The organism is Streptomyces sp. BYX5S (assembly GCF_054724165.1).
This window is the reverse complement of sequence record NZ_CM138829.1, coordinates 7,376,662-7,433,037: the sequence shown is the minus strand read 5'-3', so window position 1 is coordinate 7,433,037 and position 56,376 is coordinate 7,376,662. Positions and strand designations below refer to the sequence as shown.

The 56,376-nt window shown below is 71.8% G+C and carries 49 protein-coding genes, 2 pseudogenes and 1 riboswitch (2 of these 52 cut by a window edge); of the genes and pseudogenes, 30 read left to right on the top strand and 21 right to left on the bottom strand.

The features are described 5' to 3' along the window. The 4 genes from ACYBSK_RS33440 to sucD all read left to right on the top strand — a co-directional run. Positions 1-952: the 3' portion of a hypothetical protein gene (locus ACYBSK_RS33440; protein ID WP_460244344.1), read on the top strand. It extends 164 nt beyond the left edge of the window; 952 of the gene's 1,116 nt are visible here — the last part of the coding sequence; its start codon lies beyond the left edge, outside the window; its stop codon occupies positions 950-952. Between the two features lie 106 nt (positions 953-1,058). Further along, a complete protein-coding gene (locus tag ACYBSK_RS33435; RefSeq protein ID WP_460244343.1) occupies positions 1,059-1,904 on the top strand; it encodes a hypothetical protein in 846 nt (281 codons plus the stop codon). A 420-nt stretch (positions 1,905-2,324) separates the two neighbouring features. Then, positions 2,325-3,503, top strand: coding sequence for an ADP-forming succinate--CoA ligase subunit beta (gene sucC / locus ACYBSK_RS33430; RefSeq protein ID WP_457481007.1), 1,179 nt, complete (start codon positions 2,325-2,327; stop codon positions 3,501-3,503). A gap of 22 nt (positions 3,504-3,525) precedes the next feature. Continuing rightward, entirely contained in the window at positions 3,526-4,407 is an 882-nt protein-coding gene (sucD, locus tag ACYBSK_RS33425) for a succinate--CoA ligase subunit alpha (RefSeq protein ID WP_457481006.1), read from the top strand. 64 nt (positions 4,408-4,471) lie between these two features. Here sucD and ACYBSK_RS33420 read toward each other — a convergent pair whose 3' ends face one another. Further along, the gene (locus ACYBSK_RS33420) at positions 4,472-5,602 is read right to left on the bottom strand and encodes a sigma factor-like helix-turn-helix DNA-binding protein (RefSeq protein ID WP_460244342.1); all 1,131 of its coding nucleotides are present in this window, start codon (positions 5,600-5,602) and stop codon (positions 4,472-4,474) included. Between the two features lie 122 nt (positions 5,603-5,724). Here ACYBSK_RS33420 and ACYBSK_RS33415 point away from each other — a divergent pair, with 122 nt between their 5' ends. Continuing rightward, entirely contained in the window at positions 5,725-7,029 is a 1,305-nt protein-coding gene (locus ACYBSK_RS33415) for a cell division protein PerM (RefSeq protein WP_460244341.1), read from the top strand. A gap of 259 nt (positions 7,030-7,288) precedes the next feature. Here the strand turns inward: ACYBSK_RS33415 and ACYBSK_RS33410 are convergent, their stop codons facing one another. Further along, complete coding sequence (locus ACYBSK_RS33410; protein ID WP_457481003.1) at positions 7,289-8,086, bottom strand: hypothetical protein; 798 nt, start codon at positions 8,084-8,086, stop codon at positions 7,289-7,291. Positions 8,087-8,394: 308 nt separating this feature from the next. On the opposite strand from ACYBSK_RS33410, the gene purN reads away from it, so the two are divergent. Together purN and purH are read left to right on the top strand one after the other, a co-directional pair. Next, entirely contained in the window at positions 8,395-9,015 is a 621-nt protein-coding gene (gene purN / locus ACYBSK_RS33405; protein ID WP_457481002.1) for a phosphoribosylglycinamide formyltransferase, read from the top strand. Next, complete coding sequence (purH, locus tag ACYBSK_RS33400; RefSeq protein WP_460244340.1) at positions 9,012-10,595, top strand: bifunctional phosphoribosylaminoimidazolecarboxamide formyltransferase/IMP cyclohydrolase; 1,584 nt, start codon at positions 9,012-9,014, stop codon at positions 10,593-10,595. The genes purN and purH overlap by 4 nt, the downstream gene beginning before the upstream one ends. Before the next feature lie 30 nt (positions 10,596-10,625). Here purH and ACYBSK_RS33395 read toward each other — a convergent pair whose 3' ends face one another. Together ACYBSK_RS33395 and ACYBSK_RS33390 are read right to left on the bottom strand one after the other, a co-directional pair. Beyond that, a complete protein-coding gene (locus tag ACYBSK_RS33395) occupies positions 10,626-12,308 on the bottom strand; it encodes a protein kinase domain-containing protein (RefSeq protein ID WP_460244339.1) in 1,683 nt (560 codons plus the stop codon). A gap of 176 nt (positions 12,309-12,484) precedes the next feature. Then, positions 12,485-13,228 (bottom strand): RDD family protein, encoded by a 744-nt coding sequence (locus tag ACYBSK_RS33390; RefSeq protein ID WP_457480999.1) that lies wholly within the window; start codon positions 13,226-13,228, stop codon positions 12,485-12,487. A gap of 213 nt (positions 13,229-13,441) precedes the next feature. Here ACYBSK_RS33390 and ACYBSK_RS33385 point away from each other — a divergent pair, with 213 nt between their 5' ends. From ACYBSK_RS33385 to ACYBSK_RS33330, 12 genes and pseudogenes are all read left to right on the top strand, one after another. Beyond that, a complete protein-coding gene (locus ACYBSK_RS33385; RefSeq protein ID WP_460244338.1) occupies positions 13,442-14,305 on the top strand; it encodes a bifunctional methylenetetrahydrofolate dehydrogenase/methenyltetrahydrofolate cyclohydrolase in 864 nt (287 codons plus the stop codon). 19 nt (positions 14,306-14,324) lie between these two features. Next, positions 14,325-14,747: a DUF3017 domain-containing protein gene (locus ACYBSK_RS33380; protein WP_460244337.1), complete on the top strand. Its 423-nt coding sequence runs from the start codon at positions 14,325-14,327 to the stop codon at positions 14,745-14,747. 387 nt (positions 14,748-15,134) lie between these two features. Next, the gene (locus ACYBSK_RS33375; RefSeq protein ID WP_460244336.1) at positions 15,135-16,214 is read left to right on the top strand and encodes a helix-turn-helix domain-containing protein; all 1,080 of its coding nucleotides are present in this window, start codon (positions 15,135-15,137) and stop codon (positions 16,212-16,214) included. A gap of 276 nt (positions 16,215-16,490) precedes the next feature. Then, entirely contained in the window at positions 16,491-17,483 is a 993-nt protein-coding gene (locus tag ACYBSK_RS33370; protein WP_457480995.1) for a malate dehydrogenase, read from the top strand. A 172-nt stretch (positions 17,484-17,655) separates the two neighbouring features. Beyond that, on the top strand, positions 17,656-19,428 hold the full coding sequence (locus ACYBSK_RS33365; protein ID WP_460244335.1) for a hypothetical protein: 1,773 nt from the start codon (positions 17,656-17,658) through the stop codon (positions 19,426-19,428). Further along, on the top strand, positions 19,425-19,835 hold the full coding sequence (locus ACYBSK_RS33360) for a hypothetical protein (protein WP_457480993.1): 411 nt from the start codon (positions 19,425-19,427) through the stop codon (positions 19,833-19,835). The genes ACYBSK_RS33365 and ACYBSK_RS33360 overlap by 4 nt, the downstream gene beginning before the upstream one ends. Continuing rightward, positions 19,832-20,734, top strand: a complete 903-nt coding sequence (locus tag ACYBSK_RS33355; protein WP_460244334.1) for a hypothetical protein — start codon at positions 19,832-19,834, stop codon at positions 20,732-20,734. The genes ACYBSK_RS33360 and ACYBSK_RS33355 overlap by 4 nt, the downstream gene beginning before the upstream one ends. Before the next feature lie 146 nt (positions 20,735-20,880). Then, the gene (locus tag ACYBSK_RS33350) at positions 20,881-22,383 is read left to right on the top strand and encodes an aldehyde dehydrogenase family protein (RefSeq protein WP_457480991.1); all 1,503 of its coding nucleotides are present in this window, start codon (positions 20,881-20,883) and stop codon (positions 22,381-22,383) included. A 109-nt stretch (positions 22,384-22,492) separates the two neighbouring features. Continuing rightward, complete coding sequence (locus ACYBSK_RS33345) at positions 22,493-24,037, top strand: GMC family oxidoreductase (RefSeq protein ID WP_460244333.1); 1,545 nt, start codon at positions 22,493-22,495, stop codon at positions 24,035-24,037. Then, positions 24,034-25,113 (top strand): annotated as a pseudogene (locus ACYBSK_RS33340) (quaternary amine ABC transporter ATP-binding protein); the annotation flags it as partial. The gene ACYBSK_RS33345 and the pseudogene ACYBSK_RS33340, both read left to right, overlap by 4 nt. Before the next feature lie 344 nt (positions 25,114-25,457). Beyond that, positions 25,458-27,425 (top strand): ABC transporter permease, encoded by a 1,968-nt coding sequence (locus ACYBSK_RS33335; RefSeq protein ID WP_460244332.1) that lies wholly within the window; start codon positions 25,458-25,460, stop codon positions 27,423-27,425. Position 27,426: 1 nt separating this feature from the next. Continuing rightward, positions 27,427-28,395 (top strand): ABC transporter substrate-binding protein, encoded by a 969-nt coding sequence (locus ACYBSK_RS33330; RefSeq protein WP_460244331.1) that lies wholly within the window; start codon positions 27,427-27,429, stop codon positions 28,393-28,395. Positions 28,396-28,409: 14 nt separating this feature from the next. Here the strand turns inward: ACYBSK_RS33330 and ACYBSK_RS33325 are convergent, their stop codons facing one another. From ACYBSK_RS33325 to ACYBSK_RS33315, 3 genes are all read right to left on the bottom strand, one after another. Next, the gene (locus ACYBSK_RS33325; protein ID WP_460244330.1) at positions 28,410-29,255 is read right to left on the bottom strand and encodes a hypothetical protein; all 846 of its coding nucleotides are present in this window, start codon (positions 29,253-29,255) and stop codon (positions 28,410-28,412) included. Between the two features lie 511 nt (positions 29,256-29,766). After that, positions 29,767-30,159 carry a helix-turn-helix domain-containing protein gene (locus ACYBSK_RS33320; protein WP_460244329.1) on the bottom strand — a complete coding sequence of 131 codons (393 nt, stop codon included), beginning with the start codon at positions 30,157-30,159 and terminating at the stop codon, positions 29,767-29,769. A gap of 141 nt (positions 30,160-30,300) precedes the next feature. Continuing rightward, entirely contained in the window at positions 30,301-30,516 is a 216-nt protein-coding gene (locus ACYBSK_RS33315) for a bacteriocin immunity protein (RefSeq protein ID WP_460244328.1), read from the bottom strand. Between the two features lie 371 nt (positions 30,517-30,887). Here ACYBSK_RS33315 and ACYBSK_RS33310 point away from each other — a divergent pair, with 371 nt between their 5' ends. Together ACYBSK_RS33310 and ACYBSK_RS33305 are read left to right on the top strand one after the other, a co-directional pair. After that, positions 30,888-31,451, top strand: coding sequence for a TetR family transcriptional regulator (locus tag ACYBSK_RS33310; RefSeq protein ID WP_460244327.1), 564 nt, complete (start codon positions 30,888-30,890; stop codon positions 31,449-31,451). Next, positions 31,448-31,837: a tautomerase family protein gene (locus ACYBSK_RS33305; protein WP_460244326.1), complete on the top strand. Its 390-nt coding sequence runs from the start codon at positions 31,448-31,450 to the stop codon at positions 31,835-31,837. The genes ACYBSK_RS33310 and ACYBSK_RS33305 overlap by 4 nt, the downstream gene beginning before the upstream one ends. Positions 31,838-32,075: 238 nt before the next feature. Here the strand turns inward: ACYBSK_RS33305 and ACYBSK_RS33300 are convergent, their stop codons facing one another. The 7 genes and pseudogenes from ACYBSK_RS33300 to ACYBSK_RS33270 all read right to left on the bottom strand — a co-directional run bounded on the left by ACYBSK_RS33300 (position 32,076) and on the right by ACYBSK_RS33270 (position 40,038). After that, positions 32,076-32,375, bottom strand: a complete 300-nt coding sequence (locus tag ACYBSK_RS33300) for a hypothetical protein (RefSeq protein ID WP_460244325.1) — start codon at positions 32,373-32,375, stop codon at positions 32,076-32,078. 2 nt (positions 32,376-32,377) lie between these two features. After that, a pseudogene (locus ACYBSK_RS33295) lies at positions 32,378-37,179 on the bottom strand (putative T7SS-secreted protein). A 3-nt stretch (positions 37,180-37,182) separates the two neighbouring features. Continuing rightward, positions 37,183-37,788: a hypothetical protein gene (locus ACYBSK_RS33290; RefSeq protein ID WP_460244324.1), complete on the bottom strand. Its 606-nt coding sequence runs from the start codon at positions 37,786-37,788 to the stop codon at positions 37,183-37,185. Further along, positions 37,785-38,090, bottom strand: a complete 306-nt coding sequence (locus ACYBSK_RS33285) for an SseB family protein (protein WP_460244323.1) — start codon at positions 38,088-38,090, stop codon at positions 37,785-37,787. Before ACYBSK_RS33285 ends, ACYBSK_RS33290 begins: the two co-directional genes overlap by 4 nt. Positions 38,091-38,277: 187 nt before the next feature. Then, a complete protein-coding gene (locus ACYBSK_RS33280; protein WP_460244322.1) occupies positions 38,278-39,006 on the bottom strand; it encodes an isocitrate lyase/PEP mutase family protein in 729 nt (242 codons plus the stop codon). Positions 39,007-39,040: 34 nt separating this feature from the next. Further along, positions 39,041-39,496, bottom strand: coding sequence for a carboxymuconolactone decarboxylase family protein (locus ACYBSK_RS33275; RefSeq protein ID WP_460244321.1), 456 nt, complete (start codon positions 39,494-39,496; stop codon positions 39,041-39,043). After that, on the bottom strand, positions 39,493-40,038 hold the full coding sequence (locus ACYBSK_RS33270) for a carboxymuconolactone decarboxylase family protein (RefSeq protein ID WP_460244320.1): 546 nt from the start codon (positions 40,036-40,038) through the stop codon (positions 39,493-39,495). Before ACYBSK_RS33270 ends, ACYBSK_RS33275 begins: the two co-directional genes overlap by 4 nt. 47 nt (positions 40,039-40,085) lie before the next feature. Between ACYBSK_RS33270 and pdxR the strand changes: the two genes are divergently transcribed. From pdxR to ACYBSK_RS33255, 3 genes are read left to right on the top strand one after another with little or no spacing between them, the layout of a single operon-like run. Beyond that, entirely contained in the window at positions 40,086-41,507 is a 1,422-nt protein-coding gene (gene pdxR, locus ACYBSK_RS33265; protein ID WP_460244319.1) for a MocR-like pyridoxine biosynthesis transcription factor PdxR, read from the top strand. 42 nt (positions 41,508-41,549) lie between these two features. Beyond that, a complete protein-coding gene (locus ACYBSK_RS33260; protein WP_457480976.1) occupies positions 41,550-41,936 on the top strand; it encodes a hypothetical protein in 387 nt (128 codons plus the stop codon). Between the two features lie 20 nt (positions 41,937-41,956). Beyond that, positions 41,957-43,147, top strand: a complete 1,191-nt coding sequence (locus ACYBSK_RS33255) for a glutathionylspermidine synthase family protein (protein ID WP_460244318.1) — start codon at positions 41,957-41,959, stop codon at positions 43,145-43,147. 7 nt (positions 43,148-43,154) lie between these two features. On the opposite strand, the gene rocD is transcribed toward ACYBSK_RS33255, so the two are convergent. Continuing rightward, a complete protein-coding gene (gene rocD, locus ACYBSK_RS33250) occupies positions 43,155-44,360 on the bottom strand; it encodes an ornithine--oxo-acid transaminase (protein WP_460244317.1) in 1,206 nt (401 codons plus the stop codon). 110 nt (positions 44,361-44,470) lie between these two features. After that, positions 44,471-44,557: riboswitch (ZMP/ZTP riboswitch) on the top strand. Positions 44,558-44,586: 29 nt separating this feature from the next. Between rocD and ACYBSK_RS33245 the strand changes: the two genes are divergently transcribed. The 3 genes from ACYBSK_RS33245 (at position 44,587) to ACYBSK_RS33235 (ending at position 47,927) form a co-directional block, all read left to right on the top strand. Next, positions 44,587-46,035 carry a glycine hydroxymethyltransferase gene (locus tag ACYBSK_RS33245; RefSeq protein WP_457480973.1) on the top strand — a complete coding sequence of 483 codons (1,449 nt, stop codon included), beginning with the start codon at positions 44,587-44,589 and terminating at the stop codon, positions 46,033-46,035. Between the two features lie 234 nt (positions 46,036-46,269). Continuing rightward, on the top strand, positions 46,270-47,286 hold the full coding sequence (trpS, locus tag ACYBSK_RS33240; RefSeq protein WP_457480972.1) for a tryptophan--tRNA ligase: 1,017 nt from the start codon (positions 46,270-46,272) through the stop codon (positions 47,284-47,286). Positions 47,287-47,342: 56 nt separating this feature from the next. Next, positions 47,343-47,927, top strand: a complete 585-nt coding sequence (locus ACYBSK_RS33235) for a 2'-5' RNA ligase family protein (protein WP_460244316.1) — start codon at positions 47,343-47,345, stop codon at positions 47,925-47,927. 7 nt (positions 47,928-47,934) lie between these two features. On the opposite strand, the gene ACYBSK_RS33230 is transcribed toward ACYBSK_RS33235, so the two are convergent. Then, positions 47,935-48,690, bottom strand: a complete 756-nt coding sequence (locus tag ACYBSK_RS33230; protein ID WP_457480970.1) for a decaprenylphospho-beta-D-erythro-pentofuranosid-2-ulose 2-reductase — start codon at positions 48,688-48,690, stop codon at positions 47,935-47,937. A gap of 31 nt (positions 48,691-48,721) precedes the next feature. Next, on the bottom strand, positions 48,722-50,122 hold the full coding sequence (locus ACYBSK_RS33225) for an FAD-binding protein (RefSeq protein WP_460244315.1): 1,401 nt from the start codon (positions 50,120-50,122) through the stop codon (positions 48,722-48,724). A 208-nt stretch (positions 50,123-50,330) separates the two neighbouring features. Between ACYBSK_RS33225 and ACYBSK_RS33220 the strand changes: the two genes are divergently transcribed. Continuing rightward, positions 50,331-51,281 carry a YihY/virulence factor BrkB family protein gene (locus ACYBSK_RS33220; RefSeq protein WP_457480968.1) on the top strand — a complete coding sequence of 317 codons (951 nt, stop codon included), beginning with the start codon at positions 50,331-50,333 and terminating at the stop codon, positions 51,279-51,281. 23 nt (positions 51,282-51,304) lie between these two features. Here ACYBSK_RS33220 and ACYBSK_RS33215 read toward each other — a convergent pair whose 3' ends face one another. Then, positions 51,305-52,546, bottom strand: a complete 1,242-nt coding sequence (locus ACYBSK_RS33215; protein WP_460244314.1) for a D-alanyl-D-alanine carboxypeptidase family protein — start codon at positions 52,544-52,546, stop codon at positions 51,305-51,307. Positions 52,547-52,655: 109 nt separating this feature from the next. On the opposite strand from ACYBSK_RS33215, the gene ACYBSK_RS33210 reads away from it, so the two are divergent. Together ACYBSK_RS33210 and ACYBSK_RS33205 are read left to right on the top strand one after the other, a co-directional pair. Then, positions 52,656-52,898 carry an SCO4848 family membrane protein gene (locus tag ACYBSK_RS33210; RefSeq protein ID WP_457480966.1) on the top strand — a complete coding sequence of 81 codons (243 nt, stop codon included), beginning with the start codon at positions 52,656-52,658 and terminating at the stop codon, positions 52,896-52,898. A gap of 12 nt (positions 52,899-52,910) precedes the next feature. Beyond that, positions 52,911-54,161 carry a metallophosphoesterase gene (locus tag ACYBSK_RS33205; protein WP_460244313.1) on the top strand — a complete coding sequence of 417 codons (1,251 nt, stop codon included), beginning with the start codon at positions 52,911-52,913 and terminating at the stop codon, positions 54,159-54,161. Between the two features lies 1 nt (position 54,162). Here the strand turns inward: ACYBSK_RS33205 and ACYBSK_RS33200 are convergent, their stop codons facing one another. From ACYBSK_RS33200 to ACYBSK_RS33190, 3 genes are all read right to left on the bottom strand, one after another. After that, positions 54,163-55,302, bottom strand: a complete 1,140-nt coding sequence (locus tag ACYBSK_RS33200; protein ID WP_460244312.1) for a D-alanyl-D-alanine carboxypeptidase family protein — start codon at positions 55,300-55,302, stop codon at positions 54,163-54,165. Between the two features lie 45 nt (positions 55,303-55,347). Then, on the bottom strand, positions 55,348-55,986 hold the full coding sequence (locus tag ACYBSK_RS33195) for a TetR family transcriptional regulator (RefSeq protein ID WP_460247150.1): 639 nt from the start codon (positions 55,984-55,986) through the stop codon (positions 55,348-55,350). 128 nt (positions 55,987-56,114) lie between these two features. After that, a protein-coding gene (locus ACYBSK_RS33190) for a thiol-disulfide oxidoreductase DCC family protein (protein ID WP_460244311.1) crosses the window boundary here: on the bottom strand, positions 56,115-56,376 show its final stretch. 278 nt of this gene lie beyond the right edge of the window; the window shows 262 of its 540 coding nt (coding positions 279-540); its start codon lies beyond the right edge, outside the window; the stop codon is at positions 56,115-56,117.

Here is a 56,376-nt window from a genome sequence, read left to right as displayed (position 1 = left end):
GCTCGGGGCGGGGCACGTGACCGTACGCGAGCACGTGGCCGATTCCGCGCGGAAGCTGCGCGCGGCGACCACGCCCGACGCTGCCACCGTGTCCACCGACGCTGCCCCGGCTGCCTCCGAGGCGTCGGCCGCGACGGCGGCGCGGGAGCCGGTGGCCTCGCGGACCGGCGCGCCGCAGGCCGACCCGGAGCGCGTTCCGGCCCGGTCCGCGGAGCCCGCACCGAAGCGCGCCACCGTGCAGCACACCTCCACGACGCGCACCTCCACGACGCGCACCTCCGCGCCGCAGGCCTCCGTCCTGAAGCGCACGGGGTTGTCGGACGCCGAAATCGACGAGCCCGCCGCCCTCACCGCAGCCACCGCCCCGGCCTCCGTCCGAACGCGGCTCGCCGAGTCCCTGCGTCACCTGACGGAGCCGGTCGGGGTCGCTGTGCGCCAGGTGACGGGGTCCGTCGAGGAGTTGGCCTCGTGCGTCGTGGGCCTCGCCGAAGAGGTGCCGCAGCGGCTGACGGAGGGTGACCTCGCCGACCTGGTCGGCCTGGGCGAGCCCGCCGCGACCCGCCCCGGACCCGCCGCCACCACGCCCCAGCACCCGCAGGCCGCGGCGGCTCACGCCGACCGGCCGGCCGTGCACGACCGTTCGGCCCACGCCGCGACGAGCGGGCCGCGGGCCCACGGCGCCGCACAGTTCGGCGCCGTACAGGGGCCCGCGACGGCCGCGGCGCACGACGTGGCGCGGTCCGGGTCAGCGCCGTACATGCCGGAGCGGCCGGACGGGGTGCCGTCGGTCGGTGCGAGCGCGGGTGACGGCGGTTCGACGCGACACGGTGATCTGCACGCGGCGGCGTTCGGCGACCGCGCCCCCGTTCTGCTCGCGTCCGGCGCCACGGCGTCCGCGGGCACCTCGCCGGTGGTCGACCGGCTCCGCGACATTCCCGAATTCCCCGGCTAGGGCAGCCCTTCCCCGCCCGTGACCTGCCGCGCGGGGGCGGAACAGGTCTGCCCAGCCGTGAACTGGATTCAGTGAGTTCAGTGAATTCGAAGGAACTGACGTACCCATGAACAAGAACATCCGCCGCTCCATCGTGATAGCCGCCGGCGTCTCCGGCGCGTGGGCCCTCGGCTCCGCCGTGGCGAGCGCCGACGAGCTGCCGGTCCACTCGGTGTCCGTGCCGGACCTCGCCGGTGACACCGTCGCCGACGTGCAGTCGGACGTGCAGAACGCCACCTCGCAGGTGACCGACAAGGCCCAGACGGCCCAGACCCCCACCACCGCCGACGTCAAGGACGCCACCAGCGACGTCAAGGCCACCGCCACAGGCCACGCGGCCCACGCCCAGGAGCGCGCCGAGGAAGGCGTCGACTACCTGTTCGGCCCGCTCGACGCCTTCGCCCCGCAGCTCCAGCAGGAGCTGACGCAGGCCGCCGCCCAGGCCCCCGCCTACGCGCAGAGCACCGTGCGGGACGACGCCCACAGCACAGTCCGCGGCACCGCCCACACCGCCCACGGCGCCGTACAGAACGTGCGCACCAACACCGCCCCGGCCGTCGCCGAGACCACCGACGCGGTGCTCCCGCCCGTCGCGGCCACCGCCGTGCACGGCGTGCTCCCGGTCGTCGGCCAGGCGCTCGGCGACGTGGACACGCTGGCGGGCGGCGCGGTCGGCGACGTGACGCCGTTCGCCCAGGGCCTGGTCGGCGACAACGTGGCCCCGTTCGTCCAGACCGTGGTCGGCGACGACGTGGCGCCGCTGGCCGGCGGTGTGACCCAGGCGGTCGCCCCGTTCGCGCAGGACCTGACCGGCACCGTCACCGCGGACGCCCAGCCGCTCGCGGGCAATGCCGTCAACGGTGTGCACGGTGTCGCCGGTTCGGTCGCGCCCAGCTACCTGCCGGGCGTCTGACCGACGGAGCGACGGAGCCCGGACGACCGAAAGCCATCGGCTGGATCGCGCTCCTTTCCGTGCACGACGGCGGGTGGTCCGCATGGGGACATGACCACCCGCTGACCTGCGGCCTCACCGAGCGCACCCCCGCTCGGTGAGGCCGCGCGCGGTTTCACGACCCCGCCGCAGCGGTGCAAATAGCGTCATAAACAGGACGCTCTGTGACGGGTATCACCGCTCATGTGTGATCTGCGATTTAGAAGCCGTACCTGAGCGGCGATAACCTGCGAGACGGACATGCCGCGTACTCGGTCCCGTGTACGCCTCCCTAGTGACAGCTCGCAGCAGACGTCACGTGTGACAGCGGAGTCACGTTGCCCTTCGCGGCACGCCCACGCAGATAACGAACCGCGAGATCACTGATAGGGACGGACGCGCGTGGACCTGTTCGAGTACCAGGCGAGGGACCTCTTCGCCAAGCACGGTGTACCGGTGCTGGCCGGTGAAGTCATCGACACGCCTGAGGCGGCCCGCGAGGCGACCGAGCGGCTGGGCGGCAAGTCCGTCGTCAAGGCGCAGGTGAAGGTCGGCGGCCGCGGCAAGGCCGGCGGCGTGAAGCTGGCCGCCACCCCCGACGAGGCCGTGCAGCACGCGACCAACATCCTCGGCATGGACATCAAGGGCCACACGGTCCACAAGGTGATGATGGCCGAGACGGCTCCGGAGATCGTGGAGGAGTACTACGTCTCCTTCCTCCTGGACCGCACCAACCGCACCTTCCTCTCCATCGCCTCCGTCGAGGGCGGCATGGAGATCGAGGAGGTGGCGGCCACCCGTCCGGAGGCCGTCGCCAAGACGCCGATCGACGCCAACGACGGTGTGACCCCCGAGGTCGCCCGCCAGATCGTCGCCGACGCCAAGTTCCCGGCCGAGGTCGCCGACCAGGTCGCCGAGATCCTCCAGACGCTGTGGAAGACCTTCGTCGAGGAGGACGCCCTCCTGGTCGAGGTGAACCCGCTCGCCAAGGTGAAGTCCGGCAAGGTCATCGCCCTGGACGGCAAGGTGTCGCTCGACGACAACGCCGACTTCCGGCACGCCGACCACGAGGCCCTCCAGGACAAGGAGGCGGCCGACCCGCTCGAGGCCGCCGCCAAGGAGAAGGGCCTCAACTACGTCAAGCTCGACGGCGAGGTCGGCATCATCGGCAACGGCGCCGGTCTGGTCATGTCGACGCTGGACGTCGTCGCGTACGCCGGTGAGAAGCACGGCAACGTGAAGCCGGCCAACTTCCTCGACATCGGTGGCGGCGCGTCCGCCCAGGTGATGGCGAACGGCCTGGAGATCATCCTCGGCGACGCCGACGTCAAGTCGGTCTTCGTCAACGTCTTCGGCGGCATCACCGCCTGCGACGAGGTCGCCAACGGCATCGTCCAGGCGCTGGCCCTCCTCGAGGAGAAGGGCGAGAAGGTCGAGAAGCCCCTCGTCGTCCGCCTCGACGGCAACAACGCCGAGCTGGGTCGCAAGATCCTCTCCGACGCCAACCACCCGCTGGTGCAGCGCGTGGACACCATGGACGGCGCGGCCGACAAGGCCGCCGAGCTCGCGGCCGCGAAGTAAGGGACGAGGGAAAACCACAGCCATGGCTATCTTCCTCAACAAGGACAGCAAGGTCATCGTCCAGGGCATGACCGGTGCCACGGGCATGAAGCACACCAAGCTCATGCTCGCCGACGGCACGAACATCGTCGGCGGTGTGAACCCGCGCAAGGCCGGCACGTCCGTCGACTTCGACGGCACCGAGGTCCCGGTCTTCGGCTCCGTCGCCGAGGCGATGGAGAAGACGGGCGCCAACGTGTCCGTGCTCTTCGTCCCGCCGGCCTTCTCCAAGGCCGCCGTGGTCGAGGCGATCGACGCCGAGATCCCCCTCGCCGTCGTCATCACCGAGGGCATCGCCGTCCACGACTCGGCCGCGTTCTACGCGTACGCCAAGTCCAAGGGCGACAAGACCCGCATCATCGGCCCGAACTGCCCCGGTCTCATCACCCCGGGCCAGTCGAACGCCGGCATCATCCCGGGCGACATCACGAAGCCGGGCCGCATCGGCCTGGTCTCGAAGTCCGGCACGCTGACGTACCAGATGATGTACGAGCTCCGTGACATCGGCTTCTCGTCGGCCGTCGGCATCGGTGGCGACCCGGTCATCGGCACCACGCACATCGACGCCCTGGCGGCCTTCGAGGCCGACCCGGAGACCGACCTCATCGTCATGATCGGTGAGATCGGTGGCGACGCCGAGGAGCGCGCGGCCGACTTCATCAAGGCCAACGTGACGAAGCCGGTCGTCGGCTACGTCGCCGGCTTCACGGCGCCCGAGGGCAAGACCATGGGCCACGCCGGCGCCATCGTCTCCGGCTCCTCCGGCACCGCGCAGGCCAAGAAGGAGGCCCTTGAGGCCGCCGGCGTCAAGGTCGGCAAGACGCCGACCGAGACGGCGAAGCTGGCGCGCGAGCTGCTCAGCTGATCGCGTCCCGTACGCAGCTCAGTGGGCCCGCACCGACGACGGTGCGGGCCCACTGGCGTACGCGCTACTCCGCCTGCGGCGTGAGCCGTTCCGGCCCTCCGCTCAGCCGCTCCCGCAGCTCCTTGCGCAGCTCCAGGTCCGCCTGGGTGAGCGGCTCGGGGCCGGTCAGCGGCGGCACCCCGGCGATCGGCGACCCCGGTGCCGGGACCGGCTCGTAGTGCGTGGGCGCCACGCGTACGGTCAGCGCGGTCGCGCCGATGATGAAGACCGTGAACGCGACGGCCGCCCGCGTCCAGAACCGGGTGCGCCGCTCGCCGCCGCTGCGCACCACGGTGGAGCCGGGCGCGGTCAGCTCCTCCGAGCCCGCCAGCTCGGTCAGCCGCCGGTGCAGCTGCTCGGGGACCGCGAGGTCGGGCAGCCGCCGGGCGACCGCCTCCCGGGCGTGCAGGATGCGGTTCGCGGCGGCCGGGGTGCTGGCCTCCGTCTCCGCCGCGGTCTCCGGCAGATCCAGGCCCACGCCGTCGTACAGCAGCAGCGTGCGCCGGTACACGGGCGGCAGGCCCAGCAGTGCGTCGAGCAGCTCACGGTCGTCCGGATCGGCGGGCGGCGCCTCCGGCTGCCGGTTGCCGGGGCGGATCCCGTGCCACGGCGACATCGCGTACTCGTACGCCGCGGCCCGCACCCAGCCCGCGGGGTCCGGGTCCACGGCCACCTCGGGCCACCGCTGCCAGGCCTGCTGGAACGCTCGCTCCACGGCCTCCCGCGCCAGCAGCCTCCGCCCGGTCAGCAGATACGCCTGCCGCACGAGGAACGGCGCGGCGTGCGCGTACAACGCGTCGAACGCCTCCGCGGCGGTCCGCAACTCGGCACCGGACTCCGGCCGCACGTCCAGCGCCTGCGACACTTCAAGCCCCTGCGGCGATTGAGCAGCGGGGTCCGGGGCGGAGCCCCGAGGCGTCGGCCCCGGTGCGGCGTGCTCCTCGACCGCCGCTCCGGCACCCAGTTCCGCCAGGAGCCCCGCGTACGTCTCCCGCTTCTGACCCTTCGGGGTGGTGCGGCCGGTCTCCCAGCGGCGGACCGTCTCACGCGTCACGCCGACCCTCTCGGCGACCTCGTCACGCGTCATTGACCCGGCCTCGCGGAGCCTGCGGCGCTCCTTGGGCGGCGGAAGTGGGGTGACAGCGCCCTGCGTCATCGTGAACTCCACACACCCTTTCGCGCGATAAAGAACATAAACGTATCTTGTGCGACACATCCGGGCTTCGCCTGTTGCGCGAGGTAAGGGCGTGTCGTTGGGAGCATGGTGCGGTGACCCAAATGACCGGCCATGGACTGTCGTTGCCCCTGCTCGTGACCCGGCTGCGCGAGCGCGCCCCGGGCCCCGTGAGAGGCGCGTTGCGCGGAGCCCTCGCCGCGGGACTCGGGCTCGGGGCCTGCGCCGTTCTCGTGATGGTGCTGTGGATCAGCTCGCCGTACCCGGACAGCGGACCCGACGGCGCGCTGCACACCGCCGCGGCGGTGTGGATCCTGGCGCACGGCGCCGAGGTGATCCGGACGGACACCCTCTCCGGGGCGCCCGCGCCGCTGGGCGTCAGCCCGCTCCTGCTGCTCGCGCTGCCGCTGTGGCTGGTGCACCGCGCGGCCCGGGACGCCGCGGAGGAGGCCGAATCGGTGGCCGGTCCGTGGGCCGGGACCGCGCTCGGCTATCTGGTGGTCGGCTCGGCGGCCGCGTACTACTGCGCGGGCGGCGAACTGCGGCCCTCGTGGGTGAGCTGCGCGGCGCATCTGGTCGTGCTGACCGCGGCGGCGGCCGGGTCCGGGGTGTGGGCGGCGTACGGACGGCCGTACGGGCCGCTGCCCGCGGGGTTCCTGCGGGAGGTGGGGCCGGTCGCCGTACGGGCGGCGCTCGCCGGGGTGCTCGCGCTCCTCGCGGGCGGGGCGCTGCTCGTGGCGGTGGCGCTGGTGTGGCGCGGGGAGGCGGTACGGGAGTCGTTCGTGCAGCTCACGGGGGCGTGGTCGGGACGGTTCGCGGTGCTGCTGCTGTGCGTGGGGCTGGTGCCGAACGCGGCGATCTGGGGCGCGGCGTACGCGCTCGGCCCCGGGGTCGTGCTCGGCGCGGGGCACGCCGTGGGGCCACTGGGGAGCGCCGGAGCCGCGCAGCTGCCCACGTTCCCGCTGCTGGTGGCGGTGCCGGAGGCCGGGCCCGGGACGCCGCTCACGTGGGCCGTGGGGGCGGTTCCCGTGGTGGCGGCGGTGGTCGTGGCCGGGTTCGTGGTGGCGGGCGCCGCGGAGTGGACGTGGCGGCGGCTCGCGGGCGGGGTGGCGCTGGCCGCGGGGGTGTGCGGCGTGGTGATGGGGTGCCTGGCCGGGGGCGCGGGGGGCGCGCTGGGGCGGTCCGCGCTCGCGGAGTTCGGGCCGGTGGGGTGGGTGTGCGGGGTGGTGGCCGCGGGGTGGGTGTGCGGGGTGGGGGTGCCGGTGGGGTTGGCGGTGTGGTGGTTCCGGTTCCGCCCCCGTGCGGACCCTGAGCCGGGGGAACCGGAACCCTTGGTCTCCGCCGGGCCCGTCGAGCCCTACGACTTCTTCGACGAAGCCTCCCGCGCAAAACGCTGGTCCCCCGAATAGCCCCCGCACATGACGCCCCCCGTCGGGGCTCCGCCCCGAACCCCGCTCCTCAATCGCCGGAGAGGCTTGATTGACCCGGTCACCCGCTCCTCAATCGCCGGAGGGGCTTGATTGGCCCGCCGGAGGGGTTTGATTGGCCCCCTGGGAGGGGCTTGGTGAACCCTCCCGGGAAGCGGCGGGTGAGGATCGGATTCTTTTGAGCCCCTGCGGCGATTGAGCAGCGGGGGCCGGGGCGGAGCCCCGTGGCGTGAGGGGACGGTCAGCGTTCGCCCAGGAGGGGGACCAGCCCCTCGGGCAGAAGGTCCTCGCAGGACTCCTGCGCGGCATGCGTCAACGCATCCGCCCGACACTCGTAGTAATCGCTGTACACCAGCTTCGCCGCGAAGAACGACGCCACCATCGCCAGCGCCAGCGCCCCCGTCACGAGCCCACTGATCGCCGCCGTCGTCTGCGGCCGCCCCGACTCCACCGCGGGCGCCGCCGGCGCGTCCGGATCCGCCGGGCGGGACTTCGCACGCAGCGCGCTCACACCCCAGTACACCGCGAGGACACCGAGCAGCAGCGCCACGTACGGCCAGCTGAACAGGGCGAAGAAGAAGCCCCACATGCCGGACAGGAGCGCGTAGCGCGCACGCCGCTGGACCGGGTCTGTCGGGTCCCAGCGCATGCCGCCGGGGCCCGGCCCCTGCCCGTTGCCCTGGCCCTCCGGGCCGCCGCCGTTGCCACCGCTGCCCGGCCGGTCGCCGAAGCGCCCGCCCTGGGCGCGCCCCGGCTGCCGGTCGCTCCACTGCCCGCCCCACGGCGAGCGCCCCTGACCGGAACCGGAACCGGAGTCCGACCCCTGGTCCTGGTCCGAGCCCTCCGGGCGCCGCGGCCGCCACGGGCTGTCGGGAGCGCCCTCGGGCGGCGCCGCGAACGGGTTGTCCGCCTTGGTGGAACCGGAGTCCTGCGCGCCGTCCGACTCCTTGGACGGCGACGCCGACGGCGGCGTGGGTCGGCCTTCGCGCGGCAGGACGGCGCCGGCGGACAGCGTGAGGCGAAGGCTTCGGTCCGGCATCAGGTGTGCGTCTTCCCCTAGGTCGTCGGTCACGGGCCGCTGGCGCGGCACCACGTGGCGTTCTTCACGTCAACGTCCGATGGCCGCCCAGCGTTCCGCCGGCCGCTCGGCGTTCCGTGCCGCCGACGCTACCTGGCGTCCCGGCCCCCGTCCCGTGGGGGCCGTCGGCCGTGCCGGTATCGTTGCTGCCGGTCGGCCGCTTCGTAGGGTTCCCCGTATCGGGGAAGGCGAAGCCTTCATGCGAACGCACAAAGACGCGCCCGCACAAACCGGCCGTGCACCGTAGCTCCCCTAGAAAGGGCCCCGCCGTGGCCAAGGCCAAGCGCCTCGTCGTGCTGGTCTCCGGATCAGGAACGAATCTGCAGGCACTCCTCGACGAGATCGCGGCTCGGGGGGCCGACGCGTACGGCGCGGAGGTCGTGGCCGTGGGCGCCGACCGCACCGGCATCGTCGGCCTGGAGCGCGCCGAGCGCGCGGGCCTGCCCACGTTCGTGTGCCGCGTGAAGGACCACGCCACCCGCGAGGAGTGGGACCGCGCGCTCGCCGAGGCCACGGCCGCGTACGAGCCGGACCTGGTCGTGTCGGCGGGGTTCATGAAGATCGTGGGCAAGGAGTTCCTGGCCCGCTTCGGAGGGCGGTTCGTGAACACGCACCCCGCCCTGCTGCCCAGTTTTCCCGGTGCGCACGGTGTGCGGGACGCGCTCGCGTACGGCGCCAAGGTCACCGGCTGCACCGTCCACTTCGTCGACGACGGCGTCGACACCGGCCCGATCATCGCTCAGGGCGTGGTCGAGGTCCGCAACGAGGACGACGAAAGCGCTCTGCACGAGCGCATCAAGGAAGTCGAGCGAACGCTGCTCGTCGATGTCGTGGGGCGCCTCGCCCGTCACGGCTACAGCATTGAGGGACGAAAGGTAGTTATCCCGTGAGCGCCGAGAACAAGCGGCCCATCCGCCGTGCCCTGGTGAGCGTCTACGACAAGACCGGCCTGGAAGAGCTCGCGCGCGGGCTCCACGAGGCGGGCGTCGAGCTGGTCTCCACCGGCTCCACCGCCGGGAGGATCGCCTCCGCGGGCGTGCCGGTCACCAAGGTCGAGGAGCTCACCGGGTTCCCCGAGTGCCTCGACGGCCGCGTGAAGACCCTGCACCCGAAGGTGCACGCGGGCATCCTGGCCGACCTGCGCCTGGAGGACCACCAGAAGCAGCTCGCCGACCTCGGCGTGAAGCCGTTCGACCTGGTGATCGTGAACCTGTACCCGTTCCGGGAGACCGTCGCCTCCGGCGCCACCCCCGACGAGTGCGTCGAGCAGATCGACATCGGCGGCCCGTCGATGGTCCGCGCCGCCGCCAAGAACCACCCGTCGGTCGCGATCGTCACGAGCCCCGAGCGGTACGCGGATGTCCTCGCGGCCGTCAAGGACGGCGGCTTCGACCTCGTCACCCGCAAGCGCCTCGCCGCCGAAGCGTTCCAGCACACCGCCTCGTACGACGTGGCCGTCGCGAGCTGGTTCGCCGACACTGAGTCCAATGGCGGCTACGCCGCGGGCGCCGCCGCCGACGACTCCGGCTTCCCGGACTTCACCGGCGCCACGTACCAGCGCAAGAACGTCCTGCGCTACGGCGAGAACCCGCACCAGGGCGCCGCCCTCTACGTCGACGGCACCGGCGGCCTCGCCGAGGCCGAGCAGCTGCACGGCAAGGAGATGTCGTACAACAACTTCACGGACACGGACGCCGCGCGCCGTGCCGCGTACGACCACGAGGACCCCTGCGTCGCGATCATCAAGCACGCGAACCCGTGCGGCATCGCCGTCGCGGCGAACGTCGCCGAGGCGCACCGCAAGGCCCACGCCTGTGACCCGGTCTCGGCGTACGGCGGCGTGATCGCGGTCAACCGTCCGGTGACGAAGGAGATGGCGGAGCAGGTCGCCGACATCTTCACCGAGGTCATCGTCGCGCCCGACTACGAGGACGGCGCCCTCGAAGCCCTCACCAAGAAGAAGAACATCCGCGTGCTGCGCGCCCCGAACGGCCCGTCCGCGAAGGTCGAGACGAAGCAGATCGACGGCGGCGCGCTCCTCCAGGTCACCGACCGCCTGCAGGCCGACGGCGACAACCCCGCCTCCTGGACCCTCGCGACCGGCGACGCCCTCTCGCAGGGCGAGCTGGACGAGCTGGCGTTCGCCTGGAAGGCCTGCCGCGCCGTGAAGTCCAACGCGATCCTGCTCGCCAAGGACGGCGCCTCCGTCGGCGTCGGCATGGGCCAGGTCAACCGCGTCGACTCCGCGAAGCTCGCCGTCGAGCGGGCCGGTGAGGAGCGGGCGCGCGGCTCGTACGCCGCGTCGGACGCCTTCTTCCCGTTCCCGGACGGCCCGCAGATCCTGATCGACGCCGGCGTGAAGGCGATCGTGCAGCCCGGCGGTTCGATCCGTGACGAGCAGGTCGTCGAGGCCGCGAAGAAGGCGGGCGTGACGATGTACTTCACCGGTACGCGCCACTTCTTCCACTGATCCCGGGCCGGTACGCCCCCGTGGGCGGCGCTACGTCGAACCGCGCAGCGCCGCCCACGTGTCGGGCCCCACGATGCCGTCCACGGCGAGCCCCTTGCCGCTCTGGAACGCCCTCACCGCCGCCTCCGTGCTCGGCCCGAAGTCCCCGTCCACGCCCGCCGTGCCGACGTCGTGGCCGCGCCGGGTGAGCATGCACTGCACCTGCACGACCCGCTTGCCGCTGTCACCGCGGTCGGTCGTCTCCGTGCCGTCGTAGTACGTGCACCCGGTGATCCACGCCGGCGGCCCCGGCGCGGGCTCCGTCGTGCTCGGCGGGGGAGCGGACGCGGTGGCGGTGGCGGTCACCGTCCTGGCGCCGTCCTCGCCGCCGGCGGGCGAGCGCGTCGGCCGCTCGGAGGCGGAGGCACGGCCCGTGGCATCCGGCGTACGCACACCGCCCGCCGGAGACCGCGCAGGCGTCGCGGACGCCCGCTCGGGCGCCACGGTCGTCGCCCGCGGCCCCTCCGCCTCGACCACCCGCTCCCCTCCGGAAGGCCGCACCAGAAGAACACCCCCGACCGCAGCAACCGCGGCAACCACCATCAAGCCCCTGCGGCGATTGAGCAGCGGGGTCCGGGGCGGAGCCCCGCGACCGTGCACCGGCTCCGGTGCGGACACGGCACCCGCCCCCGGCACGGGAAACGCCCCCCGCCCCGGCAACACCGCCCCCCGCAAGTGCAGCGTCTGCTCCGCGGTGGCGTACCGCAACACCCCGCACGCCGTCTGCCGCGCCAGCAGACAGCCCCCCAACCGCTCACCCCAGCACGGCACTTGCCCATGCGCCCCCGCCACCGCCAGCAACCGCCCCGGCGTCGGCCGCCGCGCCGGATCCTTCGCCAGACAGTCCGCGAGCAGCGCCGCGAGCGCCGCGTCCGCCGCGGCGACCTCGGCCATCACCTCCGCCATCGGCTCCTCGAACGCGACCCGGTGCATCACGTCCACCCCGGTGCCGTCGCCGAACGGGGCGTGCCCGGTGAGCGCGTAGACCACCGTGCCCGCGAGGGAGAACACGTCGGAGGCGGCGGTGCACCGGCCGTCCCGCAGGTACTCGGGCGCCATGAACGCGGGGGTGCCCACCCGCGCTCCGGTCGTCGTCATGGCGCCCGCGTCGGCGGCGTAGGAGATCCCGAAGTCGATGACGTGCGCGCCGGTCGTCGTCAGGATCACGTTCGACGGCTTGAGGTCGCGGTGCACGATGCCGGCGTCGGCGAGCCCGGAGAGCGCCGAGGCCAGCTCGGCCAGCAGCCGCCAGGCGCCCGCCGGTTCGAGCCCGCCGTACTCGCGGACCGCGTCGGCGACGTTCAGCCCCGGCAGGAAGCGCGTGGCCATCCACAGCAGGGTGTGGTGGAAGCCGGTGCCGAGGAACTCGGCGGTGTGGGCCGAGCGCACGCGCGCGTGCACGGCCGCCTCCCGCTCGAACCGCCGCCGGAACCGCGCGTCCTCGGCGTACTCGGGCCTGATCACCTTGACCGCCGCGAGCCCCGGGGAGTCGTCCAGGGGGCGGGCGAGGTGGACCCGCCCCATCCCGCCGCTGCCGAGCCGCCCGAGCGGCAGGTACGGGCCGATCCGCGCGGGGTCACCGGCGAGCAGCGGCGTGGCCCCGGCCTGCGCGAGCGCGGCGGCGCCGGACGCCTGGGAGTAGGGCGGGACGGGCGGTTGCTGCTGGTCGGTCATGGACTCGATCCCCCGGTGAACTCACCGTTCCCACGGGTGCTCCTGCGCCTCCCGTGCGTAGGGCGAGCAACCTACCGCGCGGGGGGTGCCCGCCGTGGCCGGACGCGAGAAGGGCCCGCCGGCTGCGGCCGGCGGGCCCTTCTCGTCGTGCGTGTCGTCCGGCAGCGGACGCGGCGTCAGGAGTTCGTGACGACGGCGGTCTTCGCGGCCTTGTCGTGCCAGCCCTGAAGGCGGCCCGACTTGTCCCAGAACGGGGACAGGTAGACGAGCAGCGCGCCGATGTAGCAGACGAACGCGCCGACCATCGGGATCAGGTAGCGCACGAGCGCCGCGCCGAAGCCCGGCTTGGCACCGGTCTCGGCGTTGATGACGCGGATGCCGACGGCGAGCTTGCCCAGGGTGGCGCCGACCGCGGAGATCATGATCGCTTCGTAGAGGAAGACGATCGCCGCGAGGACACCCAGGACCGCGAGCATGGCGACGAACACGTTGGACGACGCGTCGTTCACGCAGGACTGGTAGTCCGACGCGTACGGGTCGCAGTCGCTGACCGACGACACGGAGCCGACGACACCGGCGACGGAGATGATGCCGTAGATGACACCGATCAGCGCGCCGTCGATGGCGCGGGCGCCGAGCCGGCGGCCCATCGAGGCCGGGGCACCGGGACCGGCCTGGGGGAAGTAGCCGCCGGGGCCGCCCTGCTGCGGGTACGCGCCGTACTGCTGCTGGCCGGGCTGCTGCTGCGGGTACCCGTAGGCCGGACCGGGCTGCTGCTGCGGGTAGCCGTAGCCCTGCTGCGGCGGGACGCCCTGCGGCGCCTGCTGCGGGTACGGGTTGCCCTGCGGCGGCTGCTGACCGTACGGGTTGTTCTGCTGCGGCTGCTGACCGTAGGGGTTGTTCGGGTCGCCGAAACTCATGGCGTGATCCTTCTCTGACGGAATGGGGACGAGCGGACCGGCGGAGGATCACTACGCTTCGCAGTCGCCTGAGCGGCAGTCCCCCCTGCCGCTGATCCGCGGCACTGCGCGGATCATGCTCGTAAACCGGACACCCATCTGTCCAGTGGGCGCCCGAGGCTGTTGTGCAAGTGCAACTTGGGCGAACCCGTGTCCCCCTGAAAGAATGGCGGCATGACCGCCCAGATTCTCGATGGCAAGGCCACCGCAGCCGCGATCAAGTCCGATCTGACCGCCCGCGTGGCGGCCCTCAAGGAGAAGGGGGTCACGCCCGGTCTCGGTACCGTCCTCGTCGGCGAGGATCCCGGAAGCCAGAAGTACGTCGCGGGCAAGCACCGCGACTGCGCGCAGGTCGGCATCGCGTCGATCCAGCGCGAGCTGCCCGCGACGGCCACGCAGGAGGAGATCGAGGCCGTCGTCCGCGAGCTCAACGAGGACCCGGCCTGCACCGGCTACATCGTGCAGCTGCCGCTGCCCAAGGGCATCGACGAGAACCGGATCCTGGAGCTGATGGACCCGGACAAGGACGCCGACGGCCTGCACCCCATGAACCTCGGCCGCCTCGTCCTCAACGAGCCGGCGCCGCTGCCCTGCACCCCGTACGGCATCATCACGCTGCTGCGCAAGCACGGTGTGGAGATCAAGGGCGCGGAGGTCGTCGTCGTCGGCCGCGGCGTCACCATCGGCCGGCCGATGCCGCTGCTGCTCACCCGCAAGTCCGAGAACGCCACGGTGACGCAGTGCCACACCGGCACCCGTGACCTGTCCGCGCACCTCAAGCGGGCCGACATCGTCGTGGCCGCCGCGGGCGTGCCGCACCTGATCAAGCCCGAGGACATCAAGCCGGGCGCGGCCGTGCTCGACGTCGGCGTCTCCCGCGACGAGAACGGCAAGATCGTCGGCGACGTCCACCCGGGCGTGACCGAGGTCGCCGGCTGGATCTCGCCGAACCCGGGCGGCGTGGGCCCGATGACCCGCGCCCAGCTCCTCGTCAACGTGGTCGAGGCCGCCGAGCGGGACGCGAACGGTGTCGGCTGACGCGGCCGGAGGCGTGGCCATGGGGACCGCGGAGGACGCCGGGGAGCCGAAGAAGGCGGGCAGCCGCCGCTTCCCGCTCTTCACGCGCGACACCGCGCGCCCGGAGGGCGGCGGCCGCGCCGCCGGCGGTGACGCGCCCGCGCCCGCCCGGCAGTGGCCGCTGATCGCCGTCCTGTCCGTGGCGGCGCTCGGGCTGCTGCTGACCGCGCTCGACGTGTTCCGCGTCGGCACGATGCTGGTGGGGATCGCGCTGCTCGGCGCGGCCGCCCTGCGCTGGCTGCTGCCGGACGTCGGGATGCTCGCGGTCCGCTCCCGCTTCACCGACATGATCACGTGCGGCGGGCTCGGTCTCGTCATCGTGCTGCTCGCGATGATGGCGCAGCCGGACCCGTGGCTGACGATCCCGTTCCTCCAGGACACGCTGCACTTCACCGTGCGCTGAACGGCCGCCGACGCGTCCCGGGCGATCCCGGGGTGCGCCGATGGTGACCCCAAGTGACGGGCGGGGCCTCCGGGTTGGAGGCCCCGCCTCCTTGTGTGGTGATCTCCGGCACGTTCGGGGGGTTTCCGGCGCGGGGCCGCCCCGCGCGCTTAGCGTGGAGATAACGGGACGCTCCCGGGCGTCCCGGACCCGGAACCGTGCGAGGGGGCACGCTCCGGACCCGGCCGAGCAACGCATGCCCGGTGCACGCTGTCGAACGACCCCGTGCGCCCCCGATCCGGGAACTGACATCCTGGCTACCCGCATCCCAATGGGTAGCCAGGGGGGGGCCGAAGCGGAACGCGCGGCGCGGGGGAACAGGCACGCGGGGGAAGAGGGGGAACAACAATGCCTCGATGGAAGGCGCTACCGGACGAACTCGACCCACAGGTCAGGGAGTTCGCCGGTCAGCTGCGCCGGCTCGTGGACCGCAGCGGCCTGGGGATCGCCGCGCTCGCGGACCGCACCGGGTACAGCAAGACGTCGTGGGAGCGGTATCTGAACGGCCGGCTGCTCGCCCCGAAGGGCGCCATCGTCGCGCTCGCCGAGGTGACCGGCACCAACCCCGTCCATCTGACGACGATGTGGGAGCTCGCGGAGCGCGCGTGGAGCCGCTCCGAGATGCGCCACGACATGACCATGGAAGCCATCCGGATATCCCAGGCGCGCGCCGCGCTCGGCGAGTTCGGGGCGCCCGCGCAGTCCACCACGACCAAGCAGGCCAAGCCGCCCAAGCAGACCGGGCGGGCGGGCGGCTCCGCCGCGACCAGGAGCCCGGACGCGCCGCTCGGCGCCGCCGCCGGTGCCCCCGGCGGCGGCGCGGGCGGCTCCGCGGCGACCGTGCCGCCGCAGGCGTCCGCGCCGCGCGCGGACCAGTTCGGACCGCCGCCCGTGCTGACCCCGCAGGAGCCCTCGCGGGGCGCCGTGCCGGGCGGCGGGAACGGCAAGCGGCGGCTGATGATGTTCCTGGCCGGAGCCCTGGGCGCGGCCCTGATCGTCGCGGTCGGCTTCTTCGTCCTCAAGGGCAAGGGCGACGACGGCGGACAGGCAGTGAAGTCGCCCTCGCCGAGCGTGAGCGCGCCCCAACTGCCCGCGGGTGTCAAGTGCGTGGGCGCGGGCTGCGGCGGCAAGGACCCGGAGGCGATGAACTGCGGCGGCGACCTCGCGGCGAACTCCACGGAGGCCGTGGTCGGCACCGTCACCGTCCAGGTCCGCTACAGCAAGACCTGCAAGGCGGCCTGGGCCCGGATCCAGGGCGCGGCCCCCGGTGACGTGGTGCAGCTCCAGAAGGGCACCACGTCGTCGAAGAAGGGCACGGTCAGCGCTTCGGACACGGACGCGTACACGCCGATGATGGCGGTCGACGCGGCCTCCGACGTCAAGGCGTGCGCGACGCTCGCGAGCGGACAGAAGGGCTGCACCGGGTGATCCGCGGCCCGTGGGGCATGGGTGCGCGCCTTCTGGGAAGGCGGACCATTACCCCCACGGGAGGTACGCAGGAGCACCCCCACTGCGGCCGCCGAAGCCTTTCTCTCCCCGGCTCGGCGGCCGTCCCCCTGTTCGGGCCTTGGCACGCGAGGGTGGGCTGTGGGGTGAGCCACATGTACCTGCGGTTCCCGTGCGGGCAGGGCGCGATAGCCTGACGAACGGATCTCTTGATACCAAGAGATCGATCAAATGACCTGCTGTCCTACGGAGAACGCCATGACCCGCACTCCCGTGAACGTCACCGTCACCGGCGCCGCCGGCCAGATCGGCTACGCACTGCTCTTCCGCATCGCCTCCGGCCAGCTGCTCGGCGCGGACGTGCCGGTCAAGCTGCGTCTCCTGGAGATCACCCCGGCGCTCAAGGCCGCCGAGGGCACCGCCATGGAGCTCGACGACTGCGCCTTCCCGCTGCTCCAGGGCATCGACATCACCGACGACCCGAACGTCGCCTTCGACGGCGCCAACGTCGGCCTCCTCGTCGGCGCCCGCCCGCGCACGAAGGGCATGGAGCGCGGCGACCTGCTCGAGGCCAACGGCGGCATCTTCAAGCCGCAGGGCAAGGCCATCAACGACCACGCCGCGGACGACGTCAAGATCCTCGTCGTCGGCAACCCGGCCAACACCAACGCCCTGATCGCCCAGGCCGCCGCCCCGGACGTACCGGCCGAGCGCTTCACCGCGATGACCCGCCTCGACCACAACCGCGCGCTGACCCAGCTCGCGAAGAAGTCGGGCGCCACGGTCGCCGACATCCAGCGCCTGACCATCTGGGGCAACCACTCGGCGACCCAGTACCCGGACATCTTCCAGGCCACGGTCGGCGGCAAGCCCGCCATCGAGGCCATCGGCAACGACGAGAAGTGGCTGGCCGAGGACTTCATCCCGACCGTCGCCAAGCGCGGTGCCGCGATCATCGAGGCCCGTGGCGCCTCCTCGGCCGCCTCCGCCGCCAACGCCGCCATCGACCACGTCCACACGTGGGTCAACGGCACGGCCGAGGGCGACTGGACCTCCATGGGCATCCCGTCGGACGGCTCGTACGGCGTGCCGGAGGGCATCATCTCGTCCTTCCCCGTCACCACGAAGAACGGCACGTACGAGATCGTCCAGGGCCTGGAGATCAACGAGTTCTCGCGCACCCGCATCGACGCGTCGGTGCAGGAGCTCGTCGAGGAGCGCGAGGCCGTCCGCGGTCTCGGCCTCATCTGAGCCCCGCCTCAGCGAAAGCCTTCGACCGCCCGCGGCGGGTCGTTTCCGACCCGCCGCGGGCGGTTTCTGTCGCTGTGGACGCGGTTTGTTGTCCGTCGTCACTCAGGGTTTCCCCAAAACCACGTGCATCGACTATCTTTCCAACCTCCATTGACAACGGGGGAGTTGGACGATGCAGGAGCCGGTGCGCGCGGAGCGGCACACGTCCAGTGAGGCCACCAGGCTGCTCAGCGCCGGGGTCTACCTGGACCAGGGGTTCCGGCGCTCGGTGGTCGGCGAACTGATCGGGAACGCCCACCGCCCGGTGGCGCCCTCGCTCGGCGTGGACGTGCTGACGGTGCTGGCGCACGCGGTGCGGGCCCGCAGCCAGGAGGTCCTCGCGGCGCTCGGGCTGCTCGCGGTGTGGGTGGGCTTCTTCCTCGTCGAGGCCGAGATGACGGGGGAGGGCAGCGACTTCGTCAGCGGCGACGCCCTCCTGTCGTCGCTGGACCGCATCGGCTCGGACCCCACCAGCCCCTCCCTGGAGGGGCTCGCGCCCTACGGGTACGCGTTCGTGTGCGCGGCGCTGCTGCTGGCCCGGCTCTTCGCGGGCCGGCGCCCCGCCCCGTACGCCCCCATGGAGCGGCAGCAGCCGCAGTCCAAGCTGGACATCGCGCGCTTCTTCGGCCGGTGGCGGCGCCGGCTCGGCCGGATCGTGATCCTGTGGGCGTGGGCCAACATGGCCGGCTACTGGATCGTGGCCCTCGGGACGATCACCGACGACCCGTTCCCGGTGATCTTCCCGGTCGCCATGGCGCTGGTCGTCTGGATCTACCGCACGCAGGTCGAGGGCGTGCTCCGCGACGAGCTCGGCCGGGACGCCTTCCTCGACAACCCGCCCGCCGTCTCCCTGCCCGACACCCCGCGCTGCCGCCGCGTCGCCCACTCCATCGCCCGCGAGCAGCACGCCCACGGCGCCCTGTACGACGCGCACCTGCCGTTCGTCGGGGCCGGGGCCCCGTACCAGCCGTGGTCCTTCGCGCTCGAACTGAAGCCGGTGGAGGGCAAGGGCCCGGCCAAGGAGCCGGCCGTGCCCGCGCAGGGCGAGGGCGCCGCGGAGCACGAGCTGACCGCCGCCCGTGTGGTGGCGCTCGTCGCCGAACCGCTGCGCAGGCTGCGCAAGGCCGCCGCTGAGCACAGCGTCGACCGGCTGCGGGATTTGGAGATCGAGGAGTTCGTCTACCTGCCCGCGGGCGTCGACCGCACCGCCGGGTTCTATCCGGCGTACGCCGGGGACGACGGCGTCGACCGGCACATCCGGGCCGCCGTCGACGAGGGCGGCGAGGGCCGCAGGCACTTCCTGCGGCTGCGGGTCGGCGCCTGGGACGAGCAGGTCGTCGTCACCGTCTTCGTACGGATCCACACGCAGGGCCGGATGCTCGTCCTCGAAGTGGCGCCGCACGTGCTCGGCCCGGTGCGCGAGGAGTTCCGCGACGTGGACGCCGTGCTCGGCCCGCTCGGCCCGTTCGACGTGGTGCGCGGCGCGCTGAAGGCGCTGTTGCTCACGCCGACCGCGATGCCGACCCTCGGCTGGTCGGCCGGCCGTACGGTCGTCGAGGCTGCCCGCACCGTCTGGGAGGCGCCGGAGCGCCGCGCGCCGGGCGCGCCCGTCACGTCCGTGCGTGAGCTGGCCAGTTCGGGTGAACTCTCGCTGTTCCAGGAGATGGACGTCAGCCGGTACGTGAAGACGATCCAGGACCGGATCGCGAGCGGGGTGCGCGACGCGCTGGAGCGCGCCGGCTACCAGACGGACCGCTTCGAGCAGCAGATCGTCAACGTCAACGAGGGCGGTCTGTTCATCAAGGACATGAGCGGCGGATACGCGATGGGCTCGGTGTCGGGAGGCGCCGTGTCGGTCGGGGACAACAGTCGGGCCACCGGAACCACCTCAGGGGAGCAGGGATGAACGGGGAGCAGGCGGAGCAGCAGTCGGGCGCGGGCAGCGGCGCGAAGTTCCAGTTCGGGCAGGTCAGCGGCAAAGCGGTGGCCATCGGCGACCACAGCAGCGCCACCAACTACGAGGCGCCGAGCGGAAAGGCGCCGGGCGACGAACTGACCGCCGCCCTCCTGGAAGCCCTGCGCGCGCTGCGCGGCGAGCTGGAGTCCGCGCCGTTCGCGCGGACCGATGCCACGCGCGACGCCGACCGCGAACTGGCCGAGGCCGAGGCGGAGATCGCCGAGACGGGGCAGGCGACGCCGGGCCTGTTGCAGCGCCTCCAGACGCTCGTCGTGCCGGGCGAGGCGGTGCTCGGACTGCTGGCCTCGGCGGCGAGTGTGGCGGAGGCCGTGCAGAAGCTCGTGGGCGCGGCGTGAGCGCCCCCGAGAAGGCCTCGGCGCAGCCGCCGACCGGAACCGCGACCGGGCCCGGCACCGCCGCGCAGGTCCCCGTCCAGGTCTACGACACCCGGCGCCAGCGCTGGGTGCAGGACGACCGGGAACTGCTCCGCCGCAGGTCCCGGCTGGTCCGCGCGCAGCGCGCGGCGATCATGTCGGTGGCCGCGGTGCTGGTCGCGTCGTCCGCCGGATTCACCGTCTGGCGGGCCGTGGAGCGGCACAAGGAGGAAGTCGCGGCGGAGCGCGCGGCGGCCTCCGCGAGCGCGTCGGCGAAGGCCGAGCGCTCGCGCGAGGCGAAGGCCAGTGCCTCCGCGTCCGCCCTCGCCAAGGACCAGGCGCTCGCCAACCCCTCCGACTCCGACATCTCGGCGAACCCGCCGTCCGGGTACGAGCGCTACGAGGACGAGCAGGGCTGGACCGCCGACGTGCCCAAGGGCTGGAAGCGCGAGGCGCAGCAGCGCGACGGTCATCCGTCGGTGGTCACGTACGAGAACAAGGACGGCTCCCGGCGCCTGATGATCTTCGGGGTGGAGGAGTCCGACCCGCTGTCGTCCGTGCAGCTCGCCGACAGCTATCTCGCGGGCAAGGAGGACGGCAAGGGCGCCAAGGACTACCGCCGCCTCGGCACGGGCGAGCTGCCGGGCACCGACCCGGACGACGGCTACGGGGCCGCCGCGTACCTGGAGTACACGTACACGGACAGTGACTCGGGCGCGGCGCGGCGCACGCTCGACGAGCGCTTCCAGGCCGCCGACGGCTATCTGTACGCGGTCACGGCGACCGGGCCCTCCTCGGGCAAGGGCGCGCCGGAGGCCAAGATGGTCAAGACGGTGCTCGCGTCGTTCTGCCCGCGCGGCACCACCTGCACCCCGGCCTGAGCCGCGTGAGGTAGCGCACTTTCGTCCGGTCTTCGTGCATGCTTTCGTCCGGCCAGGGCAGGGGCCCTCCCTGTCACCGGAGAGACCGTCGGCAAGACGTGTGCGGTGATCGGGGGACATTCCCGGAACGGAAGGCGAAGCAGGACGTGTCAGTGCACAACACCATCCATGTCGGCGGAGAGTGGCGCCCGGCCGCATCAGGGGCCTCGCGCGAGATCCTCGACCCTGCGGATGCCAAGCCGTTCGCCGTGATCGCCGAGGGCGGCACCGAGGACGCGGACGCCGCGATCGCCGCCGCCCGCCGCGCCTTCGACGAGGGCCCGTGGCCCTCGACGCCGGTCGCCGAGCGCGCCGCGCTGCTGCGCCGCGTCGCGGACCTCCTCGTCCGGGACCGCGAGAAGATCGGCCTCCTGGAGAGCCGGGACGCGGGCAAGACCGTCGAGGAGGGCCGCGTCGACGTCGACTGCGTCGCGGACGCCTTCCGCTACTTCGCCGATCTCGTCATCGGCGAGGGCGCCGGCCGCGTCGTCGACGCCGGGTCCGACGACATCCACAGCGTCGTCGTGCACGAGCCCGTCGGCGTCTGCTCGATGATCACGCCGTGGAACTACCCGCTGCTCCAGGCGAGTTGGAAGATCGCCCCGGCGCTCGCCGCGGGCAACACCTTCGTCATCAAGCCGAGCGAGATCACGCCGCTGACGACCGTCGTGCTCGTCGAGCTGCTGATCGAGGCCGGACTGCCGGACGGCGTCGCCAACCTCGTGACGGGGCCCGGGAGTTCGGTGGGCGCCCGGCTCGCCGACCACCCCGACGTCGACCTCGTCTCCTTCACCGGCGGTCTCGTCAGCGGCACCAAGGTCGCGCAGGCCGCGGCCGTCTCCGTCAAGAAGGTCGCCCTGGAGCTCGGCGGCAAGAACCCCAACGTCGTCTTCGCCGACGCCTGCGAGACCGACGAGGGCTTCGACACCGCCGTCGACCAGGCGCTCAACGCCGCGTTCATCCACAGCGGCCAGGTCTGCTCCGCCGGCTCCCGCCTCATCATCGAGGAGTCCGTCCGCGAGCGCTTCGTCGCCGAACTCACCCGCCGCGCCGAGAAGATCCGCCTCGGCCGCGGCACCGAGGACGGCGTCGAGTGCGGGCCGCTCGTCAGCGAGCAGCAGCGCGACAAGACCGAGGGCTACGTCGCCTCCGCGCTCGCCGAGGGCGCCGTGCTGCGCTGCGGCGGCAAGCGCCCCGAGGCCTCCGAAGTCCGGCCCGCCACCGGGTACTTCTACGAGCCGACCGTGCTCGACCAGTGCCACCGCGAGATGCGCGTCGTGCGCGAGGAGACCTTCGGGCCGATCCTCACCGTCGAGACGTTCCGCACCGAGGACGAGGCGGTGACCCTCGCCAACGACACCGAGTACGGCCTCGCGGGCGGCGTCTGGACCGCCGACGCGGGCCGCGCCCGCCGCATGGCGCGCCGCCTGCGCCACGGCACGGTCTGGATCAACGACTTCCACCCCTACCTGCCGCAGGCCGAGTGGGGCGGGTTCGGAAAGAGCGGTGTGGGGCGCGAGTTGGGCCCGGCCGGGCTCGCCGAGTACCGCGAGAGCAAGCACGTGTACCAGAACCTGGCGCCGAAGCCCGTCCGGTGGTTCGCGGGCTGACCCGCCCATCCGTTTCCTGAACGCCTCGGGGCTCCGCCCCGGACCCCGCGCATCGATCGCCGGCGGGGCTTGATCCCGCCGGCGCGGCTGAATGCCTTGGAGTTGAGTCATGCCCGAAAACACGTACGACTACGTCATCGTGGGCGGTGGAACCGCCGGATCGGTGATCGCGTCACGCCTCACCGAGGACCTGGACGTCACCGTCGCCGTCATCGAGGGCGGCCCCAGCGACATCGACCGCGACGACGTCCTGACGCTGCGCCGCTGGCTGGGACTGCTCGGAGGCGACCTGGACTACGGGTACACCACCACCGAGCAGCCGCGCGGCAACTCGCACATCCTGCACAGCCGCGCCAAGGTGCTCGGCGGCTGCTCGTCGCACAACACGCTCATCTCGTTCAAGCCGCTGCCCGGCGACTGGGACGAGTGGGCCGCCGCGGGCGCCGAGGGCTGGGACCACAAGGCGATGGACCCGTACTTCACGAAGCTGCGCAACAACATCGTCCCGGTCGACGCCAAGGACCGGAACGCCATCGCGAGCGACTTCGTCGAGGCCGCGCAGGCGGCGACGGGCGTGCCGCGCGTCGAGGGCTTCAACAAGGGCCCCTTCAAGGACGGCGTCGGCTTCTTCGACCTGGCGTACCACCCCGAGAACAACAAGCGCTCCAGCGCGTCGGTGGCGTACCTGCACCCGCACATGGAAGCGGGCGACCGCCCCAACCTGACGCTGCTCCTCGAGACGTGGGCGTACAAGCTGGAGTTCGACGCGTCGGGCGACGAGCCGGTCGCGCGCGGCGTGCACGTGCGCGCCAAGGACGGCGTCGAGAAGCTCATATCCGCGCGCCGCGAGGTCCTCGTGTGCGCCGGAGCCGTCGACACGCCGCGCCTGCTCATGCACTCCGGCATCGGCCCGAAGGCCGACCTCGAAGCCCTCGGCATCCCGGTCCTGCACGACCTGCCGGGCGTCGGCGAGAACCTGCTCGACCACCCGGAGTCGGTCATCGTCTGGGAGACCAACGGGCCGATCCCCGAGAACAGCGCCATGGACAGCGACGCGGGCCTGTTCATCCAGCGCGACCCGGCCGCGTCCGGCCCGGACCTGATGTTCCACTTCTACCAGATCCCGTTCACGGACAACCCCGAGCGGCTCGGCTACGAGAAGCCCGAGCACGGGGTGTCCATGACGCCGAACATCCCCAAGCCGAAGAGCCGCGGCCGCGTCTACCTGACCAGCGCGGACCCCGAGGTCAAGCCCGCCCTCGACTTCCGGTACTTCACCGACGAGGACGACTACGACGGACAGACCCTCGTCGACGGCATCAAGATCGCCCGCGAGATCGCGAAGACCGAGCCGCTGGCCGGCTGGCTCAAGCGCGAGGTGTGCCCCGGACCGGACGTCACGGACGACGAGGCGCTCAGCGAGTACGCCCGCAAGGTCGCCCACACCGTGTACCACCCGGCGGGTACCTGCCGCATAGGTGCTGCGGACGACGAACTCGCCGTGGTAGACCCCGAGTTGAAGGTCCGCGGGCTGCGCTCCCTCCGTATTGCCGACGCGTCCGTCTTCCCGACGATGCCCGCGGTGAACCCGATGATCGGGGTGCTCATGGTCGGGGAGAAGTGCGCCGAGATGCTGGGTGGTGATGCGCGATGAGCGCGACTGTGCCTTCTGTGTCCTCCGCGGGCGCCGGTGAGCGGGCCGCTTCCGGGTCCGGTTCCGAGACCGTGTTCGCTGTGCGCAACCTGTGGAAGGTGTTCGGGCCGAAGGCCGAACGCGTCCCCGGGAACGCCGAGTTGGCCGATCTGGACGCCGCCGCACTGCGGGCGCGCACCGGCTGCACGGCCGCCGTGCGCGATGTGTCGTTCGACGTGAAGCGGGGCGAGGTCTTCGTTGTCATGGGCCTGTCGGGCTCCGGCAAGTCGACCCTCGTACGCTGCCTGACCCGGCTCATCGAGCCGACGTCCGGCACGCTGGAGATCGACGGCGAGGACGTCCTCGGCATGGACAAGTCCCGCCTGCGCGAACTGCGCCGCCACCGCGCGGCCATGGTCTTCCAGCACTTCGGCCTCCTCCCGCACCGCACCGTCCTCGACAACGTCGCGTACGGCCTGGAGATCCAGGGCGTGGGCCGTGCCGAGCGCCGCGCGAAGGCCGCCGAGGTCGTCGCGAAGGTCGGCCTGGAAGGGCTGGAGTCGCGCCGCCCCGGACAGCTCTCCGGCGGCCAGCAGCAGCGGGTGGGGCTGGCGCGCGCGCTGGCCGTCGACCCCGAAGTGCTGCTGTTCGACGAGCCGTTCAGCGCGCTCGACCCGCTGATCCGGCGCGACATGCAGGAGGAGGTCGTACGGCTGCACCGTGAGGAGGGCCGCACGATGGTCTTCATCACGCACGACCTCCAGGAGGCGCTGCGCCTCGGCGACCGCATCGCGCTGATGCGCGACGGCCGGGTCGTGCAGCTCGGCACGCCCGAGGAGATCGTGGGCGCGCCGGCGGACGACTACGTCCGCGAGTTCGTACGGGACGTGCCGCGCGAGCAGGTCATGACCGTGCGGAGGGCCATGCGGCCGGCCGACGCGGACGAGGTGGACCGGGGGCCGGCGATCGGGCCGGATGCGACGGTGTCGGAGGCGATCGAGGCGGTGGCTTCCAGCGGGTTCGCGGTGCGGGTGGTGGAGGCGGGTGAGTGTGTCGGCGTGGTCGACCACGAGCGCCTCTTGAGCGTGGTCGCGGGTACGGGCCCCGCGGGCGCCACCGGCCCCGTCCCCACACCCCGGGGCTCCGCCCCGGACCCCGCGCCTCAAACGCCGGCGGGGCTGAAAGACCGGGGCTCCGCCCCGGACCCCGCTGCTCAATCGCCGCAGGGGCTGGATGGGCCCACCCCGGCTGAGCCCGAGTCGTCGGACGACGCCGCCCCCGCCTTGGGCAGTCTGCCGCCTGGGGCGGCAGGGTGGGCAAGGCGGCCCACGGTGCCGGGTGCCGATGAGGGGGCCTCGGCCACGGGTGAGTCGGAGAAGTCGGCGCAGCGCGCCGATGCGGAGGCCCCCGCCACGGGTGAGCCGGACGGGGGGACCGCACGATGACAGCCGCCGTAACGGCCGCTCCGGCCAAAAGCACGGGCGACCGCCCACACACCCTGTGGCGCAACCCCGCCGCGGGCAAACTCCTCCTCCTGGCCGTCGCCGCCGCGATCCTCGTCCCCCTGGCCCACGCCAAGTGGCACAGCGGAACCTGGCCCGCCGCCCTCACCGTGGACCTCACCGACCCCCTCGGCAACGCCACGGACTGGGTGATCGACAACCGGGACAGCCACCCGCTGTTCCTGTACTTCTTCGGCTACCTCAGCAACGCCGTCGTCCTCTCCGTCCGCGCCGTGTACCTCGTACTCCTGGCCGCCGGATGGGCCGGCGTCACCGCGGCGGCGGGACTGATCGCCTGGCGCGTCGCCGGCTGGCGCCTCGCCGCGTCCACGGCGGTCGCGTTCCTCCTCTGCGGCGTCCTCGGCATGTGGGTCCCCACCATGCAGACCCTGGCGCTGATGGTGATCGCGGTCCTCGCGTCCGTGATCCTCGGGGCGCTCCTCGGTCTCGCCGCGGGCCTGAGCGACACGATGCACCGCGCCCTGCGCCCGGTCCTCGACACCATGCAGGTGCTCCCGGCGTACGCGTACCTGCTCCCGGTCGTCCTCGTCTTCGGCATGGGCGTCCCGGCCGCCGTACTCGCCACGGTCGTCTACGCCGCCCCGCCCATGGCCCGCCTCACGGCGCTCGGCCTGCGCTCCGCGGACGGCGGCGTCATGGAGGCGGTCACGTCCCTCGGCGCGACGGCCCGCCAGCGCCTGCTGTCCGCGCGCCTGCCGCTGGCCCGCAAGGAACTCCTCCTCGGCCTCAACCAGACCATCATGATGGCGCTGTCCATGGCCGTCATCGCCTCCGTGATCGGCGCGGGCGGCCTCGGCGACCGCGTCTACCAGGCGCTCGCCTCCGTCGACGTCGGCGCCGCGCTCGCGGCCGGCATCCCGATCGTGCTGCTCGCCGTGGTCCTGGACCGGGTCACGGCCGCGGCCGGGGCGCGGATGGGCTCGCACGAGACGGCCCCGGCCCCCTGGAAGTGGGGCGTGGTCGCGCTCGGCACCGTGGCGGTCGCCCTCGTGTCCCGCTTCGTCGACCGCCTCGACTGGCCGGACGCCTGGGTCGCGAACATCGCCACCCCCGTCAACGACGCGGTCGACTGGATGACCGACCACCTCTACACCGGCGTCCCGGTCATCGGCGGCACCGCCGACTGGGCCGCGCACTTCACCACCGGCGTACTCAACCCCGTACGCGACGGCCTCACGTGGCTGCCGTGGTGGGCGGTCCTCCTGATCGTCGCCGCGCTCGCCTGGCTGATCGGTACGTGGCGCACCGCGCTCACCGCCGTCCTCGCGATGGCCGCGATCGGCGTACTGGGCGTGTGGAAGCCGTCGCTGGACACGCTGTCGCAGGTGCTCGCGGCGGTTCTGGTCACCCTCGTCCTCGGCTTCGTGATCGGTGTCGCGGCGGCCCGCAGCGAACGCCTCGAAAGAGCGCTCCGGCCCGTCCTGGACGTCTTCCAGACGATGCCGCAGTTCGTGTACCTGATCCCGGTCGTCGCCCTCTTCGGCGTCGGCCGCGCCCCGGCCGTGGCGGCGGCGGTGGTCTACGCGCTCCCCGCCGTCGTACGCATCACGACGCAGGGCCTGCGACAGGTGGACCCGGCCGCGATGGAGTCGTCCCGTTCGATGGGCGCGACGACGTGGCAGCAGCTCCGCCAGGTCCAACTCCCGCTCGCCCGGCCCGCGTTGCTGCTCGCCGTGAACCAGGGCGTGGTCCTGGTCCTCGCCGTCGTCATCATCGGCGGCCTGGTCGGCGGTGGCGCGCTCGGCTACGACGTGGTGTTCGGCCTCGCGCAGGGCGACCTCGCCACCGGCCTCGTCGCGGGCGCCGCGATCGTCTGCCTCGGCCTGATGCTGGACCGGGTGACGCAGCCCACGGGCCGCCGTACGCGCGACGGAAAGGGGGCGTGACATGCGCCGAACTCGCAAGACGCTGACGGCGGTCACGGGTGCGCTGCTCCTCCTGACGGCCACCGGCTGCGGCGCGGCCGACATGACGAAACAGGCCTCCCCGTTCGCCAACGCGCAGGGCGCCAAGACGGTGACCCTGTCGGTCCAGTCGTGGGTGGGCGCCCAGGCGAACGTGGCGGTCGCCCAGTACCTCCTGGAACACGAACTCGGCTACCGCGTGGACACCGTCCAGGTCGACGAGGTCCCCGCCTGGGACGCCCTGAGCCAGGGCCGCGTCGACGCGATCCTGGAGGACTGGGGCCACCCGGACCAGGTGCAGCGCTACGTCAAGGACAAGAAGCTGATCGAGCCCGGCGGCGACCTCGGCGTCACCGGCCACATCGGCTGGTTCGTCCCGACGTACTTCGCGAAGAAGCACCCGGACATCACGAACTGGAAGAACCTCAACAAGTACGCCGACCAGTTCAAGACCGCCGAGTCCGGCGGCAAGGGCCAACTCCTCGACGGCTCCCCGTCGTACGTCACGAACGACAAGGCGCTGGTCAAGAACCTGAAGCTGGACTACCAGGTCGTCTTCGCGGGCTCGGAGGCCGCCCAGATCACACAGATGAAGCAGTTCGCCAAGGCGAAGAAGCCGTTCCTCTCCTACTGGTACACCCCCCAGTGGCTCACGGAACAGGTCCCCATGACGGAGGTGAAACTCCCCAAGTACAAGGAGGGCTGCGACGCGGACCCGGAGAAGATCACCTGCGCGTACCCCACCACCCCCCTCCAGAAGTACCTCAACAGCGGCTTCGCCAAGAACGGCGGCGACGCGGCCGAGCTGTTGAAGAACTTCAAGTGGACGACGGAGGACCAGAACGAGGTCTCCCTCCTGATCGCCGACAAGAAGCTCACCCCGGAGGCGGCGGCGAAGAAGTGGGTGGAGGGCCACCGCTCCACGTGGAAACAGTGGCTCCCTGAGAACTAGCCACACCCAGCCCCTCAAACACCCCCCGTAACACCCGCACCGAGGCCCCGCCCGCACTCCGTGGCCGGGGCCTCGGTGCGCGCCGGAAACTGTGACGTGATGCCGCGGCGAAGTTGGGGAGAGCCGTCACAGTCCGATCGGCACCCCCGGCACAACCCGCCCGGCAGCGCCTCCGGCCGCCCCGGCCGCCCGCAGTCCGTGCACTCCATGAGTCCTCGGCGTACGGGGGCCGGGGCGGCGGCGGGGGAGACCCGGACCCGCTGCGGTGGCAGCTTGTCGCGCAGGCGGCCCGCGAGGAAGGCGCGCGGCGCGTGGACGACGGCGGGCAGACCGGCGGTCATGGCCTGCGTGAACAGTTGCGGATCCGGCTCGCGCTCCAGCCACTCGACGGCGGCCGCCTCAAGGGCGGCGCAGTCGGCGGCGGACAGCGTCAACCGCGTGTCCCGCAGCCCGAGTTGGGCAAGCCGCCGATACGCGTCGGAGCGGGCGGGCGCCGGTGGCACGGCGGCCTCGGGCTCCGGTACGTCACCGCCCAGGAACCGGGCCCACCATTCGTCGCCGCGCGCGGTCCGCGACCAGTACGTGTGGAACACCCACCGGGTCACGTCACCGTCCGCGAGCCGCCGTACGCGCCGCAGATGCCCGGCGGCGGACAACTCGTTGAGCGCACTGCGCACGGCCGCCTGCCCGTACAGGGGCTGCGCCTTGGCGAGCGTCTTCGCGTCCATCGCGGCGTGCTCGGGAAGCGCGTCGATGAAGGAGGCGAGGTAGCGGGCGCGGAGGGGGAGATGGGCGAAGGAGTCGCGCCGAAGGCGCCCCTGGTCCGGCGTCCCACGTTTCCCGTACCCCGGGCTGGCCATGGGGTGTGCGGGGGAGGGCAGGGCGGAGATAAGGTTTTCAGCAGCCACGAGATCACGTTCCTGATCTTGTCGGTCAGACCCCGGCGGGTGTTGGTAGCACCCGGCCGGGGTTGTTTGTTGCCGCGAACGCTAGAGGGTGGCAACGGTGCGTGGCAAGCCAGTCGCGGAAAGTCACGCGACCCGGTGTGTGCGGGGAGGGCGGGAGGGTGGGTTGAAGCCCAACCACCCATTCCTCAAAGGCAGAACTCGGATTTCGCGGCTCGAAGCTCAGGCGGTGCGAGCGCGCTCCGGGAAGGCGTTCCGGGCGTCCGGGGCGACCGGGGCGGCGGCGAAGCCCGGCCCTTGCGGCCCGAGCTTCGGGTCGCGGATGTGAATGCGGGGGGGGCTTCGAGGCAGTTGCCGCCCTGGTCGTCGCTGTAGCTGGACCTGAACCGCCTCAGGCGGGCGTGGGCTGGGGGCGTGCGCGAGGATCATGTCGTGGGCGCGACCGTCCGCAGCGCTGCTCCGTACATCACGAAGCTGAACATGACACTGGTCCGTGTGGTGAGTGCCTCTTGCCGTTTGAGGCGCGCGGCCACATGGCTCCGATCAGCACCTTCGCGTACTCCGGGGCCTGGGGCAGCCCTGGCACGAGCAGCGGCTCGTGCGAACTGAAGGCGATGGCGTCGCGCTCCTGCGCGATGAACTCCTGGGAGCGCTGCGGGTGCGGATCCGGTTTCAGGTACTCCTGCGCCGCGAGGATCTTGCCGCCCGCGCCGCACAGCTGGTCGGCGACTTGAAGCAGCCTGAGCGTCGGCTTGCGGCGGCCGTTCTCCATGAACTTGACGTACTCGGAGGCGTAACCGGCCTCCTTGGCGAGCACCTCGCGGTCGACGCCGGCCTCAGTGCGCCATAGCTTGATCACGCCCTCTCTGGAGGAGGAGTCGGGCCGGGGCCTGACGCTTGTGACGCTGTTCGCGGATACGTGGGGAGCAAAGGCGAGGGCGGCCGGACCGGGCAAAACGGTGTGGTTCGATCTGTCCCTGCCCCCAAGCTGACAGCAAGGTCAGAGCTCGATCGGACGGTACGCGAGTGCCTTGTCCACTACTTCTTCTGCCGTAAGTTCGGGGGTGTTGTAGTAGATCAGGTCCGTCACTCGGGGATGCGAGACGGAAGACTTCAGCTCTTCGACAAGGCGGTCCTCCTCTTCCCCGGGCAGATCCGCCTCGATCAACCGCTGGACCATGCCGATCAACTCGTCCCTAGACTTCCTCTGCCACATGACCGCTTCCTCGCCTCGTACGCGGAGTTCAGTAAATTCTCTCCGCGGATGACTGTGACGGAAAACCACGAATCCGCTGGGGAATGCCGTCACAGTCGACCGCTCGATCGTCCGCGTGCGGTCATCCGCGGGATGGGTGGGGCGTCGGTGGGCGCGACGGGTGTGCCCTCGTCGGCACTGTACGTGTACACAAACGGCGTGCTGCCCGTGCCCTCGGCGGCGACCTGGGCCGCTGCCTGCACTTCGACGAGGAGCGATTCGGCGGCTGGTGCAAGGAAATGCGCACGGCCCACCGCATCCTGATGACGGCTCGAGCAGCCCCTCGATCAACACCTCCTTCAACTGTACCTACTGGTATGTACAGTTGTGCCATGGCCAACCGTGATCGACTTCTCGGAAGCGCGAGAGCCCTGCTCTGGGACCGGGGCTACGTCGGAACCAGTCCCGCAGCGATCCAGCGGCACGCGGACGCTGGGCAGGGCAGCATGTACCACCACTTTGACGGCAAGCGAGGGCTTGCGATCGAGGCGCTCACCGAGGCGACGCGGGACATGCGGATGCGAGCGGAATCGGTTCTCGACAGTTCCGCGCCGGCGCTGGATCGGGTCATCGCCTACCTGCGCCTTGAGCGGGATGCCTTGCGGGGCTGCGCCGTCGGGCGGATGGCCCTCGACCCGGAGGTGGTCGCCGATGAGGAGCTGCGACGCCCCGTGGACGCGTTCTTCTCGTGGCTCACTGATCGGCTTCGGCAACTGCTGGACGAGGCGCAGCGGTCGGGCCGGATCGCGCCGCATCTGGCACCCGTTGACGTGGCGGCCGCTCTGGTCGCGACGATCCAAGGGGGCTACGTGCTCGCCCGTGCCCAGCAGGACCCCCGAGCGATGACGGCTTCCATCGACGGGATCACCGCTCTGCTGACCCTCCGGGAGGAATGATCGTTGTGCCTTTCGTCCGTATCGACGTGCTGCGCATGCCGTCGGCCGAACTGGAAGCAGTCGGCAACGCCGTACATCAGGCCCTCACCGAATCCCTCGGCATCCCGCTCGACGACCGGTTCCAGGTCCTGACCAACCACGACGGCGCGGCGGGAACGCTCCGACACGGCACCTACCTTGAGGTCCCGCGCGACGACGGCATCGTCTACATCGACATCACCATGCGGCGCGGCAGGACCGACGAACAGAAGAGGCAGATGTGCGAACAGGTGTGCCGGCGCCTCACGGAGCAGACGCGAGTGGCACCTCACAACGTTTTCATCGTGGTCCACGAGAACGGTGAGGCCGACTGGTCGCTCGGCAATGGTCAGGCGCAGTACCTGTAGGCGGAGCCGAAGGTGGGCCCAGATGCCGACTCGCCATCGTCATCGATGCGGGCGCCCATAGCGAGGCGGTGCTCCGCGCCGCGGCCCGTTGCACGAGCCGGTCGCGCACGGGCTCGCGTGCGGAACTCTCGTGAGCGTCAGAAACGGGCACCAGTGGAACGCCCTCGGGTTGCACGGCCATGGGTAGCGCTGAACACGAACAGCTGGAACGCTGGATGGCGGAGCGTGCCGCTTCCTTCTACTTTAGAGTCCAATAGCGGGAGCCGCGAGGAGGGGCATCTTTCGGCACCCATTTCCTCCGGTCCTCGCTCGGATCCCAGTAGGGGACGTCACCGTAGTAAATCCGATAGGCCCAATGCTCAGGGAGCTCGTGCTCGATCAGGTCTGGCCACTCCTCGAAAGATAGGTGGCCCCACTCGGAATTGATACGGGCTACCGCCTCGGAAGATGAGATATTGAAGGTGTCGGTCATTTCTTCGACGACTTCAAGTAGATATTCTCGCGCTTCGGGGGCTGTGCTCATGATGAACTCGTTCATGCCTAAAGTGTTCCTTGCATTCCGTTCGTGAGTACTTTCGCTGCCCTCTCGCCGAAGAAGGCGATTTGGTGGCCTCCGATGGCAGCATCCCGCCCTTTTCGCATGAAATCTCTGAGGTTGAGGAGCATCGGCCCCTCCACCATTTCATACCTGTGCATTGCTCCGCCGCTCCTATTGTGCCTGAAGAAGTTCGACAGTTCATCGCTGGGGCCGTCGAACGTCCTGCGCGCGAGTCCCTCGAGTTTCTCAGGAGCGATTTTGAAGTGGAGGACTGCTCCGCCGTTCTCTCCACCCAGTCGAGCGGCCCACTTCTGCGCTTGTGCAAGGTCCTCGGTTACGTAGAACCCGCCCTTCCCGAAATCCATTGCCCTACGGCTGAAGTTCGGGTTTACTCCGTCGCGAAGAATTGCCTCGGCCGCTTCTTTTGTTGTTCCGTGGTACAGGTCGCGTGGGCATGCCGAGAGTCCAAGCGGGTCGGACCATGCGTGTGGATTACTTACGTAGGAGACAGGGTTGGGTGAGGGTTCCAGTCCCATGGGGTCTGGAGAAAGGTAGCGTGCGGTCTCCGGGTCATAATTGCGGAAGTAGTTCTGATGCAGCTCCGTCTCCGGGTCGAGATATTGACCGGGGGAGCGTAGGGGGGTGTGGGCGGTTGACTTCCGGCTCCAGACCGTATTTCCCCAGAGGGTGCTCCGGGAGCGGGCGGCGATGGCTCCGGATTCGTCGAGGAGCTCGGTGGGGGTGCCGACGAGGTCGGTGACGACAGCGAAGAAGCGTTCGTCAATTTCGTCATGGCGCGCGCGAGCTGCGGTTTTCCGTTCACGTTGGATGACAGGGTGCAGCCCTCGATGGTCCCATGTGAGGGAGATCGCCGGTTGAGGTGTAGCCGGTGCGTGCGTCGTCTGTTCGCAGAGGGTTGCGCCGTCCCACGTGAAGTCGACCTGTTCCACGACCGTTTCGGCGTCCGCCGCCAGGCGTTGTTTCGCCACCCGGCGGCCCAGTGGGTCGTAGCGGTAGCGCCACCGTGTGCCGTCGGGGGTGGTGCACGTCGTCAGGCGGTCTTCCGCGTCCCAGGTGTAGTGCCAGGTGTCCGGCTTGCGGGAGAGGCGGGTCTTCTGGCGGAGGGTGGTGCGGCCCGCCGCGTCGTGTTCGTAGCGGATGTTGCCCGCGCGGGTGATGCGGGTGCCGGTGTACGCGCGTTCGCCGGTCGCGTCCTGGCCACCCGGCATGCGGTCCGGCCAGTCGGCCTGTGTCTGGTTGCCCGCGGAGTCGTAGGCGTAGGTCTCCGACCAGTTGCGGGCGCTCACCGTTGTCACGCGGCCCGCGACGTCCAGGGTGAAGCGGCGGGGGCCGTTGAGGGCGTCGTCGATGGCGGTGAGGTTGCCGTCGGCGCGGTAGGTGTAGGTGCGGTGCTGGAGACTCTCCGCGCCCGGCCCCGCCACGTCGTGTGCCGTGAGGCGGCCCAACGGGTCCCAGGTGCTGGTCAGGGTCAGCCGGTCGCCGAGCGTGCGGGTCAGTTCCTGGCCGAGGGCGTCGTGGGTGAAGGAGAGGGTGCGGCCCGAGGCCGTGAGTGCGGTGCGGTTGCCCGCAGCGTCGTACGACCACTCGCTGACGGCGCCGGTGGGCGTGGTGCGGGACGCGCGGCGGCCGAGCGTGTCGTACGTGTAGGTGACCGTCCGCCCGTTCGTCGTCTCGGACAGGGTGCGGCCCGCCGCGTCGTACGTGTACGTGAGCGTGGCGTCCGGGCCGCTGATCCGGGTGGGGCGGCCGGCCACGTCGTAGGCGTACTCCGTGAGTTCGCCGCCCACCTCCTTCGTCGTCAGGTTGCCTAGCGGGTCGTAGGCGAGGGTGATCGCCTCGCCGAGCGGTGTGGTGCGGGTCGTGAGGCGGCCCGCGGGGTCGTGGCCGTACGTCACCCGGCGGTCGTCGAAGTCCGTCTCCGCGGCCAGCCGCCCCGCCGGGTCGTACGCGTAGTCCCATGTCAGGCCCTGCGGGTTGGTGACCCGGGTGAGGCGGAGTTCCGTGTCGTGGGTGAACGTGTGGCGCGTGCCGTCGGGATCCGTGCGGGCCGTGAGGAGGTCGAAGTGGGTGTACTCGAACGTGGTGACCTGGCCCAGGGCGTCCGTGTGGCGGGTGCAGTTGCCCTCGCCGTCGTACGTCCACGCCTCGACCGTGCCGTCCGGTGCCGTGCGCCGCGCGAGCTTGCCCTCCACCGTCCAGTCCATCCACGTGCGGTGGCCGAGCGCGTTCGTGACGCGGATCGTGCGGCCGAACGTGTCGTGTTCGTACGTCGTGGTCGCGCCGAGGGGGTCGGTCACCGACAGGGGCAGGCCCGCGCGGTTCGTCGTGACCGTCGTCGTCGCTCCGAGGGCGTCCGTGATCGCGGTCAGGTGGCCCGAAGGCGCGTACGTGTAACGGGTCGTGGCGCCGGCCGGGTCGGTGACGGAGGTGGGATTCCCGCGCTCGTCGTACGTGCGGTGCCACACCGCGCCGTCGGGGGAGACCGTCGTGGTGGGCAGGCCCAGGCGCCCCGGGCGACGCTGGTGTAGTGGCCGTCCGGGCGGATCACCAGGCTCAGCCGACCCGCCGTGTCGTACACGAACCGGGTGGTCCGGCCGGTCGGGTCGGTGATTGAACGGACCTTGTCGAAGCGGTCGTACGTGGTGCGCGTCGTCGCGCCCGTCGGGTCGGTCTCCGCCACCACCTGACACTTGTCGTTGATCAGGTAACGGCTCGTGTGGCCCAGGGAGTTGGTGATCGCCGTGGTGCTGTGGCCGGTCTCCGGATCCCGGTCGCCGTACATGAACGTGTTGACCATGTGGCCTTCGGCGCCACCCTGGCTGATGCAGCGGTCCCGGTCGTCGTAGACGTAGTGGAAGGACGAGCCGTTCGTGTCGGTCCAGGACGTGATGCGGCCGAGGAAGTCGTTGCCGTAACGGGTCGGGGTTCCGGAGGAGTTGGTGACTTCGCAGAGGTGGCCCGACTCGTCGTAGCCGAACCGCACGATCTCGGTGTCCCCGCCGTCCTCAGCCGCGCCCACCAGGTGCAGGGCGGTGATCCTCCCGACGGAAGTGCTGACCCTCAGGCAGTAGCCCGCGCTGTGCGCGATCGAGGTGGGCGCGCCCTCGTCGTCGTAGGCGAAGGTGATCCACTGGCCGGTGCGGTCCGATATCTGAGCGAGCGGCGCGATGCCGTCCGGGCCCTCGACGGGGGCGTCGAACTGCCACTCGCGGCCGGACTCGGGGTCGGTGAGGGTGTAGTCGCCGTGTACGTCGATGGCCAGCGGCCAGCGCGCGCCCTCGGCCGGCAGGACGGGCAGGCCCGGCGCCGGGTGCGGGTAGGCGAGCATGGTGCCGTCGGCGCTGACGAAGATGACGCCTTCGGTGTCGACCTCCAGGCGCTGGTCGGCGGTTGACGTCCAGGTCGGGCCGAACCAGCGGCCCGCCCGCCACGACGACTCGAAGAACCGCTCGAAGGTGAGGGGCAGCAGCGCGGGCAGGCTGATGTCCGTCTGCGGCAGCAGCATTCGGCCGGTCGCGACGTCCACCGGGTCCGTCTTGCACGTGCGGTGGATGAACTTGCGGCCGAGTTCCCTGAGGCCTTCGCGCAGTCCTCCGCGCGCCGTGCCCTCGGCCGCGCCCTTGGCGCCCGACTTCACCGCACCCCGCAGCCCCGCCTTGGCGGCCCCGCCCGCGCCCTTGCCGCCGATCAGGTTCGAAAGGAAGACGCCGGCGGCCTCGCTCGGGTCGCTCTTCCAGCCCGAGCCGACGATCGCTTTCGGGAGCTGCTCGGGGTGCGAGGCGAGACCGGTCAGCCCGGCCAGCACCATCTGTTGCTGGGCCATGGCTTCGGCCGGGTGGGAGAGGTTGTAGGGGGCCACCGGGTTGAAGGTGCGGCCCAGCTTCACCATGTCGGTGAGGCCCTTGACGACGCCGCCGGTCACATGGACCCCGCTGAGCACGTCCGCCGTGAGCAGGTCCGTGCCGTTGGCCAGCAACCGATCCGTGAAGTCCGGCTTCGCCGGCGCCTTCTCCAGCGCCGCGGCCACCAGCCTCTGCGCGTCCTGACCCGCGTCGTCGCGCTGCCTGCGCGCCTCGACGAGCAGATGCTCCGCCGCCTCCCGGCCCTCCTTGCCCGGGTCGGTGAACGGCCCGGGTTTCACCGGAGTGCTGTCCGGTGCGCCCCCTTGCTCGACCGTGCTGTTGTACGCCGCGACGTCACTGTTGTAGGCGTCGACGCGGGCGTTGTAGCTGTTGATCGCGTCCTTCGAGGTCTGCTCGGCGGCCCGCCACTTCGCGATGGCCTCCTGGGCCTGCGTCTGCGCCCAGCGAACCGTGTCCCCGTACGCCTCCAGGGCCTTGGCAGCCGATTCGCAGGCGTCCGCCGCGGTGAGCCACGCCTTGGGCTGGGGTTCGAACTTCTCCCGGAACGCGTCGGCGGCACTGCCCCGCCAGTCACCCGAGTCCAGGCCGCGCAGCCCCTGCCCGACGTTCTCGAACGCGCCGGAGAAGTCCCGCAGGTGCTTCGCGGTGGCCTCGATCTTGGCCGGGCTGCCGTGGACGAGTTCCTTGGGCTCGTCGCTCTCGCCGAGATTGCGCTCGCCGACCTGCGCGCCCAGGCGGTTGGCCAGTGCCTCACCACCGTCGCGCACGTTCTCGGCCGTGCCGTCCAGGCCGACGTGGTCGAGGCCGTCGGCCACCTTGTCCGAGCCCCACTCGACCGCCCCGCCGACGGCCTTCTTCGCCGAGCCGACAGCGCTCCCGAGACCGTCGCCGACCCCGTCGATGAATCCCCCGATGCCCACGGGTCAGCTCCGCCCTTCGGGGTTCTCGGGCGCGGGAGGACCGTCCCACTGCCACTCGACGTCCGTGTCCTGCCCGGCCACCGCGGCGGCCGGGCCCAGCAGCGGAGAGGACTGCGCGTTCTGCGCCGCTTGATCCCATGCCGCCTCGGTCTGCTGCGCCCGCAGGGCGGACTCCGCCGAGAAATCCGGGTTCAAGGGCTCGGTCACCGGGCTCTTGAGCGTGTCGCTCCAGCTCTGCCGCGCCGCCTCGTCCTCGGAGAGGTACGGATTGCCGACAAGTCCGTCGTACGTCCCCTTCAACGTCGTCGAGATGTACTGCTCCTGCTCGTGATAGGCCCCGGCTGACAGTCCGAGGCCGCGCGCGAGGTCGTTCGCGTTCTGCATCAGCGACCGCACACCCCAGCTCCACTGGTCGCAGAACTCGGCGAACACCTGCGTAAGGCCGCCGTGTCCGGACTCCAGGCCGGTCAACTCCAGCTCGTCGAAGCCGCGCCCGAGGTTCGCCTCGATGTCGAAGCCCAGTTCCTTGAGCTCCGACATCGCGGCGTTGATGCCCTTGGTGACGCGGTCCAGGGCTTCCGGGTCGACCTGGTATCCGTCCCCGCTCATACGGCCGCGTCCTCGGCGTCCAGGGCGACCGCGTCCGGGACGATGCCGGTCATCGGCGGGAAGAGCACGCCGTCCGCCGACCCCGGATCCAGGGCGACTCCGCACGGAACGCCCGCGGCGCCGACCGCCTCGTCCAGCAGCCGTGCGCCCAGGATCTTCAGATAGGGCCAGTCGCGGGCGGTCGCCTCCGCACCCCGGGCCTGTACGAAGCGGGCCAGCGCTTCCTCGTGCGAGAACGCGCAGATCCAGCGCAGCCCGCCGGACTCCGCCGACCACAGTCCGTCCCGGTCGTCCAGCGGCACCAGCACCGCCGTCCGCCGGAATTCCCCCAGCAGTGCCGCGAATTCTTGCCGCGCGGCCTCTGCCGCCCCGGCCCCCCGTATGCATGGCCAACGATCCTGGCACGCGTGACTGCGCGTGAGCAACAAGTGACGGGAGCTGCCGGTGAGGTCACAGGTGCGGGTGGCGGCGCGCGCGTTCGGCGTGCGGTCAGCGCAGACCTTCCGCGATCTCCCGCACCACCCCCATCGCCCTCCGCTGCAACCCCGGCCCGAACGTGATCCGCGTCGCGCCCGACGCGCCCCACTCCCGCAGGGAAGGGCCGCCGGGTGGGGCGCCCACGTTGATCGGGCCGGCGATCGCGGAGCGCAGGGCGGGTACGGCGTCGAGAGGGGCGCCGATCGGGTACACGCAGTCCGCGCCCGCCGCGACGTACAGCCGGGCCCGTTCCACCGCCTCGGCGACCGGGTCCGGGACGCTCCTGATGAACGTGTCGACGCGTGCGTTCAGGAACAGGCGGTCGCCCGCCGCCGCGCGCACCTCCGCCAGCCAATCGGCGTGCGCCGCGGCGGACTTGAGGGTGCCGGTCGTGTGGTCGGAGTCCTCCAGGTTGCAGCCGACCGCGCCGGTCTCCAGGAGGCGTTCCACCAGTTCCTTGGGCGCGAGGCCGTAGCCGCCCTCGATGTCCGCCGACACCGGTACCGACACCGCGCGCACGATCCGGCGGACCGCCGCGAACATCTCGTCGGCGGGCGTCGAACCGTCCTCGTAGCCGAGGGACGCGGCCACCCCCGCGCTCGGCGTCGCCAGCGCCGTGAAGCCGGTCTCCTCGAAGACGCGGGCGCTCGCGGCGTCCCACGGTCCGGGCAGGACCAGCGGGTCGCCGGGGGAGCGGTCGTGGTGCAGCGTGCGGAATCCCGTGACATCGTTCGTACTCACCACGCGCGGCCCCCCACCCCAGCCACATGCCTGCTTACCACGCGCGGCCTCCCGGTTCGATGCGGCGGCTCACCATCAGTCGGTTCCAGGTGTTGATCACCACGATCGACGCGATGAGGTGGGCCAGTTCCGGTTCCGTGAAGTGCTCGGCCGCCTCCGCGTACACCTCGTCCGGGACGGGAACGCGGTCGTCCGGCAGGAGCGTAACCGCCTCCGTCAGGGCCAGGGCAGCCCTTTCCCGGCCGTCGAAGACGTCGCCCGCCTCCCGCCACGCGTTCAGGAGCGCGATGCGCTTCGCGGTCTCGCCGTTCGTGCGCACCGCGATGTCCACGTGCATGTCCAGGCAGAACGCGCACGCGTTCAGCTGCGACGCCCGGATCGCCACCAGTTCGGTGAGGGCCGGGTCGTCGAGGCCCTTCTTCGCAGCCGCGCTCAGCGCCCGCATCGCCGCGACGACCCCGGCGTCCAACTCCCGCGTGCGGAAGGTCACTTGAAGTCGCCCGGCGTGTAGTGCCCCGGCGACTGGCGGGTGGAGACGCCGAAGCGGTTCCACGCGTTGATGACCGTGATCGCCGCGATCAGCTGCGCCAGCTCCTGCTCGCCGAAGACCTTCGCCGCCTTCTCGTACACGTCGTCCGGCACGAAACCGTCGGTGAGGACGGTGATCGCCTCGGTCAGTTCGAGGGCCGCGATCTCCTTCTCCGTGTAGTAGTGCTTCGACTCCTCCCACGCGCTGAGCTGGATGATCCGCTCCACGCTCTCGCCCGCCGCGAGCGCGTCCTTGCTGTGCATGTCGAGGCAGAGCGCGCAGCGGTTGAGCTGGGAGGCGCGGATCTTGACCAGTTCGGCGATCTTGGGGTCCACGCCGGCGCGGGCCGCCGCGTCCAGCCGGACCATCGCCTTGAAGACGTCGGGCGCGAGCCGGTGCCAGTCCAGGCGGGGGGTGTGCTCGTGAACGTATGCGGGGGTCTCGGAGGGTTCGGTGGAGTTCTGAGGGGTCTGGGGGTTCTGGGGGGTTTCGTTGGGTGTCATGCTTCGAAGCCTACGGACGGAGTAGCCCAGGAGTATGGTCCATTTACGTGGAAGAATCTTGGGCCAATTCGGCATCCGGGCGAGCGCTCGGCGGCATCGACCTGCACCTCGACCGGCACTCCGCCGGAGGCGTCCGCCGCGGGCTGACCGACGCCCTCCGCGAGGCCGTACGCGGCGGGCGGCTCGCCCCCGGCACCCGCCTGCCCGCCTCCCGCGCCCTCGCCGCCGACCTCGGCCTCGCCCGCAACACGGTCGCCGACGCCTACGCCGACCTCGTCGCCGAGGGCTGGCTCACCGCCCGGCAGGGCTCCGGCACCCGCGTCGCCGAACGCCCCGCCCAGGCCCCCGCCCCGGCCCCCGTCACCCACCACGTCCCCTTCGGCGGCCACCGCTACGACCTCCACCCCGGCCGCCCCGACCTCGCCGCCTTCCCCCGCGCCGAGTGGCTGAAGGCCGCCCGCCGTGCCCTGAACGCCGCCCCGAACGAGGCCCTCGGCTACGGCGACCCGCGCGGTCGCCCCGAACTGCGCGTCGCCCTCGCCGACTACCTCGCCCGCGCCCGCGGCGTCCAGGCATCTCCGGAGCGGATCGTCGTCTGCGCCGGATTCGTGCAGGGCGCGCAGCTGCTGGGCGAGGTCCTGCACCGCCGCGGCGTGCGTGACGTCGCCGTGGAGGCGTACGGGCTCGACCTCCACCTGAACTACCTCACCCGCCCCGGCCTGCGCACCCGCCCGCTCCCGGTCGACGAACTCGGGGCCGATACCGAGGTGTTGGGCGACGAGGGTGCCGTACTCCTCACGCCCGCCCACCAGTTCCCCCTTGGCGCCGCCCTCCATCCGCGCCGCCGCACCGCCGTCCTCGACTGGGCGCGCCGCACCGGCTCGCTGATCCTGGAGGACGACTACGACGGCGAGTTCCGCTACGACCGCCAGCCCGTCGGCGCGCTCCAGGGCCTCGACCCCGACCGCGTCGTCTACCTCGGCACCGCCAGCAAGTCCCTCGCGCCGGGGCTGCGGCTCGGCTGGATGGTGCTGCCCGCGCCGCTCGTCGACGAGGTCGTCGCCGCCAAGGGGCACACCGACTGGTCCTGCGGCGTCCTCGACCAGCTCACCCTCGCCGAGTTCCTGCGCTCCGGGGCGTACGACCGTCATGTGCGCGCCGCCCGGCTGCGCTACCGGCGCCGCCGCGACCAGCTCGTCGCCGCGCTCGCCGAACGCGCCCCGGACGTGCGCGCCACCGGCATCGCGGCCGGGCTGCACGCCGTGCTCCGCCTCCCGCCGGGCACCGAACGCTCCGTGGTGCGGGCCGCCGCCTGGCAGCGCCTCGGCGTCGCCGGGCTCTCCTCCTTCAGGCATGAGTCCGCGCCCCAGGGGCAATCGGCTCCCGACGCCCTGGTGGTCGGCTACGGCACTCCGCCCGACCACACGTGGCCGGGCGCGTTGGATACCCTGTGCCGGGTCCTGCCGTAGGGCGGGTACGAAGAACGTAGGACGAACGACGGGGGAAACGTCATGAAGGACAGCAAGGACGGCGTGGAGAGCGCGGGCGGCCCGGCCGCCGCGAGCAAGGCGGTCACCCGGCGGCTGCGCTCCGGCACCGTCGCCCTCGGCGGCGTGGGCCTGCTGGCCGCCGCGCTCACCGCCTGCTCGTCGGACTCCGACGCGGACCGGCGCTGCATCGACAAGAACAGCTACAACGCGGGCAAGGGCTACAAGGTCGTCTCCGACAAGTACTGCAAGTCCTCGTCCGGCAAGTCGTCGGTCAACGGCAGCTGGTACTACGGCGGTTCGAAGAAGGGCACCCGCGTCGGCGGCGGCTCCTTCTCCAAGTCGTCCGGCGGCGGCGTCACCCGCGGCGGCTTCGGCAGCGGCGGCAAGGGCGGAAGCTCCGGCGGCTGAGCCCGGCCGGAGACACCGCGATGAAGCGACACACCATCACCCCGCGCCCCGGCTGGCAGCAGACCGTCGAGGAACAGGGGCTCATCTACCCGCTCACCCGCTACCCGGACGACTCGCTGCGCCCGTACTGGGACGAGAGCGCCTACTACGAGTTCACCCTGCCCGAGGTCGAGGCGCTGGAGGAGGTCGTCGAGGAACTGCACCGCATGTGCCTCGCCGCTGCCGAGCACATCGTGCGCACCGACCGCTTCGCCGACCTCGGCATCACCGACCCGCGGGTCGCCGCGGCGGTCGCCGAGGCCTGGGAGCGGCGCGCCGAACTCCCGTCCGTCTACGGCCGGTTCGACCTCCGCTACGACGGTACGGGCCCGGCGAAGCTCCTGGAGTACAACGCGGACACCCCCACCTCCCTGGTGGAGGCGGCCAGCCCTCAGTGGTTCTGGATGGAGGAGCGCTTCCCTGGCGCCGACCAGTGGAACTCGCTGCACGAGCGGCTGGTCGACGCCTGGAAGAAGCAGGCCGCGCTGCTCCCGCCGGGCAGCCCGCTGTACTTCGCGCACTCCTCGGCCGACGAACTCGGCGAGGACCTGATGACGGTCGGCTACCTGAAGGAGACCGCCGAACAGGCGGGCCTGGACACCGACTGGATCTCCATGGAGGAGATCGGCTGGGACAGCATCTCCGAACGGTTCGTCGACAACCAACTCCGGTACATCCGCAGCTGTTTCAAGCTGTACCCGTGGGAGTGGCTGACCACCGACGCGTTCGCCGAACACGTCCTCGCCGGCCTCGACAACGGCGGCGGCACCGGTACGACGATGTGGATCGAGCCGGCCTGGAAGATGCTGCTCAGCAACAAGGCGCTGCTGGCGATCCTCTGGGAGCTGTACCCGGACCATCCGAACCTGCTCCCCGCGTACCTCGACGGTCCCCGCGAACTCGCCGCCGCCGACGGACCGGGCTACGTGGCGAAGCCGCTGCTCGGCCGGGAGGGCGCGGGCGTCACGGTCCACCGGCCCGGCGACGCGCCCGCGAACCCCGAAGAGGCGTGCTGCTACCAGGAGTTGGCGGAGCTGCCCGACTTCGACGGCAACCGCGTCGTCCTCGGCGCGTGGGTCGTCGAGGACGAGTCGGCGGGCCTCGGCATCAGGGAATCGGCGGGGCTGGTCACGGACGAGTACGCCCGCTTCCTGCCCCACGTCATCCTGTGAGCCGCCGTCAGGCCCCCAGTACCGCCCGGAGCTGATCGAGTCCCCAGTCCAGATCGTCCTTGCCGATCACCAGCGGCGGGGCGATCCGGATGGTGGACCCGTGCGTGTCCTTCACCAGCACGCCCCGCTCCATCAGCTTCTCCGAGATCTCCCGGCCCGTACCGAACGACGGGTCGATGTCGACGCCCGCCCACAGTCCGCGCCCGCGCACCCCGGTGACCTTGCCCGTGCCGCTCAGCAGGCCCAGCTCGGCGTGCAGATGCTCGCCCAGCTCCGTGGCCCGCTCCTGGAACTCGCCGGTGCGCAGCATCGCGATCACCTCCAGGGCCACGGCGCAGGCGAGCGGGTTCCCGCCGAACGTCGACCCGTGCTCGCCCGGCCGGAACACCCCGAGCACGTCCCGGTCCGCCACCACCGCGGACACCGGCACGACGCCGCCGCCGAGCGCCTTGCCCAGCACGTACACGTCCGGCACGACGCCCTCGTGCTCGCACGCGAAGGTGCGGCCGGTCCGCCCGAGCCCCGACTGGATCTCGTCGGCGACGAACAGCACGTTCCGCTCACGGGTCAGCTCCCGTACGCCCGCGAGATAGCCGGGCGGCGGGACGAGCACGCCCGCCTCGCCCTGGATCGGCTCAAGGAGCACCGCGACCGTGTCGTCCGTGACCGCGGCGCGCAGCGCGTCCAGGTCCCCGTACGGGACGATGTCGAAGCCCGGCGTGTACGGGCCGAAGTCGGCGCGGGCCTCCTCGTCGGTGGAGAAGCTGACGATGGTCGTCGTACGGCCGTGGAAGTTGTCGGAGGCGACCACGATCCTGGCCCGCCCGTCCGGTACGCCCTTGACCCGGTAACCCCACTTCCTGGCGGTCTTCACGGCGGTCTCGACGGCCTCCGCGCCCGTGTTCATCGGCAGCACCATCTCCTTGCCGCACAGCGCGGCGAGCTCGGTGCAGAAGGCGCCGAACCGGTCGTGGTGGAACGCCCGCGAGGTCAGCGTCACCCGCTCCAGCTGGGCCTTCGCTGCGTCGATGAGCCGGCGGTTGCCGTGCCCGAAGTTGAGCGCCGAGTAACCGGCGAGCATGTCGAGGTAGCGCCGCCCCTCGACGTCGGTCAGCCACGCGCCCTCGGCGGTGGCGACGACCACGGGGAGCGGATGGTAGTTGTGCGCGCCGTGGTCTTCGGCGAGGGCGATTGCTGCGTCGGTGGCACTCACGGGATCTCCGTTCGTCGCGGCTGTGCGCTGAGCGGGTTTGTGGCCCTTTCCTATCGTCGCTCGCGATGTGGACGTGGAAACCTCGCCGCGCGGCGCGCCCGGTACTGTGAGGGCAGGGCCGTGACTGGCGCGCTGGGATGGGATCGACCATCGGGGAGCGGCCCGAGCAGTGAGTGCCGTGCGCCTGGGCCGACCCGTGAACCGACCGTGTCCGGAGGTTGCCCCCATGACCGATTCCCCGCTGACTCCCGAGTCCACCGCGTACCGCGCGGCCCTCGACGTCGTACGCGCCGTGGAGCCCCGCGTCGCCGACGCCATCGCGCAGGAGCTGACCGACCAGCGCGAGATGCTGAAGCTGATCGCGTCCGAGAACTACGCGTCCCCGGCGACGCTGCTCACCATGGGCAACTGGTTCTCCGACAAGTACGCCGAGGGCACCGTCGGCCGCCGTTTCTACGCGGGGTGCCGCAACGTCGACACCGTCGAGTCGCTCGCCGCGGAGCACGCGCGCGAGCTGTTCGGCGCGCGGCACGCGTACGTGCAGCCGCACTCCGGGATCGACGCCAACCTCGTCGCCTTCTGGGCCGTGCTCGCCGACCGGGTCGAGGCGCCGTTCCTGGAGAAGACCGGCGTCCGCCAGATCAACGACCTCACCGAGGAGGACTGGGCCGAGCTGCGGCGCGCCTTCGGCAACCAGCGGATGCTCGGCATGTCGCTGGACGCGGGCGGCCACCTCACGCACGGCTTCCGGCCGAACATCTCCGGCAAGATGTTCGACCAGCGCTCGTACGGCACCGACCCCGCGACCGGCCTCATCGACTACGAGGCGCTGCGCGCGCAGGCCCGCGAGTTCAAGCCGATGATCATCGTCGCCGGGTACTCCGCGTACCCGCGGCTCGTGAACTTCCGGATCATGCGGGAGATCGCCGACGAGGTGGGCGCCACGCTCATGGTCGACATGGCGCACTTCGCGGGCCTCGTCGCGGGCAAGGTGCTCACGGGCGACTTCGACCCGGTGCCGCACGCGCAGATCGTGACGACGACCACGCACAAGTCGCTGCGGGGGCCGCGCGGCGGCATGGTGCTGTGCGACGACTCGCTGAAGGACCAGGTCGACCGGGGCTGCCCGATGGTGCTCGGCGGGCCGCTGCCGCACGTCATGGCCGCGAAGGCGGTCGCCCTCGCGGAGGCGCGGCAGCCGGCGTTCCAGGACTACGCGCAGCGCATCGTCGACAACGCGCGGGCGCTGGCCGAGGGCCTCATGCGGCGGGGCGCCACGCTCGTCACCGGCGGCACGGACAACCACCTGAACCTCATCGACGTCGCGTCGTCCTACGACCTCACCGGTCGGCAGGCCGAGGCCGCCCTCCTCGACTCCGGCATCGTCACGAACCGCAACGCGATTCCGGCGGACCCGAACGGGGCGTGGTACACGTCCGGCATCCGGATCGGTACGCCCGCGCTGACCACGCGGGGGCTGGGCGCGGCCGAGATGGACGAGATCGCGGGGCTGATCGACCGGGTGCTCGGGGCGGCGGAGCCGGGGCGGACGAAGTCCGGGGCGGTGTCGAAGGCGAGCCATGTGCTGGAGGCGAAGCTCTCCGAGGAGATCGCCGACCGCGCCTCGAACCTCCTGGCCCCCTTCCCCCTGTACGACCGGATCGACCTCGCCTGAACCGCACGGGGCTCCGCCCCGGACCCCGCTGCTCAATCGCCGCAGGGGCTCTATTGAGCCCTTGCGGCAATGCGCGAGTGAGGCCCGGACCCATCAAGCCCCTCCGGCGATTGAGGAGCGGGGTCCGGGGCGGAGCCCCGGGGGTGGCGTGAGGTGGGACACATTGGGGACACGGACGGCACAGGACCTTTGGCCGCTGCGGAGCCGTGGGGCGCACCTGAGACAATGAGGCACATGGCCTCTGATGTTCGCCCTCGTGTGCTCTCGGGTATCCAGCCCACCGCCGGCTCGTTCCACCTCGGCAACTACCTCGGCGCGGTCCGCCAGTGGGTGGCGCTCCAGGAGTCCCACGACGCCTTCTACATGGTCGTGGACCTGCACGCCATCACCGTGCCGCAGGACCCGAAGGAGCTGCGGGCCAACACCCGGCTCGCCGCCGCGCAGCTGCTCGCCGCGGGGCTCGACCCGGAGCGCTGCACGCTGTTCGTGCAGAGCCACGTGCCGGAGCACGCCCAGCTGGCCTGGGTCATGAACTGTCTCACCGGCTTCGGCGAGGCCAGCCGCATGACGCAGTTCAAGGACAAGTCCGCGAAGCAGGGCGCCGACCGGGCGAGTGTGGGCCTGTTCACGTACCCGGTCCTCCAGGTCGCCGACATCCTGCTGTACCAGGCCGACCAGGTGCCGGTCGGTGAGGACCAGCGCCAGCACATCGAGCTGACCCGCGACCTCGCCACCCGCTTCAACGGCCGCTTCGGCGACACGTTCACGCTCCCGGCGCCGTACATCCTCAAGGAGACGGCGAAGATCTACGACCTTCAGGACCCGTCGATCAAGATGAGCAAGTCGGCGTCCACGCCGAAGGGCCTCATCAACCTGCTGGACGAGCCGAAGACGACGGCGAAGAAGGTCAAGAGCGCGGTCACCGACACGGACACCGTGATCCGCTACGACGCGGAGAACAAGCCCGGCGTCAGCAACCTGCTCACCATCTACTCCACCCTCACCGGTGCCGGTATTCCGGAACTGGAGAAGAAGTACGAGGGCAAGATGTACGGTGCGCTGAAGACGGACCTGGCAGAGGTCATGGTGGACTTCGTGACACCGTTCCGGACCCGCACCCAGGAATACCTGGACGACCCCGAGACGCTGGACTCGATCCTGGCCAAGGGCGCGGAGAAGGCCCGGACCGTCGCGGCCGAGACCCTCGCCCAGGCGTACGAGAAGGTCGGCTTCCTGCCCGCCAAGCACTGAAGAAGCCCCCTGACCAGGGGGAACCGCTGCCCGCCACACGACGACAGGAGTATGACGTGGGGACCGTAACGATCGGTGTCTCGATCGCGGTCCCGGAGCCTCATGGCAGCCTGCTCCAGGAGCGGCGCACGGGCTTCGGCGACGCCCAGGCGCACGGCATTCCCACGCACATCACCCTGCTCCCACCGACCGAGGTGGCCGCCGACGACCTGGCGGCCATCGAGGCGCACCTGGAGGAGGTCGCGTCCGGCGGCCGCCCCTTCGCGATGCGGCTGTCCGGCACGGGCACCTTCCGCCCGCTGTCACCCGTCGTGTTCGTGCAGGTCGTCGAGGGCGCCGAGGCCTGCACCTGGCTCCAGAAGCAGGTGCGGGACGCGTCCGGGCCGGTCTCCCGCGAGCTCCAGTTCCCCTACCACCCGCACGTGACCGTGGCGCACGGCATCGACGAGGCGTCCATGGACCGCGCGTACGAGGAGCTCGCCGAGTACGAGGCGTCGTGGGCCTGCACCGGGTTCGCGCTCTACGAGCAGGGCGCGGACGGGATCTGGCGCAAGCTGCGCGACTTCGCCTTCGGCACGTCGGCGCTGCCCGCCCAGACCTCCGGCCGGACGACCCGCGGGCCCCGGCTGCCCGCCCGGTAGGACCCGCTCAGACCGGCAGCCGCCGGAACACGGGGCGCGGCACGTGCCGCAGCGCCGACATCACCACGCGCAGCGTCCCCGGCACCCACACCGTCTCCGACCGGCGCCGCAGCCCCGTCTCGATGGCCACCGCCACCGCCTCCGGCGTCGTGGCCAGCGGCGTCTCCGCCCTCCCGGCCGTCGCCCTCGACCGTACGAAGCCGGGGCGCACCACCATCACGTGCACGCCCGTGCCGTGCAGCGCGTCCCCGAGGCCCTGCGTGAACGCGTCGAGGCCCGCCTTGCTGGAGCCGTAGATGAAGTTGGCCCGGCGGGCCCGCTCACCGGCCACCGACGACAGCACGACGAGCGAGCCGTGGCCCTGGGACTGGAGCGCCCGCGCGCACACGAGGCTCGCGGAGACGGCGCCCGTGTAGTTGGTCTGGGCGACCCGCACCGCGGCCATCGGGTCGTCCTCGTCGCCGGCCTGGTCGCCGAGGATGCCGAAGGCCAGCAGCACCATGTCGATGTCGCCCTCGGTGAAGAGCTTGCCGAGCGTCTCCTCGTGCGCGGCGCTGTCCAGCGCGTCGAAGGCGACGGTGCGGGTGTCGGCGCCGAGCGCGCGCAGCGAGGCCGCGGCCTCGTCGAGCGCGGGGGAGGGGCGGCCCGCCAGCCACACCGTGCGGGTGCGCCGCGCGACGAGGCGGCGGGCGGTCGCGAGCGCGATCTGCGAGGTGCCGCCGAGGACGAGCAGGGACTGGGGGGTGCCGAAGGCGTCTTTCACCGAAGCTCCAGGAGAGGGGGGTGCGTGCGGGTCACAGGCCGAGGCGGCGCGACAGGTCCGAGCGGAAGACGCCCCGCGGGTCCCAGTGCGCCCGCAGCGCGCGGAAGTCGTCGAGGCGCGGGTACATGGCGGCGAGCAGCTCGGGGCGCAGCCGGGAGTCCTCGGCGAGGTGGACGCGCCCGCCGGCGGCGGCCACCTCCTCGTCCAACGCGTCGAGGAACGCGCCGAGTCCGGGCAGGTTCGCCGGGATGTCCAGCGCCAGCGTCCACCCCGGCATCGGGAACGACAGCCAGCCCGGGTCGCCCGCGCCGAAGCGCTTGAGCACGGCGAGGAAGGACGGGCAGCGGCGCGCGGAGATCCGGCGGACGATGCGGTGCAGCGCCTCCTCCTCGCCGTACCCGACGGCGAACTGGTACCGCACGAAGCCGCCGCGCCCGTACACGCGGTTCCAGTGCGGGACGCCGTCGAGGGGGTGGAGGAACGTGGCGAGCCTCTGGAGTTCGCCGGTGCGGTGCCGGGGCGCCAGGCGGTACCGGAGCTCGTTGAACAGGCCGGCGCTCGTGCGGCCGAGGAGCCCGTCCGGCAGGAACGAGGGCGGCGCGGGCAGGCGGCCCGGACGGAAGGCGAGCGGGGCCCTGCGGGCGCGCGCGGGCAGCGCGTCGAGCGGGGCGTGCTCGGCGCGCGTGAGCACCGCACGTCCCGTCGCGGGGCCGCGCGCGAGGAGGTCGATCCGGGCGGCCGAGTAGGGGTACCGGTCGTCGGTGGCGGTCAGCCGGGCCATCAGGTCGTCGAGGTCGGTGGCCCGCTCGGTGTCGACCGACATCAACGACGTCTGTACGCCCTGGAGTTGGACCGTCGCGGTCAGGACGACCCCGGTCAGGCCCATGCCGCCCGCCGTCGCGTCGAACAGTTCGCTGCCGCGCTCCACGAGCCGCACCTGCCCGTCGGCGGTGAGGAGTTCGAAGGCGGGGACGTGGCGGGCGAAGGAGCCGCGGACGTGGTGGTCGCTGCCGTGGACGTCGGCGCCGATCGCCCCGCCGACCGTGATGTGGCGCGTCCCCGGCACGACCGGCACGAACCAGCCGAGCGGCAGCAGCACCTCCATCAGGCGGTGCAGCGAGACACCCGCGTCGCACAGCACCGTGCCGGACGCGGCGTCGATGGCGTGGATCCGGTCGAGCCCGGTCATGTCGAGGACGGCCCCGCCCGCGTTCTGCGCCGCGTCCCCGTGGGCCCGGCCGAGTCCGCGCGGGATGCCGCCCCGGCGCCCCGGCGCGGCGCAGTCCCGGACGGCGGCGACCGTCTCCTCGTAGGAGCGGGGGCGGACCATGCGGGCCGCGGTGGGGGCGGTGCGACCCCAGCCGCTGACCGGTACGGACGGCGCGGGGACGGAGCCGGGAGGGGCGGTGTCCGTGAAGGGGTCGGCAACCATGGCCTCGACCGTATCGCCCGAAGGTGCGAAGTATGCCGTAAACGTACCGCTCCATCACCGAAACGGATGATTGACAGGCTTCGGTACCGCGCGGGGGTCCCGCCGTGAACACGGCGGGCGTGCTCGCAGCGTTCCGGGGAAAGCGAACCGTGGTCTTCCGCGCGCGTCGCCTTCGCCCGGAGCCCTACGACGAAGGCAGGCTGGGATCATGGATTGGCTGAAGAAACTCCCCGTCGTCGGGCCGCTGTTCGCCCGGCTGATGCGGACGCACGCCTGGCACGCCTACGAGCGCCTCGACGAGGTCCGCTGGTCACAGCTGGCCGCGGCGATGACGTTCATCAGCTTCCTCGCGCTGTTCCCCCTGCTCACCGTGGCCGCGGCGATCGCCGCCGGCACGATGGGGCCGGACCAGCAGAAGAAGCTGGAGGACACGCTCAGCGACCAAGTGCCGGGCATCTCCGAGCAGTTGGACATCGGCTCGCTCGTCGACAACGCGGGCACCATCGGGCTCGTCGCCGGTGCGCTGCTGCTGTTCACCGGTGTCGGCTGGGTCGGCTCGATGCGGCAGTGCCTGCGGGACGTGTGGGAGCTGCCCGACCCCGAAGAGAACCCGGTCATGCGCAAGCTGAAGGACGCCGGGATCCTCGTCGGGCTCGGTCTCGCCGGCATGGTGTCGCTCGGCGCCTCGGCCCTGGCCTCCACCGCCGTCGACTGGACGGCCGACCAGATCGGCATCGACAAGGGCGGCTGGGGCGGGCTGCTGCTCCAGATCGCCGCCTTCGGGATCGCCGTCCTCGCGGACTTCCTGATCCTGATGTACGTACTGGCCCTGCTGCCCGGCGTGCAGCCGGGACGCCGGGACCTGGTCACCGCGGCGCTGATGGGGGCGGCGGGCTTCGAGCTGCTGAAGGTGCTGCTCAGCGGCTATATGAAGGACGTGGCGGCGAAGAGCATGTACGGCGCGTTCGGCACGCCCGTGGCGCTGCTCATCTGGATCAACTTCACGGCGAAACTGCTGCTGTTCTGCGCCGCGTGGACCGCGACGGGCCGCAAGGGGCTGCGCAGGGCGGAGGAGGAGCGGGCCGAGATCGAGGAGGAGAAGGCCGAGCGTGAGGAGGAGAAGGCCGAGCGCGGCGAGACCCCCGCGCCGGGGGCCTGACCCGGCCTCTCACCTCCTGCCGCTCACCCCTTGCCGGTCCGCAGGGGCCACTTCTTGCGCACCACGAACATCGCGCCCGCGAGCACCACGAGCACCCCGCCCATGACGGCGAGCGCGATCCCGACGCCGCTGGACCCGCCGGAGGTGACCGCGGCGTGCGCGGCGGGTTTGGCGGGGCCGGAGTCGCCGGGGGCCGTGGACGCCGCGCCCGCCGGTGTCTTGCTCTTCGGCTGGACGAGGTGCCCGACGGGGGAGACCTTGCCGTCGGCCGCGAAGCCCCAGTCGAGGAGCCGCGCGGTCTCCTTGTAGACGGCCTGGCTCTCCTTGGCCTTCGGGTTCATCACGGTGACGAGCAGCACCCGGTCGCCGCGCTCGGCGACGCCGGTGAACGTGGCGCCCGCGTTGGTCGTGTTGCCGTTCTTCACGCCCGCGATGCCCTTGTACGCGGGCAGGCCCACGTCGCCGGTGAGCAGCCGGTTGGTGTTCTGGATCTCGAAGCGCTCGGTCGTCTTCCCCTTCTTCTGCTTCATGGGGAACTTCGCGTCGGGCGTCGCGGCGTACTCCCGGAAGTCCTTCTTCTGGAGCCCCGAGCGGGCGAACAGCGTCAGGTCGTACGCGGACGAGTACTGCCCCGGCATGTCGTAGCCGTCCGGGCTGACGACGTGGGTGTCACCGGCCTGGAGGTCCTCGGCGTGCGCCTGCATGTCCTCGACCGTCTGCGCGACGCCCTGGTTCATCGCGGACAGCACGTGCACGGCGTCGTTGCCGGACCGCAGGAAGACGCCCAGCCACAGGTCGTGCACGGAGTACGTGAAGCCCTCCTTGACGCCGACGAGGCTGGACCCGGCGCCCATCCCCGCCAGGTCCGACGGCACCACCTTGTGCGTCGTCGTCTTCGGGAACTTGGGGAGCACGGTGTCCGCGAACAGCATCTTCAGCGTCGAGGCGGGCGGCAGCCGCCAGTGCGCGTTGTGCGCGGCGAGCACCTCGCCCGACTCGGCGTCCGCGACGATCCACGACTTCGCCGTCACGTCCTTCGGCAGCACGGGAGCGTCGCCCTGAAGGTCGACCTGCGTACCGGCCTTGCCCAGTCGCGCGCCGCCCACGGTGGACATCGACGCGGGCGGTTTGTCGTTCTTGTCCGCGTCGGTCTTGTCCGCGGCGAGCGCCGGAACCGCGGCGGCGAACGACAGGACGGAGGCGGCGCACAACACGGCGGCCCTCTTGAAGTGCGGCGTCAGCCGCGCGGCGTGGGAGTCGGACACGCTGGTGAACGTACCTGCACCCGACCCGTAAGTCTCCACCGCTGCGTCCTGTGTCCGGTTCGACCCACCCCGGCGGCGGTGCGCGAGTCCGCGCGGCGATACTGAGGGCATGAAGCTCAGCCGCCCCGTGTCCTGGTTCCTGCTCGCCTTCGGGGTGTGGAGCTGGGTCATCTGGATCACTTTCGTCAAAAACCTCGTCAAGGACGGCAGCGGCCTCGCCTTCGACGACGCCGGGGATCCGACCGCGTACTTCTGGGTCCACCTGACGCTCGCCGTCGTCTCCTTCGTATTGGGGACGGTTGTCGGGGGCATCGGGTTGCGTTCCGTCCGCGTACTGCGTCGGACTTCATAGGCGACCGGGCAGATGGTCGTCGTCTTCGTACTGGTCGCCGCTGTCGTCCTCGCGGCGTTCGCAGGGTTGCACTACTACGCGTGGCGCCGCGTCGTGCGCGACACGACCGCCAAGGGCGGCTGGGGCAGGCGGCTCGGGACCGCGGTGTTCGTGGCCGGGCCCGTGCTGATGTTCGCGGCGCTGGCCGCGGAGCGCGGCGGGGCGCCGTTCGCGCTCCAACAGGTGCTGGCCTGGCCGGGGTTCCTGTGGATGGCGTTCGCGCTGTACCTGCTGCTCGCGCTGCTCGTGGGGGAGGTCGTACGGCCGCTGCTGCGGCGCTTCCTGGAGCGCAAGGAGCCGCACGCCGTCGCCGCGCAGGAGGCGCCGGTGCGGGTGCCGGTGCCCGAACTGCGGGAACTGGAACCGGTTCAGGGGCTCGCGCCCGCGCCCGCCGCCGCGCCCACCCGGCGGCTCGTGCTCGCCCGGACCGTCGGCGCCGCCGCGACCGTGGCGGCCGCGGGGATCGTGGGCACCGGCGCGTACGGCGTGCTGAACGGGCCGACGGTCAAACGGGTCACCGTGCCGCTCGCCAAACTCCCGCGCGCCGCCCACGGGTTCAGGATCGCCGTGGTCAGCGACGTCCACCTCGGGCCCGTGCTCGGCCGGGGCTTCGCCGACCGCGTCGTCGACACCATCAACGCCACCCAGCCCGACCTGATCGCGGTCGTCGGCGACCTCGTCGACGGGAGCGTGGAGCACCTCGCCCCCGCCGTCGCGCCGCTCGCGCGGCTGAGTGCGCGGCACGGCACGTACTTCGTCACCGGCAACCACGAGTACTTCTCCGGCGCCGAGCCGTGGGTGGAGCACGTGCGCGAACTCGGGCTGCGGCCGCTGGAGAACGCGCGCGTCGACATCGGCGCCTTCGACCTGGCGGGCGTCAACGACGTCACCGGGGAGAACTACGGCGACGGGCCCGACTACGCCAAGGCGCTCGGCGACCGCGACACCTCCCGCGCCGCCGTCCTCCTCGCCCACCAGCCCGTGATGATCCACGAGGCCGTGAAGCACGGTGTCGACCTCCAGCTGTCCGGGCACACCCACGGCGGCCAGCTGTGGCCGGGCAACTTCGTCGCGGGCGCGGCCAATCCGACGCTCGCCGGGCTCGACCGGTACGGCGACACCCAGCTGTACGTCAGCCGGGGCGCGGGCGCCTGGGGCCCGCCGGTGCGGGTGGGGGCGCCCTCCGACATCACCGTGGTGCAGCTGGCGTCGAAGCAGGCGTGAACTACCCCTTCCGGCGTCGGCCCGTCGGCCGCGCCCGGCGGCGCAGCGCCAGCAGGCCGCCGCCCGCGAGCGCGGCGAGGGCCGCGGAGCCGCCGAGCGCCCAGTCGTCGCCGTGGGCGCCGGTGGCGGTGCTCGCGGCGGGGCCCGCGCCCGCCACGTGCGGCGCGCGCGTCGCCGTCCTCGGCCGCTCGCTCAGCGGCGTGGCCAGCTTGCCCACCGGGCGCACCTTGCCTGCCGCAGCGAAGCCCCAGTCGAGCAGCGCGGCCGTCTCCTCGTACACCGCCTCGTAGCCGGACTTCGGGTGCATCACCGTGACCAGCAGGGTGCGGCCTTCGCGGGTGGCGGCGCCGGTGAAGGTGTTGCCCGCGTGCGAGGTGTAGCCGTTCTTGACGCCGATGAGGCCCTCGTACGCGGTGACGCCCTGCCCGGTGAGGAGGCGGTCGGTGTTCTGGATCTGGAACGTCTTGGAGCCGCCCGCGGGGAAGTCGGCGACCCTGGTGGCGCAGTAGCCGCGGAAGTCGTCGTTCTTCAGCCCGGCGCGGGCGAACAGCGTCAGGTCGTACGCGGAGGAGAGCTGGCCCTTGTGGTCGAAGCCGTCCGGGCTGACGACGTGGGTGTCGTTCGCCTGGAGGTCCTTCGCGCGGGCCTGCATCTGCGCGACGGTCCTCGCGACACCGCCGTTCATGTTCGCGAGGACGTGCACCGCGTCGTTCCCGGAGCGCAGGAACACGCCCTGCCACAGCTGGTGCACGCTGTACGTCGTCCCGGCCTGGATGCCGACGAGGCTGGAGCCGAACGGGATGTCGGCGAGGTCCTCGGCCGTCACCTTGTGCCTGAGCGCGCTGTCGAACTTCGGCAGCACGGTGTCCGCGAACAGCATCTTCAGCGTCGAGGCGGGCGGCAGCCTGCGGTGCGCCCGGTACGAGGCGAGCACCTCGCCGCTGTCGTTGTCGGCGACGAGCCAGGACTTCGCGGCGAGCTTCGGCAGCTTCGGAGCCCCGGCCCGGTACCGGACCTGGACGCCCGAGGCCGCTGAGGCGGACGGCGCGGGCAGGGCGAGGGCCGCGGCCGCGCCGGCCCCGATACCGAGGGCGGCACGGCGGCTGAACCGTGGAGAGGACGCTGAGGTGGTGCCGGGCATCCCGTGAACGTACAGGCCAAAAGGCAGGTAAAGACCAGCGGGTCCCTACGACAGGCGCCCCAGGTTGCGCGTCATCCCCGGCAGGAAGTCGATGAACAGCTCGTGCACCTCCAGGACGAGCGGCCGGAGCACCCGGAACCGCGCGAGCGCCACGCCCCGCGTCGTGAGCCGGGCGCCGCGCTCGGCGAGCCGGCGACTGCGCTCCCGCCCCTCGGAGCTGTCGAACACCCAGTACAGGACGAGGCCCATCTGGGACAGCCACATCAACTCCGGCAGGATCTCCGCCAGTTCGGCCGGCACCTTGCTCTTGGACCCGGCGAGCACCTCCCGGTGCACGTCGATCGCGGCCTCCCGGGCGTGCTCCGACTCGGCGGAGAACGGGCTGAGCGGGGAGTCCGGGTCCGCCGCGTTCTTGAAGAACTGCGCCGCGAACTCGTGGTACGGCTCCGCGATCTCCAGCCACACCCGCAGCACGCCCGCGAGCCGCGCCTGGAGATCGGTCTCCGTGTCGAGCACGGGCCGGACCGCCGCTCGGTGCTCCGCGGCGATCCGGTCGTAGAACCCCTGGATCAGGTGTTCCTTGCCCCCGAAGTAGTAGTACGCGTTGCCGACCGAGACCCCGGCCTCCTGGGCGATGGCCCGCATCGTGGTCCTGTCGTAGCCCCGCTCCCGGAACAGCCGCATCGCGGTCTCCAGGATGAGCGCCCGCGTCTGCTCGCTCTTCGCGGGCTTGTCGGGCCTGCCGGGCTTGTCCGCGCCCTTGTTCAGGGGGGCCTGCTTCGGGGGTTCGTCTGCTGCCACGGTCCCCGAGCCTAATCGGCGGCGCGGCAGCCGCTGTCGCAGGCGGCCGGTGCCCCACCGGTCCCGGGCGCCACGTGGTACCAGCCGCCGTTCGGGTCGTACGTCCAGCCGTCCTGGCGCCGGTACGCCCCGCCCCCGGCCCGCCGGCCCTGCTGCGACTCGCGGTACTTGGCGGCGCCGAGGACCACCTGCTTGGCGAACCGCATCCCGACGGGTGTCGCCATCCGGTGGGAGGTGGCCCGGTGCTCGCGCAGCGCCCACATGCACACGATC

What these genes read in the sequence shown, in the direction of transcription:
- ACYBSK_RS33435 (WP_460244343.1), top strand. Translation starts at nt 1,059, where the DNA reads ATGAACAAGAACATCCGCCGCTCCATCGTGATAGCCGCCGGCGTCTCC.
- sucD (WP_457481006.1), top strand. Translation starts at nt 3,526, where the DNA reads ATGGCTATCTTCCTCAACAAGGACAGCAAGGTCATCGTCCAGGGCATG.
- ACYBSK_RS33420 (WP_460244342.1), bottom strand. Translation starts at nt 5,602, where the DNA reads ATGACGCAGGGCGCTGTCACCCCACTTCCGCCGCCCAAGGAGCGCCGC.
- ACYBSK_RS33415 (WP_460244341.1), top strand. Translation starts at nt 5,725, where the DNA reads ATGACCGGCCATGGACTGTCGTTGCCCCTGCTCGTGACCCGGCTGCGC.
- ACYBSK_RS33410 (WP_457481003.1), bottom strand. Translation starts at nt 8,086, where the DNA reads ATGCCGGACCGAAGCCTTCGCCTCACGCTGTCCGCCGGCGCCGTCCTG.
- ACYBSK_RS33395 (WP_460244339.1), bottom strand. Translation starts at nt 12,308, where the DNA reads ATGACCGACCAGCAGCAACCGCCCGTCCCGCCCTACTCCCAGGCGTCC.
- ACYBSK_RS33390 (WP_457480999.1), bottom strand. Translation starts at nt 13,228, where the DNA reads ATGAGTTTCGGCGACCCGAACAACCCCTACGGTCAGCAGCCGCAGCAG.
- ACYBSK_RS33385 (WP_460244338.1), top strand. Translation starts at nt 13,442, where the DNA reads ATGACCGCCCAGATTCTCGATGGCAAGGCCACCGCAGCCGCGATCAAG.
- ACYBSK_RS33380 (WP_460244337.1), top strand. Translation starts at nt 14,325, where the DNA reads ATGGGGACCGCGGAGGACGCCGGGGAGCCGAAGAAGGCGGGCAGCCGC.
- ACYBSK_RS33375 (WP_460244336.1), top strand. Translation starts at nt 15,135, where the DNA reads ATGCCTCGATGGAAGGCGCTACCGGACGAACTCGACCCACAGGTCAGG.
- ACYBSK_RS33370 (WP_457480995.1), top strand. Translation starts at nt 16,491, where the DNA reads ATGACCCGCACTCCCGTGAACGTCACCGTCACCGGCGCCGCCGGCCAG.
- ACYBSK_RS33365 (WP_460244335.1), top strand. Translation starts at nt 17,656, where the DNA reads ATGCAGGAGCCGGTGCGCGCGGAGCGGCACACGTCCAGTGAGGCCACC.
- ACYBSK_RS33360 (WP_457480993.1), top strand. Translation starts at nt 19,425, where the DNA reads ATGAACGGGGAGCAGGCGGAGCAGCAGTCGGGCGCGGGCAGCGGCGCG.
- ACYBSK_RS33345 (WP_460244333.1), top strand. Translation starts at nt 22,493, where the DNA reads ATGCCCGAAAACACGTACGACTACGTCATCGTGGGCGGTGGAACCGCC.
- ACYBSK_RS33335 (WP_460244332.1), top strand. Translation starts at nt 25,458, where the DNA reads ATGACAGCCGCCGTAACGGCCGCTCCGGCCAAAAGCACGGGCGACCGC.
- ACYBSK_RS33330 (WP_460244331.1), top strand. Translation starts at nt 27,427, where the DNA reads ATGCGCCGAACTCGCAAGACGCTGACGGCGGTCACGGGTGCGCTGCTC.
- ACYBSK_RS33325 (WP_460244330.1), bottom strand. Translation starts at nt 29,255, where the DNA reads ATGGCCAGCCCGGGGTACGGGAAACGTGGGACGCCGGACCAGGGGCGC.
- ACYBSK_RS33315 (WP_460244328.1), bottom strand. Translation starts at nt 30,516, where the DNA reads ATGTGGCAGAGGAAGTCTAGGGACGAGTTGATCGGCATGGTCCAGCGG.
- ACYBSK_RS33310 (WP_460244327.1), top strand. Translation starts at nt 30,888, where the DNA reads ATGGCCAACCGTGATCGACTTCTCGGAAGCGCGAGAGCCCTGCTCTGG.
- ACYBSK_RS33305 (WP_460244326.1), top strand. Translation starts at nt 31,448, where the DNA reads ATGATCGTTGTGCCTTTCGTCCGTATCGACGTGCTGCGCATGCCGTCG.
- ACYBSK_RS33300 (WP_460244325.1), bottom strand. Translation starts at nt 32,375, where the DNA reads ATGAACGAGTTCATCATGAGCACAGCCCCCGAAGCGCGAGAATATCTA.
- ACYBSK_RS33290 (WP_460244324.1), bottom strand. Translation starts at nt 37,788, where the DNA reads ATGAGCGGGGACGGATACCAGGTCGACCCGGAAGCCCTGGACCGCGTC.
- ACYBSK_RS33270 (WP_460244320.1), bottom strand. Translation starts at nt 40,038, where the DNA reads ATGACACCCAACGAAACCCCCCAGAACCCCCAGACCCCTCAGAACTCC.
- ACYBSK_RS33260 (WP_457480976.1), top strand. Translation starts at nt 41,550, where the DNA reads ATGAAGGACAGCAAGGACGGCGTGGAGAGCGCGGGCGGCCCGGCCGCC.
- ACYBSK_RS33255 (WP_460244318.1), top strand. Translation starts at nt 41,957, where the DNA reads ATGAAGCGACACACCATCACCCCGCGCCCCGGCTGGCAGCAGACCGTC.
- ACYBSK_RS33245 (WP_457480973.1), top strand. Translation starts at nt 44,587, where the DNA reads ATGACCGATTCCCCGCTGACTCCCGAGTCCACCGCGTACCGCGCGGCC.
- trpS (WP_457480972.1), top strand. Translation starts at nt 46,270, where the DNA reads ATGGCCTCTGATGTTCGCCCTCGTGTGCTCTCGGGTATCCAGCCCACC.
- ACYBSK_RS33225 (WP_460244315.1), bottom strand. Translation starts at nt 50,122, where the DNA reads ATGGTTGCCGACCCCTTCACGGACACCGCCCCTCCCGGCTCCGTCCCC.
- ACYBSK_RS33220 (WP_457480968.1), top strand. Translation starts at nt 50,331, where the DNA reads ATGGATTGGCTGAAGAAACTCCCCGTCGTCGGGCCGCTGTTCGCCCGG.
- ACYBSK_RS33210 (WP_457480966.1), top strand. Translation starts at nt 52,656, where the DNA reads ATGAAGCTCAGCCGCCCCGTGTCCTGGTTCCTGCTCGCCTTCGGGGTG.
- ACYBSK_RS33205 (WP_460244313.1), top strand. Translation starts at nt 52,911, where the DNA reads ATGGTCGTCGTCTTCGTACTGGTCGCCGCTGTCGTCCTCGCGGCGTTC.
- ACYBSK_RS33200 (WP_460244312.1), bottom strand. Translation starts at nt 55,302, where the DNA reads ATGCCCGGCACCACCTCAGCGTCCTCTCCACGGTTCAGCCGCCGTGCC.
- ACYBSK_RS33195 (WP_460247150.1), bottom strand. Translation starts at nt 55,986, where the DNA reads ATGCGGCTGTTCCGGGAGCGGGGCTACGACAGGACCACGATGCGGGCC.